Raw genomic sequence first — 42,478 nt, 5'->3', positions numbered from 1 at the left:
CTCAGAGATCCCCTCATTTTTAGAGACTCAAATAATTCCAAGTGTGCGGGTATATAAGCGGTGTTGCTTCAGGTAGTAGATAAATTTATCCATCAACAAGACCGCATTGGCTTCTTTCATTTTAGGTAGCAACTGGTAATAGATGACCCCTTGCCGAAAGAACGAATAGGTTCGGCTCTTGCTGGTATTGACCTTGATCGTTCTCTCTAGACCGACACTGTCTCCAGCCTTACCCAGCAGCGTCAGCAAGACGATGGCCAGGGCACTGAATAAAAACAGTCGGTCGCGCCGGACCGGATTACTGATGTGCACATCTCCCATACCCATGCCGAATTTGTAATCTTTGATATCACGAAAACTGGTCTCGATACCCCAGCGCTGGCCGTATAGTTGCAACGCCTTGGCGGCGCTCAGGTCGGTCCGGTTACTGGCCAGAAACCACGCGTCTTTCATGCCACTCTTATGACAACAATAGACCCGTTCGACAGGCTGTCGCTGCCCAGTTAGCTCCACCGCTTTGAGGGTTCGGGTGCGCCCGGTCGGCGTTAGCCAGTGCCGAGCTGGAACCTGCTCTACACCAGGGTAACCAACCAAAACATTTCCTTTAAATCTAATGAGATAAGCAAAGCCTAGCTCTTGCTCCAGGCGTTCGAACAGCTCCATGTAACCAAAGCCGCGGTCAGCTACTACCGTCACGAAGATACCCTCTGGCAACGTCTGCTTGAGCTTGGTGAGCAGCTCTTTCTCATGGGCATTGCGTTGCCCTTTGAGCAACGATTTCCGATGGGTTTTCCACAGCAGCGGAGTACTGCGACCGTGGTTGGTTTGCAGGCTGATAACCAAGGTACTGTGATCATCGGCATCGAATTCGGTCCAGTCCATGGAGACTACGATCTCGGTACGTTCACCGACCACATAGGGCACCCAATCGTCAAAGAGGCTCCAGACATTGAGCTTGGTGTTAGTGAGCAGGCGATCCACCTGTTTAACCGCATGTTTACGTTCGAGACCGTTGGCCAAGGAGAGGCCACTACCGATGGCGTGGATGGCCAGTGAACCTGACTCGATAACCCCGAGGGTAGCATTGGCGAGGGAAAGAACACGCTTAGGGAGGGTGAGAACAAGTACCCTCCACAACAAAACTGAAAATTTTAGTCGATTTAATTCAAATGCTTACAAAGGCGTATTTTTGTACTTGGTGACTTATTCGCACCTTCCCTATCTGCAGGCCAAAGCTTTCTTTTTATGCCAAGGCAGGTAAGCTGCGGGGCAAATAGCGTCAAGCAGGAGAAGGGATGATGACAGAACAACATATCGCCGGGACGATCGGCATTCTGGGGGCGGGGTGGCTGGGGCTGCCGCTGGCGCGAGCCCTGTTGGCGGCTGGCAAGCAGGTGGCGGTGACGGTCAGCAGCGCCGAAAAAGCGGCCCGTCTGCAGGGGGAGGGGATCAACGCCTATCCGCTGACCATCTCTGCCAACATGGGCTCTGCCGAGATGTCCGTTGCTGATCAACAAGAGTCGTGGCCCATCCCCTGCGAATCGTTGGTTATCTGCGTACCGCCCAGCAAGACCGATGACTACCCGCAGGCGGTGGCAAAGGCCTGCGCGTTGGCCAAAGCGAATGGCACCCGGCGGGTGCTGTTTGTCAGCGCTACCTCGGTATGGGGCGCGGGGCAGCAGGAGGGTGAAGAGCCCCAACCGCGCCATGCCCGTGGCGAGCGGATGCTGGCGGCGGAGCAGGCGGTGCTGGCGGCCGGTTTCGAGACGGTGATGATAGTGCGCCCCTCCGGCCTTTATGGCCCGGATCGCCATCCCGGCCGTTTCCTCGCGGGCAAGACCCTGGATGGCGGCGCCCAGTCGGTCAATCTGGTCCATCTGGACGATGTGGTGGCGGCTTGCATGTTGCTGCTGGAACGGGGCAAGGACGGGGATGTTTTCAACCTGAGCGCGCCTGTGCATCCGCGCCGCGAGCAGTTTTACCCCTTTGCGGCGCGCCAGCAGGGGTTGCCTGTGCCGGTTTTTATCGAGCCTGCCGGTGAATTTCAGCCCATCGACGGTCAGCTGATTTGCCAGCAGATGGGATTCAACTATCGCTGGCCCGATCCGGCCCACTGGTTTGCCGAGCTCGCCGCCTCGGGCAATTGAGGTTTGCCAAGGGGGTGATCGCCCCCTATCATGCCGCCATCCATGAGAGAGAGGCGGTAATGATGGTAGATACAAAACGTCACCCCGATGGGGAGTTGTTGCTGAGAACCCTGGCAATGCCAGCCGATACCAACCCCAATGGCGACATTTTTGGTGGCTGGATCATGTCCCAGATGGATATAGGTGGGGGCATTATGGCCAAGGAGCTGGCAAAAGGACGTATTTGTACCGTATCCGTCGAAGGCATGACGTTTCACAGTCCGGTCAAGGTGGGCGATGTGGTCTGCTGCTACGGCCGCTGCATGAAGATCGGCCGCAGTTCCATGAAGCTCAAGCTGGAGGTGTGGGTCAAGCCGGTACTGCGGGAAAACGATGCCCAGCGTTACTGCGTGACCGAGGGGATCTTCACCTATGTCGCCATCGACGAACATGGCAAATCCCGCCCGGTTCCGGTGAGTGCCTGATTAAATCAGCCGGGCATTGATGATGGATATTTCCTGCTCAAGCCCGGTTTTTTGCCGTATCATGCGTTCCAGCATCTCTTCCGAGCCCACATATTGCAGGGTGTCGAACAGGCAGAGATCGCATTGAGGGTCCCGTCTTATCTGATAGACGGTGGACAGCTCCACTTGATGACAATTTCCTTGTTGATCATAAAACGTCACGTTGTACCGAAGTTCTTTCGCCATGAGACAAGTTCCTTCTGGTTGGGTGGAACAGGGACTATCAGCTTAGTCGGCGTGGATGACGTTTGTGATGGTCGCAACAAAAAGCAAAGGCGGGCGGTTGTTAGCCAATGAAAAATAGTTATCGCATTCTTGGCACCTCCCTGCTGACCCTGGGGTTGGTAGGCTGTTTTGAGGTGCCGGATCAGAACCATCTGGTCACAGCTCAAGGGATTGTGCCGGGACTCGACTGCCAGCGTCCGCCGCTGGTAGCGTTGGCGACCACGGCGCTGCCCCGTGAATTCGGGGTGACGGTGTGGAATCTCTACAAGGGCCAGCGCAAGAACTGGCGCGAAGGGATGGACAGTTATGCCAAGGGGCAGGATCTGGTGCTGCTGCAAGAGTCGGCCACCCGTCCCGATATGCTCGACTGGCTGCGCGCCGGTGATTTCCAGTGGCAACAGCTGCAAGCCTTCACCCAGGGCGGCGTGTCGTTCGGGGTGATGACGGTGGCCAAGACCCCGCAGGCGTTCGTCTGTGGCGTGCGCTCCCCCGAACCTTTGCTGCGCATCCCCAAATCCGGGCTGGTGAGCCTCTATCCACTGCAGGGCGATCCCGACGGCGTGATGGTCATCAATATCCATGCGGTCAATTTCGAGCTGGGGATGGCCACCTTCCGCGAGCAGCTCAACGATCTGACTGCCTTGGTGCGCCGCCATCAGGGGCCGGTGATCCTGGCCGGTGATTTCAATACCTGGAGCGACAAGCGCCAGTTCTGGCTGAACAAACTGGTGGACGAGCTGGGTCTGCAAGAGGCCGTGCCGGTGCCTGATCTGCGCCGCACCGCCTTCGGTCGCCCGCTGGATCACCTCTACTACCGCAATCTGGATCTGGTCGAGGTGAGTTCACCGGCCACCGACAGCTCGGATCACAACCCCATCATTGCGCGCTTTGCCGCCCAGTCGGTGACCCCCTGATCGGGGATGATGTGCGCGTGTTGCCCATAAAAAAATCCGGCGCCTGATAGCGCCGGATTTTTTTATACGATCTGGCGGTCAACCCGCTCGGGATGACCCGCTGGCATTACTGGTAGAGACCCAGATTCGCTTTGGCATAGGCTTCGAAATCGGTGCAGCCACCGATGTGCTGCTCGTCCAGGAAGATCTGCGGCACGGTATTGACCGGCTTGCCGGCGCTCTTGGCCAGATCTTCTTTGGTGATGCCTTCGGCATGGATATCCACGTAGCGGAATTTGAAGTCATCGCGCTGTTCGGTCAGCTGCTCGGCGATCTGTACGGCACGGACACAGTAGGGGCAACCCGGGCGACCAAAAATCACTGCAAACATATTTTCTCTCCGTTTTTTAAGCCGTTTATGTATGGCCGTTGATATGAGGCAGGCAACAGCATAGCCCTGCCTCGTGGCGACTTGAAGCCGAAATTATCGATACCCTGATTCGAGTGGGCCTATTGGATCAGCTCTCATCGGCGATCTGGATCGGCTGCTGCTGATAGATGCTCTCCAGCACCCCCTTCTCGAACACAGTCCAGGGCCACGGCGCCTTGCTGGCACGGTAGCGCTCATGGGTGGCCGGATCTTGGGACAGGCCACGCTGGAACATCACAAACGCCTTGCGCTGGCCGCCCGCAGTGTCGATAAAGCCCACCAGGTTGGAAGTGCCGGTGATGGTGCCGGTCTTGGCGTGGACCTTGTTCTTCATCATGGGGGCGGTGACGCTGCGGCGCCACGCCAGGGTGCCATCCACCTGAGAGCTTGGCAGCAGCTTGATCAGGCCAAGCTCGGCATCATTTTTCTGGATGAAGTTCAGCACCGACATCATCTGACGGGCGCTGATGAGATTGTGAGCGGAAAGACCGGAGCCGTCTGCCAGAGTGGCATTGCCCAGATCGATGCCGTTCTTGGTCAGGATGGCGCGCACCGCCATGGTGCCGCTGCGATAGCTGCCCGGCTTGTTGTAGTAGTGACGGCCCACGGTTTTGAGGAAGGTATCGGCGTAGAGGTTGTCCGATTTCTTCAGCATCTTGGCGAGCATCACCGGCAGGGAGACCGAGTAGTGGGTGCCGAGGGTCTCTGCCCCTTCAGGGGCCTTGTGGGTGACCCGCAGCAGGCCATCATGCTTGATACCGGCCCGGTTCATCGCCCAGCGGATGTTGTCCCAGCCCCAGGCTTCCACGTCGTGGATGGCGAAACGCAGCCCCTGCGGCTCCTTGTTCGGGGTGATACAGCCCTTGAGCTCGTAGAAGTTGCCCTTGGCCATGTCCACTTCCAGTGCGCAGAACTGGCGCGCCATGTCGCCATAGCTCATCACCTCCACGTTGTCGGCACCGATGCCGATGGGGACGCCGGTGGCCACGTTGCCGACCGCCGGTTTGCCAATCTGGGTGGCAGTGATGGTGCCGTAGGCGCAGTTCTTGTCGATGATGACCGAGGAGACAGGAGCGGCGAAGCAGAGGGTCTGATCCCCCCACGACCAGCCGTTGCCGCGCTCGTAGCCGTTGTAGGCGCCGGTGTTGACGTAGACATTGCCCTTGATGCTGGTGACGCCGAGCTGCTTGAACAGGGCCAGCAGATCCATGCGGGAGAGGGTGGGGTCGCCGACGAAGTTGATCCAGATATCGCCGTTGATGGTGTCACCCTGTTTGGCACCGGGTTGGGCCTGAATGTCGGTGGCGAAGCGGAAGTCGGCACCCAGCTCGAGGCGGGCCGCCAGCGCGGTGAGCACCTTCATGGTGGAGGCGGGGGCGATCATCTGATCCGCGTGGCGGGCAAACTCGACGCCGTTATTGCCCTGCACCATGATGGCGTACTGGCCACCCTGAGGGGGCGTCAGCGGGGCGGCATGAGCCGCCAGAGAAGAAAAGAGAGCACAAAAACCAATCAACAGCCGCTGCATAACATCCTCTAACGTGACGAAGGGCCCGGCAGTGGTGCCGACCCTGATAATTCAACCAGCCGATGCGGGATCGACGGGATAACGCAATTCATGCCATGTATGCCGGTCGCCATCATGCCAGCGAGTTGGCGGTACGATAGCGACCCTCATAATCAAAAATTTTCTCTTTTATCTGCCAGAAGCGACCCGATTTGCGGGCGATGACAAAATCCGGATGACGGAACTGGCTTTGCGCGGCCAGCACGCTCGCCAGGGTGGCAAATTCGGGCTCCAGCCCCGGGGCGGGCCAATGATGACGCACAAAGTGCTGTTGAAACAAGCGCCGTGCGCCCGGGGAGTGAAATCCGAAGTATTCGCTGAGGGTCAACCCATCCTCATCGTGATAGGTCACCTCCAGCCGCTCCCCCTGTTTGCCGCGCCCGGCTGTGAGGGTTAGCCCCGCGCAGCGGATCACCATGCAATCCTTGAGATTGAGCGCCTCTTTAAGCTTGTCGTCAGGGTCCACCAGCAGCTGATCGCAGCTCTGGCAGCTGCGGGCGGCGATGTCGTTCTCCGCACCGCAGCCGGGGCAGATCTTGGCGCGAAAGCGGTAGTCACACTCTTCGCGGTTGCCCTCATCATCTTCAAACAGCCCCTGACAGCGGCGGCCGTAGTGCTCGATCACCTTGCCATCCTCGTCGGTCTTGCCCCAGAAGGTGTTGGCAAAACCGCAGGCGGGGCAGGGCACCTGTACCGGCTCGGTACCGGCGTGGGGGCGAGGCTCCCCCACTTCGGGGGCGAACAGGTTGAAGTTGTTGCCCGCATAGTCGAGTACCAGACAATCGCTCTTGCCCGGCGAGAGACGCAGGCCCCGCCCCACAATCTGCTGATAGAGGGAGACCGACTCGGTGGGCCTGAGCATTACGATAAGATCGACATGGGGGGCATCGAAGCCGGTGGTGAGCACCGCCACGTTGACCAGAAACTTGAGCTCCCGCGCCTTGAAGGCGCTGATGAGGGCATCGCGCTCCGGCCCCGGCGTTTCGCCGGTGATAAGGGCTGCCTGCTGGCCTCGGGCGCCAAGCAGGCCGTGAATTTCACGGGCGTGTTCGACGGTGGCGGCGAAGATCATCACCCCCTGCCGGTCGGCGGCATACTCCAGCACCTGGCTCAGGATATGGGGGGTAACCCGCTCCTGGCGCTTGAGCTCGCCGTTGAGATCCGCCTCGCTGAAGAGGCCGTTCTCCCTCGCCACCAGCTTGCTGAAGTCGTAGTGGACTATGGGGGCATCCACCATGCGCGGCGGCGTCAGGTAGCCGTTTTTGACCATAAAACGCAAGGGCAGCTCGAACACGCAGTCGCCAAACAGCCGTTCGCCGTGGCTCTTGACCATGCCGTGATAGTGGCGCCGGTAGATCCAGCCCAGCCCGAGCCGATAGGGAGTGGCGGTGAGGCCGAGGATCTTGAGGGCCGGATTGGCGGCCTTGAGGTGGTCGATCACCTGATGGTACTGGCTGTCATCATCGAGCGAGACCCGATGGCACTCATCGATGATCAGCAGCGAAAACGCTCCGTCAAAGGCATCCAGATTGCGGGCAACCGACTGCACCGAGCCGAACACCACCTGGGCGCTCGCCTCCTTGCGATCCAGGCCGGCAGCGAAAATATCGGCCTTGAGCCCCCACGCCTCGTATTTAGCGTGGTTCTGCTCCACCAGCTCCTTGACGTGGGCCAGCACCAGCACCCGACCGCGCGCTTTGCGGGCCAGCTCGGCGATCACCAGACTCTTGCCGGCCCCGGTGGGCAGCACCACCACGGCGGGATCCGGGTGTTTGCGAAAGTGGCTGATAACGGCGTTGACGGCGTCGGTCTGATAGGGTCTGAGAACGAACATGCAGGCTTGGGTATGTCGATGTGGGGTGGTGCAAGATGGCGCCATTATAGGGTGCTTGCCGTCACAAAAACAGCGGGCCGGCATGATGCCGGCCCGCAGGGTGCTTGGGTGCTGATCAATGGAACGGGAAGATGTAGTTCATCCAGCTTGCCATGCGCAGCAGCACTTTGCGCATCACAGATACATGGTGGAAGTAGTGGGTATAGATGGCAGCCTGCCCGCTGGAGCCTGCAATTACCTGATACTTGGCCCACTCGGGGTCGGTGATGGAGATAACCACCGGCAGACGACCCGGGCGCACCGCAGTGGTTTGATCCAGCAGACCGGCGTTGGCCTGCACGTTACCGGCGGCAATGGCCGGAACCACGGCTGTCACCTTGCCTTTGAAGATCTTGCCGGGTACGCCATCGATCACCACTTCGGCCTCATCGCCCACCGCCAGTCTCTGCATGCTGTTCTGCCAGAACCAGCCGACGTAGGCGGTGTCATCCTTGTGGATGAAGGTCATCACCGGACGATACATGAAGGGGGTGGCGATCATGCCGGGGCGTAGGGCCAATTGCACCACATGACCATCGCTCGGGGCATAGACCACGGTTTGTGACTGCTGGTACTTGGCTTCCATCAGCTGGGCCTGCAGATCGTTCAGGGTGGCTTTCTGCTGGTCAATCTGGGCCACGATGTCGTCCACGTTGGCTTGGGTGACGTCGAGGTCGCGCTGCTTGCCCACGCCACGGCGCATCAGGTCGCTGGCGCGATCCCGATCCAGCCTGGCGGAGCGCAGTCTCGCCTCGATGGACTTGAGGTGTTCGCGGTTGGATTCGACCCGTGCGGTGAGGCTCTCCACTTTCAGGCGGAACGGCTCGTCATCGATGCGAAACAGCACATCCCCTTTTTTCACCGGCTGGTTGGCCTGTACCGGCACCTCAACCACCCGGCCCTTGACCAGCGGCACTATGGGGGTGGAGACGTAGTAGTTGCGCGCCATCTCGGAGTAGGGGTGGTTGTAGTTCATCAGCATGATCAGGGTGCCGATGAGCAGCACGCCGCCCAGTGCTGCTGTGGGGACGGTCCACTTGTTGAGCGGGATGCGGAAGATTTTGAAGATGGCGACACACAGTGCCGTGTAGGTCAGGATCAGTAGCAGGTCCATGGTTTATCCCTGTTGCTCACTCTGTTCGATAGTGTTGATACGGCTCTTCAGATCCGCCAACTCCTGCTTGAGGGCCGCCAGCTCCTCTTCATCTTCTTGCAGCCGCTGGCTAAAGCCCCAGCCGCGATCCGGCCGATAGAGGGTTGCCCAGATCCAGAGGAAGGGCCACAGCACGTGCAGGGTAAACAGGCTGACCCAACCTGCCACATGAATGGCATCCTGATGAGGGTGATTCCGATGTTTGGCAATCTCGTAAGGAATATCGTGGATAACGATGACGCCATAAAAAATGACCAGCCCGACAAAGACGAGCAGACCAAGGGCAAAATAATCAAGGGCCATTTATAACCTCCACTGGCATGACGCACAGCTTAATCATGGGTTCCAACAAGCACTAAAGCAATTAAGAATCACACATTTATCGTCAGTTTGCCCGGAATCTTAAGGAAGGTGCGAATAAGTCATATGGCACGAGAGCATTTACTGGTAACCCATTGATATTAAATGACTAAAATTTTCATTTTTTGTTCGTGGGATACTTGTTCGCACTTTCCTTAAAGCTATTCGCTGTATTGAAGCTGAAGCCGTTCGACAGTTGTCTTATTAGTCTTTTTGTCATTAAAAAAGGCGCCATCAGGCGCCTTTTTTGTGCTGCTTTCGCTGCATTTTTTGCTGTTTTTACCCTTCGCTGGTACTGCTGACCAGCGGCTGGCGGAACTTCATCAGGAAGGCCACGGTAATGGCCGCCGTTGCAGTCAGGCCGATGATGGTGGAGGTCCCCATCTCCAGCCCGAATCCGATGGGGGCGTTGGCCAGATAGGTGATCACCACAGCAGTCATGAACATGGCGGGAATGGTGCAGATCCAGTGCAGCTTGCCCTCTTTGATGAGGTAGGCAGCCGCAGCCCACAGCATGATGACGGCGGTGGTCTGGTTGGCCCAGCCGAAGTAGCGCCAGATCACCCCGAATTCAGCCTTGGAGATGATAAAACCAAGGATAAACATGGGGATGGCAATCAGCAGACGCTTGGCCAGCGGTTTCTGGGTCATCTTCAGGAAGTCCGCCACGATCAGGCGAGCACTGCGAAATGCGGTGTCGCCCGAGGTGATAGGCAGGATCACCACACCGAGAATGGCCAGAATGCCGCCCACGGTGCCGAGCAGGCTGGTGGAGACTTCGTGTACCACGGCTGCCGGGCCGCCGTTGGCCATAGTAGCGTTGAGCGCTTCGGTGCTGTCGTAGAAGGAGAGACCCAGGGTGCACCAGATAAGGGCGATGATCCCTTCACCGATCATTGCACCGTAGAAAATGAAGCGGCCGGATTTTTCGTTCTGCATGCAGCGCGCCATCAGTGGTGACTGGGTGGCGTGGAAGCCGGATACCGCGCCACAGGCGATGGTGATGAAGAGCAGCGGCCAGAGCGGCAGTTCGGTCGGGTGCAGGTTGGAGAAGTCCATCCCGGTGTTGTAGAAGCCTTTGCCGGAGGCGATCAGGCCAACGATGAGGCCGACCGACATGAAGACCAGCAGGGCGCCGAAGATGGGATAGAAGCGACCGATGATCTTGTCGATGGGGACAATGGTCGCGAGGATGTAGTAGGCAAAGATTGCCACAATCCAGTAGACCAGATCGGTGGAGGTGAGGTTGGCCAAGAGGCCCGCCGGGCTCAGCACGAATACCACGCCCACCAGCATCAGCAGCACCACGGCAAACAGGTTCATGAAGTGCTTGGCGGCGGTGCCCAGATGCTCACCGACCACGGTTGGCACCGAGGCCCCCTTGGCGCGTACCGACAGCATGCCGGAGAAGTAGTCATGTACCGCACCGGCGAAGATGCAGCCAAAGACGATCCACAGCATGGCGACCGGGCCGTAGAGGGCACCCAGGATCGGGCCGAAGATGGGGCCGACGCCTGCGATGTTGAGCAGTTGAACCAGATAGACTTTCTTGTCCGACATGGGGACATAGTCCACCCCGTCAGCCATGGTGATGGCGGGGGTTTTCAGCTCGGGTTTCGGGCTGAATATCCGTTCGATGAATTTGCCGTATATGAAGTAGCCGGCCACAAGTAAGCCGACACAGAGGAAGAACCAGATCATTGCTACGCTCCTGCATTGTTATTTTTTAGTGTGCAGAGCGAGTCTAAAACGGTTGCGCCTGACTGGCAGGTGAAATTCCCCGAGCGGCGCTTTGGCGCGCCGAGCGGTCGGCGGCTGTGATCAGGCGCACACTCCGCGGCTCAGTCCAGCCCCAGCTGATCTTTGAGCTCCTTGAGATAGCGACGACTGACCGGCACCCGGGCGCCGCTCGGGGTGACAATCTCTGCCAGCTGGTTATCCAGCAGCTGGATCTCGAAGATGGCGTTGGGGGAGACCAGATACTGGCGGTGGCAGCGCAGCAGCGGGCTCTTTTCTTCCAGCGATTTGAGGGTGAGCTGGGTGTGGAACAGCTCGCCCTGACAGGCCACATGGACCCCGCCCAGATCGGAGAAGGCATACTCCACCTGCGCGATGGGCAGCAGCCTGACCCGATTGTGCAGATAGCCCGGAATATGTTCGATAGTCGGGGCCAGCCGCTCGATGGGCTGCGGGGAGATATCCTGCTTGAGGCGAGCGAGGGTCTTGGCGAGCCGGGCGGGCTCCACCGGCTTGAGCAGGTAGTCGAAGGCGTTCTCTTCAAAGGCCTGAATGGCATATTCGTCAAAGGCGGTGACAAAGACGATGCGGGGCAGGGGGTCGAGCATGGCGACCAGCTCCATGCCGCTCAGCTTGGGCATCTGGATATCGAGGAACACCACGTCGGGCTTGAGGCGCTGAATAAGCGGCAGCGCCTCGATGGCGTTGGCCGCTTCCCCCACGATCTCGATGGCAGGATCGCAGGCCAGCTGCTGCCTCAGCTCTTCGCGGGCATAGTGTTCGTCATCGACTATCAGAGTGCGGATCATGGTTGCTCCTTGGGGATGGTGAACGACACCCGGGTCCACTGTTCCGGCTCGCACGCAATAGTCACGCCATAGCGCTCGCCAAAGGCGCTTTTCAGTCGCCGGTCTACGATGGTCATGCCCAGACCGTCGCCAGCGGGATGTGCTTGCCAGGTGCCTGCATTATCTTCCACATGGATGGTGACGCTGGTGGGATGCTCATCGGTCCAGAGGCGAATACGCCCCTGCTCCAGCAGAGTCGAGATGCCGTGCTTGATGGCATTCTCGATCAACGGTTGCAGGGTGAAGCTGGGCAGTCGCAGTGTGGCCAGATGGGGCGGGATCTCGTTTATCACCGTCAGCCGATCGCCAAAACGGGCCAGCTCGATCTCCAGATAGGATTGGCAGTGCTCCTGCTCCTCCTGCAGAGTCGCAAGGCCGCTCTGGCGTTTGAGGTTCTTGCGAAAGAACAGCGACAGATGCAGCAGCAGATCCCGCGCCTTGTCCGGATCGCGCCGGGTGATGGCACTGATGGTGTTGAGGGTGTTGAACAGAAAGTGGGGGTTGATCTGGGCTTGGATCAGCTTGAGTTCGGACTGCACCAGCAGCCGCTGATGCTGCTCCAGCCGACCGGCCAGCAACTGCTGTGACAGCAGGTTGGCAATCCCTTCCCCCAGGGTGTGGTTGATCTTGAGAAACAGCCGCTTCTTCGGCTCGTAGAGCTTGATGGTGCCGATCACCCCCTTGTCCCCCTGCAGCGGGATCACCAGCACCGAGCCCAGCTGGCAGGCGGAGGAGAGGCTGCACCGATAGGGCTGGCTGTTGCCATCGGCAAACAGCACCTTGTTCTGGGCGATGGCCTGCATGGTGATGGCTGACGCGATGGGGGTGCCCGGCAGATGGTGATCTTCGCCGGTGCCGATAAAGGCGAGGATCTGCTCGGTGTCCGTGATGGCGACCGCCCCAACGCCGGTCTCCTCCTGAATGATGCGGGCAATCTTGTTGCTTGCCTGTGGGGTAAAGCCCTGACTCATGATCCCCACTGTACGGTTGGCGATATTGAGCGCCTTGGCGGAGAAGACCCGGGAGAACTTCTCATACATCCGCTGCTGGTCGCGGATCATGCTGATAAAGAGCGCCGCGCCACAGGAGTTGGCCAGAATCATCGGGGTGGCGATGGTGCGTACCAACAGCAGGGATTTGTCGAACGGGGTCGCCACCAGCAGGATGATGACCATCTGCATGATCTCGGCATAGAGAGTGGTAAAGAAGGCGATGCGTGGTTCAAACAGGGCATCCGTTCGCCCCGAGCGCATCAGTCGCCAGTGCACTATGCCCCCGAGCAACCCCTCGCAGGTGGTGGAGATGGCGCAGGCGAGATCGGTAAATCCCCCCAGCGTATAGCGGTGCAGACCGCCGGTCAGCCCCACCAGAAAGCCCACCAGCGGTCCCCCCAATAATCCCCCCAAGACGGCGCCGACCGCCCGGGTGTTGGCGATGGCATCGTCGATATCGAGGCCCACATAGGTTCCGAGGATGCAAAAACATGAAAATATTATGTATATCAGTACCTTGTGAGGAATCCTCACTGAATAGTTGGCAAGCGGGCGAAGCAGCGGGCTTTTCGAGAAGAGATAGGCGATCACCAGGCTGACGCTCATCTGCTGTAACAAAGAGAGAACCAACTGCATAAAAAACGCGCCTCATCAGCCAGCCTAAAAAACAACCAGCCCGTGAATAAGTGTGATCAAGATCTTGTTCGGTTGGCCCTGCGGGTCGCAACGGACCGCCAGTTTGCCAGAACAAATGGATAAAACTACATTAAATCAGCATGTTAAATTGATATTTGTGTAAGAGGCGACAGATTGCTATTGATGGATAGAGCATGAATGTATCCGTCGGATACGCCACATGGAAGTGGCATGCTCCGCCCGGCCCCCCTGGCTGGGCGTTTTTTATACATGATCAGATGGCAACCTGTTGGTGGGGATTCGTGCAATTATTCCGGTTTGTCCAATGAGTTATCCCCAGCTTCTGGGGATAACTCAGAATGCAAAGTAGTAACAGAAGCGGCGGGTCAGATTGAAGAACTGCCGCTGTCCCTCATCCAGCTCCTCCTGTTTGATAAAGGCACTGATGGTGCGTTCATCTTCCCGCAGATCGATCATGGCGACCGCTTCCGGCCGCTGGGCCTTGATATAGGGCAGGATCTTCGGCTTGAGGGGCATGGTGGGTTCGGTAGAGAGTACCAGCGCAATGCTCTCGTCGGAGAGTTTCACCAGGGATCCCGGCGGGTAGACCCCCAGCACCTTGACCAGCAACTTGACCAGATTCTGGTCGAACTTCTTCTGGGATAACTTGTAGAGCTGGCTGATGGCCTGACTCGGCGCCGCCGGCGTGCCGCTGTTGCGGGGATGAAGCAGCTCGTCGTAGAAGTCGACCAGTCCGATCAGCCGCGCCAGCGGCGGGATCTCCCCCCCCTTGATCCCCAGCGGATAACCGCTACCGTCGAGCCGTTCGTGGTGCAGATGGGCTACCTGACGAATTTTGGGCTCAAAGGCATTGAGTTGGTTCAGCATGTCAAATCCGTACTGGGGATGCATCTTGAGGAAGTTCTGCTCGGCCTTGTTTAGCTCACCACGCTTTTGGGTGATCTGGCTGGGAATTTTCAGTTCGCCGATGTCGTGGATAAGTCCCGCAAGCCCGGTCTCTTCCAGCTCGATGGGATTCATCCCCAGTTCGCGCGCCATCAACATGGCAATGAAAGCCACATTGAGACTGTGCTGCAGCAGGACATCGGTGTGGGGACTGCGGATCAGGTGGAGCCCGAGGGGGCCCTCGTGCTGACTGAGGGTGAAGGCGGCATTGCGGACGATCTGTGCGGTGTTGGCCAGCCCTTCATCCGGTTTGAGGTTGAGTGCCCCGAGCGCATCGCGTAGCTCGCTCATGGATTGGCCAAAGGCCTTGTCGGCGGCGCGCATGGAGCGGCGAAAGGCCTTTTCGTCAAAGGGGGGCGGGCCGGCATCAATCAGGGACTCCAGCTCTTCGAGATCGGGCCCGGCATCGGGGATATCGCCACGCAACAGTGGCTCGATAGGCAGATCGCTCTTGTCGGGGTCGACCATCAGCAGGGTGAGATCAAGATGACGGAGAATGTCGAGTTGCTGCTGATCCTTGATCTTGAAGGTATTGAACATAAACGGGTGGTTAGTCCATCCCGTGGGGAGATGGATATAGTGGCCTACTCTCAATTGCTCTATCGAGGCTTGGATCAGTGCCATCGGTTAACCTGCATTTCATGAATGCCTACTCAACAAGCTAGCAAAATCCGATGGATAGACAACTAAAAATCCATTTCGGGGCAGCGGAGCACCCCGTGCTGTGATGGGGCGCACGAGCGCCGTGCTTCTCTTCTTAATTCGCGCTTAAGTTTTACTTCCTACGCTGGCCCCGTCGTTTTTGTTGGCTTGGCCGGCCCGCTGCACTGCAGGCCGGTATGTAGGAGTTGTTTATGCGTGTAACTCTCGGTGTACTGCAAACCAATCTGTTGCTGGTGCTCTTTTTCGCCCTGGTACTGAACTGGCCAATCTTTTTGCATTTCTATACGGTGCTCAGCGCCCTGACCCATGTCAAAGCCGGATTTGCCATCTCGATCCCGCTGGTGCTGATCGCGGCGCTCAATGCCGTGTTTATTCCCTTCACGTTCCGGTTTGTGCTCAAGCCCTTTTTTACTGTGCTCATTCTGACTGGCTCCATCGTAAGTTACGCCATGCTCAAATACGGCGTCATCTTCGATGCCGGCATGATCCAGAACATAGTGGAGACCAACAGTGGTGAGGCGGGGGCCTATTTGAATGGCTCGGTTGCGCTCTGGTTTCTGCTGACCGGGCTGCTGCCTGTTCTGGTGCTCTGGTCACTGCGGATCCGCTATCCGGCTCGCTGGTATCAGGGGTTGGCGTTGCGGGCAGGTGTATTGGCTATCTCTCTGCTGTTTATCGGGGGCGTCGCGGCACTTTACTATCAGGATTACGCCTCGGTCGGTCGCAACAACAAGTCGCTGGCCAAAGAGATTGTGCCTGCCAACTATGTGCACGGCCTCTACAAATATGGGCGGGATGTGCTGTTTGCCACGCCGCTCCCCTACCAGCATCTGGGGACCGATGCCAGGGTGGTGGCCCGGGGAAGCAAGCCGACTTTGATGTTCCTGGTGGTGGGGGAGACGGCGCGCAGCCAGAACTACTCCCTTAACGGGTATGGCAAGGCGACCAACAGCTTTACGGCAAAAGAGCAGGGAGTGGTGTCGTTCAGGGATGTGCGCTCCTGCGGTACAGCAACCGCCGTTTCGGTGCCCTGCATGTTCTCCAACCTCACGCGCCGTGGCTACGATGACCAGCTTGCCAGCTCCCGTGACGGCCTGCTCGATGTGCTGCAACATGCCGGAGTCTCGGTATTGTGGAAAGAGAACGATGGCGGCTGCAAAGGGGTGTGCCGCAATGTGCCGACCATCGAGATCCTTCCCAAGTCCTATCCTGCGCTCTGTCAGGGGGAGTCTTGCTATGACGAGGTGCTGCTGGAGGGGCTGGATCAGCAGATTGTCGAGATGAAGGGCAACAAGCTGGTGGCTTTTCACCTGATGGGCAGCCATGGCCCGACCTATTTCCGTCGTTACCCTGCCAGCGAGCGCGTCTTTATGCCGGACTGCCCGCGCAGCGACATTGAAAACTGCAGCAACGAAGAGCTGGTCAATACCTATGACAACACCATCCGCTACACCGACAAAGTGGTGGGGCTGCTGATCGACAAGCTCAAGTCGCTGGAGAGCCAGTATGATGTGGGACTGGTCTATCTCTCCGATCACGGTGAATCCCTCGGGGCCATGGGGCTCTATCTGCATGGCACGCCATACAAGTTTGCGCCGGATGATCAGACACGGGTGCCGCTGCTGACCTGGTTCTCGCCTCAGTTACAGGCCGATCGCCAGCTTGATATGGGTTGCCTGGCGGCGGAGGCGAGCAGCCAGCGCTTCTCCCATGACAACCTCTTTCACTCCATGCTGGGGATCATGGATGTGCAGACGAGTGTTTACGACAACAAGCTGGATCTGTTCAAGCCATGTCGTGCGGGCTAAATCGCCAGCAAGCACACAATAGAAAACGGCAGCCAGTGGCTGCCGTTTGGTTATCTCGCAAGATCAGTGTCTTACTTCTGCTCCATGATGATCTGCAGCAGATCTCCCTCCAGCAGGGCGCGCTTGACCAGTGCAAAGCCGCCATAGGTCGGCTGGTTCTGGAAGCGGGCTTTCACGATGGGCAGGCCACGGTGGAAGCTCGGCAGGGATTGATGCTCGACGCAGCGACGGATGGCCGGGAAGAGGATCTCTTCGGCGGCGGTGATTTCACCGGCGATCAGCACCTTCTGCGGGTTGAACAGGTTGACCGTAATAGCCACCGCCCGTCCCAGATGCTCACCCACGTTCTCGATGACGCTGCGGGCCAGTTCATCGCCCGCCAGCGCCGCCTTGCACACCTCCTGAATGGTGATGTGCTTCTCCTGCAGCGCGCTCTGATGACCGCGGCTGATGAGCTCCTTCACCTTGTCGATGATCGCTTCGTTGGAGGCGATGGTTTCGAGGCAGCCGAAGTTGCCACAGTGACAGCGCTTGCCGAGCGGCTCGACCTGGATATGGCCGATCTCGCCGACGTTGCGGTTCTGGCCGAGGAACACCTGACCCTTGGTGATGATCCCCGAGCCCGTCCCCTGGTGGACGCTCACCAGAATGGAGTCCATGCAGTCGCGGGACTCGCCGAAGAAGTGTTCGGCTAACGCCAGCGAGCGGGTGTCGTTGCCCACGTAGCAGGGGAGGTTGAAGTGGTTCTCAAGCAGCTTCGCCAGTCCCAGATTGCGGATGTGGTACTTGGGGGTGTAGATGACCATGCCGGATTCCGGGTTGACCAGACCCGGCATGGTCAGCGCGATGCTGATGAGGTTGCGACAACGTTCGCGGTTGGCATCGATAAAGGCGCCAATCTCACGCAGCAGCATGTCGACCACGGGTTGCTGGTCGATCTCGGTCACCTGAATGACGTGCTGGTCGAGCTCCTTGCCATCGAGGTCATAGAGACTCAGTTGCAGGTAGCCGCGGCCCAGCTTGGCAGAGACAAACTGAAAGCGATGTTTGATGGTGGTCAGGGAGATGGCACGCCGCCCGCCGGTTGAGGCTTGCGGAGAGGTCTCCTTGATCAGGCCATGCTCGATCAGTTGCCGGGTTATTTTGGTCACGCTGGCCGGGGCCAGCTGACTCAACTCGGCAATCTTGACCCGGGAGATGGGGCCTTGCAGGTCGATGAGCCGATACACGGCTGCACTGTTGACCTGCTTGATAAGATCTACGTTTGCTATTTGTCCGCCAGTCATGATGTCACTGTTGTGTGTAGTGTCCGTTAACCACGGTCCCACGGACCGTGAAGTCCTGATCGAAGACAGTGAGGTTGGCTACTCTACCGACCTGGATACTACCGAGACGTGAGTCCCATCCAATGGCGCGAGCGGGGTAGAGGCTGGCCATTCTCAGTGCTTCATCGAGCGGTAATCCGACCTGCTTGACCAGATTTTCCACCCCCTCAATCATGGTGAGGGAGGAACCGCCGAGTGTACCATTCTCGTCGACACACTGACCATCGCGTAAAAAGACGGTGGTGCCACAAAAATCAAATTTCTCAAAGCCTTCCGGCGCTCCGGCTGCCGCGGTGGCATCGGTGACCAGCACCAGCCTTTCCCCCAGCGCCTTGTGAGCCAGACGCACGTTGGCCCAGTGCACATGGTGGCCATCGACGATGATACCCGCGTAGACATCCTTGCGATCATAGATGGCGCCCACCACGCCCGGCTCGCGACCGTTGAGGGTCGGGGTCATGGCGTTGTAGAGGTGGGTCGCAAAGCGAATACCGTTATCGAACCCGGCCATGGCCTGATCGTAACTGGCGGCAGTGTGACCGGCCGAGACCAGAATGCCCGCTTCCACCAGACGGCGGATATGGGCCGGCTCGTTGCGTTCCGGTGCCAGGGTGATCTTGGTGATGGCATCCGCGTTGGCGCAGAAGAAGTCGATCATCTCGTCCGCTGGCTGGCGAATTTGCGCGGCAGGGTGGATCCCCTTGCGCTTGAGGTTGGTGTAAGGCCCTTCCAGATGGACGCCCAGCACCTCGTTGGGGTGTGCCGCCATGTAGTCACGGGTCACCGCAACGGCCTGCTTCATATCCGCATCCGGACTGGTGATCAGGGTCGGCAGGAAGCTGGTGGTACCGGATTTGAGGTTGGCCGCCTGCATGGTTGCCAGGGTCTCGACCGTGATCTCGGTGTTGAACATCACCCCGCCACAGCCGTTGAGCTGCACGTCGATAAAACCGGCGGTCAGGTTGGCGCCTTTGAGGTCAATCTGCTCGATGCCCGCAGGCAGCTCGGCCAGGTGAGAGATGGCGACAATCTTGTCGCCCTCGATAAGCACCCCGTAACCGGTCAGCACGCAGCTGCCGGTGTAGAGGGTGCAGTTGGTCAATGCGTACATGACGACTCCTTACAGACGGCCGATGTTGGCGGCTTCCAGCTGCTGGAAGTAGCGAACGGTCTTGACCTTGAGCTCCATGGTAGAGGGCTCGTCGCACACCATCATTCCCTTCGGATGCAGTTGCAGGGTGGAGATGGTCCACATGTGGTTGACGCTGCCTTCCACGGCGGCCTGCAGGGCCAGTGCCTTGCCGTGACCGGTGACCAGGATCATGATCTCTTCCGCATCCATCAGGGTGCCGACACCCACGGTCAGGGCCAGTTTGGGCACCTGCTCCATGTCGCCACCGAAGAAGCGGGAGTTGGCGATACGGGTGTCTTCGGTCAGGGTCTTGACACGGGTGCGGGAGGAGAGGGAGGAGGCCGGCTCGTTGAACGCGATGTGGCCGTCGTTACCCACGCCCCCCATGAACAGGTGGATCTTGCCGTAGGACTTGATCTTGTCTTCGTAGCGCTTGCACTCGGCCACCAGATCCTCGGCATTGCCGTTGAGGATGTTGATGTTCTCGGGACGAATGTCGATGTGGCTGAAGAAGTTGTTGTGCATAAAGCTGTGGTAGCTCTCCGGGTGATCTTCCGGCAGGCCGACGTACTCGTCCATGTTGAAGGTGACCACGTTCTGGAAGCTCACTTCACCGGCTTTGTGCAACTCGATCAGGCGCTTGTAGGTGTTGAGCGGGGTGCCACCGGTGGGCAGGCCCAGTACGAAAGGGCGATCGCTGGTCGGCTTGAACGCGTTGATGCGGTCAACGATGTAACGAGCAGACCACAGGCCTACTTGGCTGGCAGATTTCAACGGGATCAGGCGCATATGGGATACCTCTGTGTCGGGTTGCGACCGGTTTGGCGGTGGCAATTGGCTAAGACGGATTTAAGTTGTTTTATAGCGTAAATAAAGATTGCGAACTAAGCCACATCTATCCACCACCTTTATCTTGTTTGGGTGATAACGATCACGATTATCGGTTTATTAATTTGCGCAGCGAAATAAAAGCCCTAGACTGCCAATCAAGCCTTGATGGCTTATGCGTCAAACGTGATAAGCACTTAATTTCTAGAAAAACATTAACTAAGGAGAGGAACCGTGAACATTCTCGGTTATTTGCAAAAGATCGGCCGTGCCCTGATGGTGCCGGTAGCGGTATTGCCTGCCGCCGCGATCCTGATGGGGGTTGGCTACTGGATTGACCCGAATGGTTGGGGTGGTGACAGTGCGCTGGCTGCCTTCCTGATTAAAGCGGGCGCAGCCATTATCGATAACATGTCCGTACTGTTTGCAGTCGGTGTCGCTTACGGTATGTCCAAGGATAAAGACGGTTCTGCTGCTCTGGCAGGTCTGGTCGGCTTCCTGGTCGTTACCACCCTGCTGAGCCCGGGCGCTGTGGCCCAGATCAAGAGCATCCCGGTGGAGCAGGTTCCTGCCGCGTTTGCCAAGATCAGCAACCAGTTCGTGGGTATCCTGTGTGGTGTTATCGCCGCTGAGCTGTACAACCGCTTCAGCAGCGTCGAGCTGCACAAGGCACTCTCCTTCTTCTCCGGTCGTCGTCTGGTACCGATCGTAACCTCCGTAGTGATGATCGTCGTATCTTTCATCCTGATGGCCGTATGGCCGGCAATCTACGGTGGTCTGGTCTCCTTCGGTGAGTCCATCGTGAGCCTGGGCTCTACCGGTGCCGGTATCTACGCCTTCTTCAACCGTCTGCTGATCCCGATCGGTCTGCACCACGCCCTGAACTCCGTGTTCTGGTTCAACGTGGCCGGTATCAACGACATCCCGAACTTCCTGGGTGGTCAGGCTACCATCGATGCCGCTCTGGCCGCTGGCAAGAGCCTGGAGCAGGTGAAAGGCGTGGTCGGTATGTACCAGGCTGGCTTCTTCCCCATCATGATGTTCGGTCTGCCGGGTGCCGCTCTGGCCATCTACCACTCCGCCAAGAAAGAGAACAAAGAGAAAGTTGCCTCTATCATGATCGCAGCTGCCTTTGCCTCCTTCTTCACCGGTGTAACCGAGCCGCTCGAGTTCTCCTTCATGTTCGTGGCGCCGGTACTGTATGTCATTCACGCTGTGCTGACCGGTATCTCCGTGTTCATCGCTGCCTCCATGCAGTGGATGGCCGGTTTCGGTTTCAGTGCCGGTCTGGTGGATATGGTGCTCTCCAGCCGTAACCCGCTGGCGACCAACTGGTACATGCTGATCCCTCAGGGTCTGGTCTTCTTCGGCCTCTACTACACCGTGTTCCGCGTAGTGATTGCCAAGCTGAACCTGAAAACCCCGGGTCGTGAAGATGACGAAGATACTGCTCCGGCTGCCGCTCAATCTACCAACCGTACCGAGCTGGCCAAGCAATACCTGGAAGTGCTGGGTGGTCAAGAGAACCTGGTCTCCATCGATGCCTGCATCACCCGTCTGCGTCTGACTCTGAAAGACCGCAGCATCGTCGATGAGCGCAAGCTGAAAGCCCTGGGTGCGGCCGGTGTGGTCAAACTCGGTGAGCAGAACCTGCAGGTGATTCTGGGCCCATTGGCCGAAATCATCGCCGGTGAGATGAAAGCCCTGCGTTAATCGAGCGACTCGCTCACCTCAAGTCTAAGTCCATTGTTGACATAACTAAGGGCCCCGCTCGGGGGCCCCATATAAAAAAGCCAAGAAAATCCAACCTTTACTTCAAATGAGAGCAGCAGTTATGAACTTGAAACATTCTCTGTTAGCCATTGCCATGTCTACCGTTTTTGTCAGCCAGGTCCAGGCAGCCGATGCCGCCAAGCAGGCTGTGGTCGACTCCCTCGCCAACAACCTGGTGGTCAAGTATGAAGTGGTCACCAACGACGGCGCCGGTGCCGGCCTCGATTGCCAGGCGCTCGGTTCCGAGTGGGCGAGCTGTGGCGTTGCCAAGCTGCACCTGACCAATACCGGTGCGGACGTCACCTCCAAAGACTGGAGCATCTACGTCTCTTCCATTCGTCGTATCCAGCGTGTGGATAACGACCAGTTCACCATCACTCACCTGACCGGCGATCTCTATCGTTTGACGCCAACCGAGAAGTTCCAGGGCTTTGCCAAGGATGCCACGGTCGAAGTGCCGCTGGTGGTGGAATACTGGGTACTGTTCGAATCTGACATCATGCCGAACTGGTATGTCGCCAGCGAAGGTGCCGAGCCGAAAGTACTGGCCAGCATGAGCAACATCAATGATGCCAGCACCTACGAGAAGCCGATGCCGGCCGATGGCTGGAAGCGTACCAAGGATGACAAGAACATCCTGATGAACAGCGAGACCCGCTTCGCGGCCAACCAGACCAGCACCCTGCTGCCGGCTGGCAAGATTGACAACCAGATCCTGCCGACCCCGATGAAGCAGGTAGTCAAAGCTGGCCCGCAGGTTGACTTCTCTACCATCAAACTCAATGCCCTGGACTTGCCGAGCGATCGCGCCGAGGCCCTGAAGGCTCAACTGACCAAGCTGGGTGTTACCCTCTCCGACACCGGCTACCCGGTGACCATCAAGCTCGGCAGCAAGCTCAAGCAGGCTGAAGGCTATGACATGACCATCGGTCAGAAGGGCACCGTGATCCAGGGTCGCGACATCGACGGGGCATTCTGGGGTGCACAATCCCTGATCTCCCTGCTGGGTGTTGATGACAAGCTGGTGAGCCCGATGACCGTCGAGGATGCGCCGCGCTTTGAATACCGTGGCATGCAGACCGACGTGGCCCGTCACTTCCGCAGTCTGGATACCATGAAGAAGCTGGTTGACCAGATGTCTGCCATGAAGCTCAACGTGCTGCACCTTGGCCTGACCAACGATGAAGGCTGGCGTCTGGAGATCCCGGGTCTGCCGGAGCTGACTCAGGTCGGTAGCCAGCGTTGCCACGACGAGTCCGAAACCAAGTGCCTGATGCCGCAACTGGGTTCCGGCCCGACCAGCGACAACCAGGGTTCCGGTTTCTACAGCAAGTCTGACTACGTGGATCTGGTGCGTTATGCCAAGGCCCGCGGTGTGACCGTGATCCCCGAGATCAACATGCCGGCCCACGCTCGTGCTGCCGTGATCTCCATGGAAGCGCGCTACAAGCGTCTGATGGCGGAAGGCAAAGAAGCGGAAGCCAACCAGTTCCGTCTGACTGATCCGGCTGACACCTCCAACGTCACCTCGGTCCAGTTCTACGACAAGATGTCCTTCATCAACCCTTGCCAGCCGGGTGCTGCCACCTTCGTGGCCAAGGTAATGGATGAAGTTGCCCAGATGCACCAGGCCGCCGGTCAGCCGCTGACCGCATGGCATTACGGTGGTGATGAGGCGAAGAACATCATGCAGGGCGGTGGCTATCAGGATCCGGCCGTTACCAAGAAAGAAGAGCTGGTCGCCTGGAAAGGTAACGTCGACTCCAGCAAGCAGGACAAGCCGTTTGGCAAGTCCCCGATGTGCCAGAAGATGATCGACGAAGGCAAGATCAAGGAAGTGGGCGAGCTGCCGGTTTACTTCGCCAAGGAAGTGGGCCAGATGGTCAAAGACCGCGGCTTCTCTACCCTGCAGGCGTGGGAAGATGGCCTGAAGTACGCCAGCGGTGCCAAGGACTTCGCCACCGACAACACCCGTGTCAACTTCTGGGAAACCCTCTACTGGGGTGGCTTCAACGAAGCGATGAAGTGGGCCCACAAGGGTTACCAAGTGGTGCTGTCCAACCCGGATTACCTCTACTTCGACTTCCCGAACGAAGTACACCCGGCCGAGCGTGGCTACTACTGGGCAACCCGTTTCAACGACACGCGCAAGGTGTTTGCCTTCGCCCCGGAAAACCTGCCACAGAACGCCGAGACCTCGGTTGACCGCGACGGCAACGCCTTCGTGGCCAAAGGTGACCAGGATCCGGTCAAGTTCAAGGGGATCTCCGGTCAGCAGTGGAGTGAAACCGTGCGTACCGATGCTCAGTATGAGTACATGGTCTACCCGCGTATCTTCTCCGTGGCCGAGCGTGCCTGGCACAAAGGTGGCTTCGAGCTGAACTATGTGAAGGGTCGCGAGTTCTCCGGCGAGACCAAGTTCGTCAACAAGGCCACCCTCAACAAAGAGTGGAACCAGTTTGCCAACGTATTGGGTCAGCGCGTGCTGCCGAAACTGGATCAGGCCGGTGTTGAATACCGCCTCTCCGTACCGGGTGCCAAGGTAGTGAACGGTGTGCTGGAAGCGAACGTGGATCTGCCGGGTCTGCCCATCCAGTACAGCCTGGACGGTACCAACTGGAGTGCCTATGACGCCGCGGCCAAGCCGAGCGTGAATGGCAAGGTCTACCTGCGTACCACCAGCTTCGATGGCAAGCGCACCAGCCGTGTCACCGAACTGAACTGATAGCAGTCAACCGTTAACATGAGGTGGGTCGCAAGACCCGCCTTTCCCAAGGGCGATGGCGCATCGGGTTTGGGAAAGGTTGACTGTGCGTGTGAGCCTTTGTTGTGTGTAATTGTCTGTTTTGTGTTTTTCATCACTTTCAGCCCCGCCTAGTGCGGGGCTTTTTTATGCATTTGGTGTGCAATGTGCCAAGCCACGCCGTTTTTAGTGGCGCAATGGCCGGGAAATGGCCCGGAAGTGCCAAATTCAGGTTGAGACAGCGCCCGTAATAAGGGATCATACCCGGCTTGACGGCGGGGGGATGAGGGTGCCAGCCGGCACAACTTCCGCCAGTGACGCTTTTTTGAGGTGAGCCATGAGTCAGGCGAACAGCCCAACTAACTTTATTCGTCAGATCATTGATGAAGATCTGGCCAGCGGTAAGCACAGCAGCGTGCATACCCGTTTTCCGCCCGAGCCGAACGGTTATCTCCATATCGGCCACGCCAAATCCATCTGCCTGAACTTCGGCATCGCCCGCGACTATCAGGGCCAGTGCAACCTGCGTTTCGATGACACCAACCCGGTGAAGGAAGATATCGAGTACGTAGAGTCCATCAAGCAGGACGTACAGTGGCTCGGCTTCCAGTGGAACGGCGAGATCTGCTACTCCTCCGACTATTTCGACAAGCTGCACGGCTACGCCATCGAGCTGATTGAAAAGGGTCTGGCCTATGTGGACGAGCTGACGCCCGAGCAGATGCGCGAGTACCGTGGCACTCTGACTGAAGCTGGCAAGAACAGCCCGTTCCGCGATCGCAGCGTGGAAGAGAACCTGGCGCTGTTTGCCAAGATGAAGAATGGCGAGTTCGCCGAAGGCACCGCCTGCCTGCGCGCCAAGATCGACATGGCATCCCCCTTCATGGTGATGCGTGATCCGGTTATCTACCGCATCAAGTTTGCCCACCACCACCAGACCGGTGACAAGTGGTGCATCTACCCGATGTATGACTTCACCCACTGCATCTCGGACGCGCTGGAAGGGATCACCCACTCCATCTGCACCCTGGAGTTCCAGGACAACCGTCGTCTGTACGACTGGGTGCTGGATAACATCACCATCGACTGCCACCCCCGTCAGTACGAGTTCTCTCGTCTGAACCTCGAATACACTGTCATGTCCAAGCGCAAGCTGAACCTGCTGGTGACCGAGAAGCACGTCGATGGTTGGGATGACCCGCGTATGCTGACCGTCTCCGGTCTGCGTCGTCGTGGTTACACTCCGGCCTCCATTCGCGAGTTCTGCAAACGCATCGGCGTCACCAAGCAGGACAACATCGTCGAGATGAGCATGCTGGAAGCCTGCATCCGCGAAGACCTCAACGAGCATGCCCCGCGCGCCATGGCCGTGCTGCATCCGGTGAAAGTGGTCATCGAGAACCTGGCTGCCGATGAAGTGCTGACTGCCCCGGCCCACCCGAGCAATGCCGAGATGGGGACCCGCGAGCTGAACTTTACCCGTGAAATCTTCATCGACGAAGCGGACTTCAAAGAAGAGGCGAACAAGCAGTTCAAGCGTCTGGTGCTGGGCAAGGAAGTGCGTCTGCGCAATGCCTATGTGATCAAGGCCGAGCGCATCGAGAAAGATGCCGATGGCAAAGTCACCTGCATCTACTGCTCCTACGATCCCGAGACTCTGGGCAAGGATCCGGCCGATGGCCGCAAGGTGAAAGGGGTGATCCACTGGGTCAGCGCCACCCACTCCCTGCCAGCGGAAGTGCGTCTCTACGACCGTCTGTTCAAGGTGCCGAACCCGGGCGCCGAGGATGACTTCGAAGCTGCGCTGAACCCGGAATCTCTGGTGATCATCGAGGGGGCCCGTGTCGAGGCTTCCCTGAAGGACGCCAAGCCGGAGCAGGCTTACCAGTTCGAGCGTGAAGGTTACTTCTGCGCCGACAACAAGCTCTCCAGCCCGGAGCATCTGGTGTTTAACCGCACCGTTGCCCTGCGCGACTCCTGGGGCAAGGTAGAAGGCTAAGCCGATGGGGCAGGGGAAACCCTGCCCTGTGTGCTGCCAGCGGCCTGCGCCGGACAATAAAAAAGCCAGCTGATGCTGGCTTTTTTTATTGTCCGTTATCTGCAAGTCGCGGGCGACTTATTCGTCGTGCTTGCACTCACCGGTAGCACAATGACCGTAGAGGTAGAGGCTGTGGTTGGTGAGACGGATATTGAATTTCTTGGCGATCTCGCGCTGACGCTGTTCGATCACTTCGTCGGAGAACTCGATCACCTTGCCGCAGTCGAGGCAAACCAGGTGGTCGTGGTGCTCCTGAGTGGCCAGCTCGAATACCGACTTGCCACCTTCGAAGTGGTGACGGGTAACGATACCGGCATCATCAAACTGGTTGAGAACGCGATAGACGGTAGCGAGACCAATCTCTTCACCCAGGTCGATCAGTCGTTTATAGAGATCCTCGGCGCTGGTGTGCTGGCAGTCCGGCTGTTGCAGGATTTCCAGGATTTTGACCCGGGGCAAGGTGATCTTGAGCCCGGCCTTTTTTAACGCTTGGTTGTTGTCTGCCATATTCTACTTATTCGCATTCTCGAAGGTGGGGTTATTCTGATGGACTGCCGCAGGAATGGCAACCTTGAACTCGCTTGGCCTGTCATTATAGGTCGTAGCCTCCCTAAAAATAAACCCAGCAATTCAAGGGGTTTAGTCATAAATGGCCGGTTGGATTGAAATAATCAATCGTGTCGTCCGACTTGCTGGCATGGCAGATGTTGATAAGATGTAACTTTCATATTTCTGGTCGGATGAGATCCATGGATTGGCTTTTTGACAATGCGGCCTGGGTGCGCCGCGCACTCAACGCCTGGCCCCCTTTCTGGGGTGCCGGTATCAAGATAGAGACCCTGAGCGATGACTTTCGTTATTGCCGGGTGACCCTGAAATCCCGCTGGTGGAACAAGAATGCCAACCGCACCCAGTTTGGCGGCAGCATGTTTGCCATGACAGACCCCATCTATCCACTGATGCTGATGGGCTACTTCAAGAATCGCTACTACGTCTGGGACAAGGCGGGCAGCATCAACTACATCAAGCCGGGCAAGGGCAAGCTGGTGGCCGAGTTCAACCTGACCGAGGGCAAGCTGGCCGAAATCGTGGCGGCGACCGAAGGTGGCAACAAGCACTTCCCCGAATTCGAGGTGACGGTGCAAGACAAGAGCGGCGAGCTGGTGGCGCAGGTCAAGCGCACCCTCTATGTGCGGGCCAAACCGGAGCACAGAGGTGAATAACAGGGAAGAATAAAGGCAGGCATCGCAACAAGCAGATACAACAAGGGCCCCGTCGGGGCCCTTGTTGTCAGAGGTATGAGGGGGAGGTGGATTACTCCAGCTCGCCCAGGCACATCTCTTCGTGCAGCTGCTTGCACCAGCCCTTGACGCGCTCAGCAGTCAGCTCCGGCTGGCGATCTTCATCGATACCCAGACCGACAAAGTGCTTGTCATCGACCAGTGCCTTGGAGGCTTCGAACTCGTAGCCGGCAGTCGGCCAGTGACCGATGATGATGGCGCCTTTTGCTTCGACGATGTCACGCAGGGTGCCCATGGCGTCGAGGAAGTACTCGGAATAGTCTTCCTGATCACCGCAACCGAAGATGGCGACCAGCTTGTTGGTGAAGTCGATTTCGCCCAGATCGGGGAAGAAGTCGTCCCAGTCGGCCTGGGCTTCGCCGTAGTACCAAGTCGGGATGCCGAACATCAGCAGATCAAAGCTCTCGATGTCGGCCTTGCTGCTCTTGGCGATGTCACGGACTTCAATCAGGTTTTTGCCCAGCTCTTTCTGGATCATCTTGGCGACAGCTTCGGTGTTACCGGTATCGCTGCCAAAAAACAGACCTACACTTGCCATAGTGTTTAGTTACCCGTATTTGGTGTTAATGCTCAACGCTCAGACTGCAATGTCCACCGCAAAGGCGGACTCAATCTGTTGTTTCAGGATAGATTGGATCAGCTCGGCTCGGCTGATGTTCTGTTGTAACGCAAGTTGGTTCAGGCGCTCCAGCAACTCGGCCTCCACCTTTAACTCTACCCGCTTCAGCCCATTTTCCCGATCGCGCTTAAGCTGGTTACGCTTGTTGATCTTGAGCTGGGTCTCGCGGGGGAGTGGATTGGTCTTTGGCCTGCCGGGGCGCTTCTCATTTGCGAACAGATCCAGTGTTGTTCGATCAGTTTGCTGTTTGGCCATACATCACAGATGAAAATAAGTTAGCCGAGTCCTGAGCCTTCCCAGCCCAGTTCGATCAGCCCCTTGGCGACAAAACCCGCACAACCCAGAAACAGTACCAACCAGACGATAAAACGACCGAAACGGGGCACGTTGCCGCGCTTGAGCACGTCCTGAATGGCCAGGCCAATCAATATGAAAATGGCCACAAAGAATAACTTGAGGCCCAAACTTTCGATCAGGTCGATATGTTCACTTAGCATGGATTGCGCACACTCCTTATGACGGGCGCACTATATCACAAAGGATTTGAAACTGTTAACCGCCTGTCGACAGGAAATCCACAACCAATTTGTTGAACAGAGCCGGTTTTTCCGCATGCAGCCAGTGGCCGGTACCCGCGATGACACGCACCTTTGCCGCCGGGAATTGGGCCAGTGCCGCCTCGCTGTATTGCGGCTGCATATAGTCAGAATCCCCCCCCTTGATAAAGAGCACCGGCCCCTCGAAGCGGCGATCATCCTCTGGCCAGCCCATGATGTCGGCGTAGTTTTGCTCAAGCGCCGGCACATTGAAGCGCCAACCCCAGCCATGCTCGCCTCTGGCGAAGGATTTGAGCAGGAACTGGCGTACCCCGGCGATCTCGATATGTTCGGCCAACATGGCTTCCGCTTCGCTGCGGCTTTGCGGCGGCGTGTGCAGTGTGGCGTTGAGTCCGGCGAACACATTCTGGTGGCGGGAGTGGGGATAGGCGACCGGTGCCATATCGGCGACGACTAGACGGCTTACACGTGCTGGCGCCAGCTTGGCGACCTGCATCGCCACTTTGCCCCCCATCGAGTGGCCAATCAGGGTGGCGTCGGCAATATTCAGCCGATCCATCAGGGTCAGAATATCGGCCGCCTGCGCCGGATAGCTCATCTCGCTGCCATGAAAGGAGGCGCCGTGGTTACGCAGATCGACGCTGATAACCCGGTATTGCTCGCAGAGAGCACGGGCCAGCAGGCCGAGGTTATCGAGGCTGCCAAACAGGCCGTGGATCAGAATGACCGCCGGGCCCTGACCCTGCTCCTTGAAGTTCAATATGCTGTTTTGTTGCAAAATGACACCTTGTCGGTCGTGGGTGCGTATCGCTGTTTTATTTAACGCACTGGAAAGAAAAGGATTTCGTCCAACGGATAGGAAATTCATGTGGTTTTTTTTCTAAAAAATCCCGTCCGGATCGGCTATCAGTGCGGCTGATCACACACTTGGCCCGCTATTATGCCGTATTCTCGATGAGATTCATGTACATCTGCCAGCCCCTTGCTTGGGCTGTCGGGTTTGCCTATGTATAATCGCCGCATCCGAATTTCGACGAGTCCAGCGCATCCCTATGAAAACCATCGAGCTTGATGACGATCTCTACTTCTATATCGCCAGCCAGACCCGGCACATTGGTGAGAGTGCCTCCGATATCCTGCGCCGTCTGCTGGAACAGCCTGCTCACGAACGTGTGCCGGTTGCCGAGCCCGTTGCCGTCGTGCAGCCCAGTGCGGTAGCCACCCGGCAAGGGCTGCAAGCCCTGCTCGATTCCGGTGAGCTGCAAAAAGAAGAGAAGTCCATCAACCGCTTCATGCAGGTGCTCAGTACCCTCTACCGGGACGATCCGGTCGGGTTTACCCAGGCCACCGAAATCAAGGGACGCAAGCGCGTCTATTTCTCACGGGATCCCGAGGCTCTGCGTGCCAGTGGTAGCACCACCAAGCCCAAGCCGGTACCGGACACCCCGTTCTGGGTGATCACCAACACCAACACCAGCCGCAAGCAGAATATGGTGGCCCAGCTGATGGCCAGCATGGGCTATGGCGAAGAGGTGATCGCGCAGGTGTGTGGCGCCATTTAACGGTTTATCAAGACTCAGGCCTTGCCCGGCAAGGCCGCCATTACGCAAGGAAAACGCCATGGCTCAGCATTCCCACGCCGGTCAGCCGGCTCGTTTAAGCGACCTGACCAACATCCCCCGTCTGGTCAGTGCCTACTACCTCAACAAGCCGGACATGAGCCGCCCCGAGCAGCGGGTTGCCTTCGGTACCTCCGGCCACCGTGGCAGTGCCTTGCACAACGCCTTTACCGAATCCCATATTCTGGCGGTGACCCAAGCGCTGGTGGAATATCGCCGGCAGGCCGGTATCACTGGCCCGCTGTTTGTCGGCATGGATACCCATGCCCTGTCCGAATCCGCCTTTGCCAGCGCAGTCGAAGTGCTGGCGGCCAACGGCGTTGAAACTCGCATTCAAGCCGGTATGGGCTTTACCCCGACCCCGGTCATCTCTCACGCCATCCTGCGCCACAATGCAGGCAAACCGGCTGCGCGCGCTGACGGGGTGGTGATCACCCCGTCCCACAACCCGCCGGAAGATGGTGGCTTCAAGTACAACCCGCCTCACGGTGGCCCCGCCGAAGGAGAGATCACCAAGTGGGTGGAGGACCGTGCCAACGCCATTCTGGAAGCGGGTCTGGCCGGTGTGAAACGGATGCCGTTCGCCGAAGCGCTCAAGAGCCCGTTCGTGGTCGAGCACGACTATGTCACCCCTTATGTGGATGATCTGAAGAACGTGCTGGACATGGATGCCATCAAGAACGCTGGCATCAAGATCGGTGTCGATCCGCTGGGTGGCTCCGGCGTCGCCTATTGGGACGTTATCGCCAAGACCTATGGCCTGAATATCGAGGTGGTGAACTACAAGGTCGACCCGACCTTCTCCTTCATGACCCTGGATAAAGACGGCAAGATCCGGATGGACTGCTCCAGCCCGTTCGCCATGGCGAGCCTGATTGCCCTCAAAGACAAGTTCGACATCGCCCTTGGCAATGACCCTGACTATGACCGTCACGGCATCGTTACCAAGTCCGGCCTGATGAACCCGAACCACTATCTGGCGGTGGCAATCCAGTATCTGTTTACCCATCGCACCGGCTGGGCTGCCGATGCGGCTGTCGGCAAGACGCTGGTCTCCTCTTCGATGATCGACCGGGTTGCCGGCGAGATTGGCCGCACCCTGAAAGAGGTGCCGGTCGGCTTCAAGTGGTTCGTGGATGGCCTCTATAGCGGCGAGTTCGGCTTTGGCGGCGAAGAGAGCGCGGGCGCCTCCTTCCTGCGCAAAGACGGCACCGTCTGGACCACCGACAAGGATGGCTTCATTCTGGCGCTGCTGGCGGCCGAAATTCTGGCGGTTACCGGCAAGGATCCGCAGGCCCACTACGACGCACTGGAAACCAAGTTTGGCCGCTCCAGCTATCGCCGTATCGACGCCCCGGCCAACAGCGCCCAGAAAGCGGTGCTCTCCAAGCTGGATCCGGCACTGGTCGAAGCCTCTACCCTGGCCGGTGAGCCCATTATCGCCAAGCTGACCAAGGCGCCGGGCAACGATGCAGCCATCGGTGGCCTGAAGGTGGTGACCGAGAACGGCTGGTTCGCGGCGCGCCCCTCCGGCACCGAGTCCATCTACAAGATCTACATGGAGAGCTTCAAGGGCGAGGCGCACCTGGATCTGATCCAGCAAGAAGCCCAGCAGATCGTCTCTGCGGCGCTGGCCAAGGCAGGCGTCTAAATCAGGTAGTCATCCTTGAGCCCCTGATGGGGTTGAACGTTGGATATAAAAAAGGAGCCATAATGGCTCCTTTTTAATTGTCTGTTTTATACCAGCGAGTTGTCAGCGTGCCGCCTTCACCGCCAGACCCAGCTGCCACACCGCCATGGCGTAGTGGGTGCTGTGGTTGTAGCGGGTGATGGTGTAGAAGTTGGGCAGGCCGTACCAGTATTGGTAGCCGGTGCCCACATCGAGGCGCAGCAGGCTCGACTCGCTGTGATTGCCCAAGCTGCTGGTGGGGGTGAGCCCTGCGCGGCGCAGAGTGGCGACCGGGTAGCGGGTCTGGAAGCCATGCTCGTAGCCGGGCAGTTGGCCCTGACCGCGCACCGCCACCGGTTGCCCTTTCTCCCAGCCGTGGGCCTTGAAGTAGTTGGCAACGCTGCCGATGGCATCCACCGGATCCCACAAATTGGTGTGGCCGTTGCCGTCAAAGTCCACCGCATAGCGCTGGAAGCTGGAGGGCATGAACTGGCCATAGCCCATGGCCCCGGCGTAGGAGCCCTTGGGTTCTGCAGGATCCATCCCTTCATCGCGGGTCATCACCAGGAAGGCTTCCAGCTCGCTGGTGAAGAACTCGGCGCGGCGCGGATAATCAAACGCCAGGGTGGCCAGCGCATCCAGAATGCGGGTCTTGCCCATCACCCGGCCCCAGCGGGTCTCCACCCCGATAATGCCGACGATGATCTCCGGCGGTACCCCGTAGATCTGCTCCGCCCGGTTCAGCTCGCTTGCGTATTCACGCCAGAAGTTGACGCCGTTTTGCACGTTATCCGGGGTGATGAACTTGGCGCGATAGCGGTTCCAGGCGCCGGTCGGGCCGGTGGGCTTGGCGGTGGTCGGCGCCTGGGCATCCATCAGGCGGATGATCCAGTCGTAGCGCTCTGCCTGTGCCAGCAGCTGATGCAACTGGGCGTTGTCGAAGCCATGCTGCTCGACCATCTTCTGGACGAATCTGTCCACATTGGGGCGATTGGCGAAATCCCCCTTGCTAACCCCTTGTGTGTAAACGGGTTTGCTCGATGGCGCCTGATTGATAAAGGCACTGTTGGGTTGAGGCTTGACCACGGGCTTGGGGGCCGGGGCGCTGCTGCAGCCACCGAGCAGGGGGAATAACGACAGAGTGAGAAGAGAGGCAAGGCGACGCATAGGGTTCTCAAAGAGACTGACAAAAGTGTCGTCATGGTAAAACATTGTCATCCCCGTGCAAGTGTTCCGTGCGCCTCGTTGGCCACCAATTCATCGTGCGATAGATTAGCCCTTAGGTGAGGGCTGCACTGTTTAGCGCGGTGGGTGACGCAGGGTGTGGTAACCGCTCCAGAGCCGGGTCAGGGTGGTGATGGCGCAGAGCAGCGCAAAGCCGTAGGCGAGCGGGGCGAAGGCGGCGGGCCACAGACACATCAGCACAAAGAGAGCTATGGTCTCGCTCCCCTCGGTGAGGCCGCCCAGATAGTAGAGGGACTTGTGGTGGTAGACCGGATTGTCGATCCCCCGCTTGCCCGCCATGATGGCAAACGCCAGAAAGCTCGACCCTGTGCCCATAAAGGCAAACAGCAGGGTGGCGGCGGGCAGTGCATTGGCGGGGGCGGCGAGGGCAAAGCCTAGTACCACGGCGGCGTAGAAAATAAAGTCGAGCGTGATGTCGAGAAAGCCGCCGCAGTCGGTGATGCCGGTTTCCCGCGCCACTGCGCCATCGAGCCCGTCCAGCAAGCGGTTGAGCAGGATCGCCGCGAGCGCCCATTGATAGCAACCAAAGGCCAGCAGCGGCAGCGCCAGCATGCCAATAGCAAAGCCGGTGAGGCTCACCTGATTGGCGCTGATCCCGGCGCGGCAGAGCGGCTTGGCAAGCTGGCTGAGGGGGCTGCGGATCACGGGGATCAGGTGGCGGTCAAACAAGGTGAACTCCTCGGTCAAAAACAGGATTCGGTGAGGTGAAGTATGGTGCCCGGCGCGTCGTCTTCGTCGTGGGTTACCAGAATGGCGGGAATGGCCAGCGCTTTGATCTGCGCGAACACCAGCTGGCGAAAGGCGGCCCGCAGCGGCTTGTCGAGGCGGGAGAAGGGCTCGTCCAGCAGCAGGGCGTCGGGTTCCGCTAACAGCGCCCGCAGCAGGCTGACCCGCGCCCGCTGACCCCCCGATAGCAGTTGCGGCAGCTTGTCAGCCTGATCCGCCAGCGCGATCCGTGCCAATGCGGCCAGTGCCTTTTCCCGCCGCGCGCGTTTTCCCTTGATGGTCGCCGGCATGCCGAACATCAGGTTCTCCGCCACCGTCAGATGGTCAAACAGCAAGTCATTCTGAAACAGCATGCCGATGCGCCGCGCTTGCGCAGGCAAGGTGTTGAGTGGCCGCTCGCCGAGCCTTACCTCCCCCTCCAGCCGGATTGGGCCGCTCCCCGTCAGCGCGCTCGGCAGTACCCCGGCGAGCCCCGCCAGCAGGGAGCTTTTACCACAGCCGCTGGGCCCCATCAGGGTCAACACCTCGCCGGGTGCCACCTGCAGGGCGGGCAGCGAGAGCAACAGGCTTTCCTCCAGATAGAGCCGAAGAGGCGTGGTGCTCAGCACATGGCTATTTCCATCATGAGAGTTCATCGTGAGCCGCCCCCCTTGAGCGCCGGATTGATCCGCGCCGGCAGCCAGAGCGCCAGCAGATAGATAACGAGCGGCAGCAGCAGTTGCAGCAGGCCGTAGAGCCCCGCCAGCCGCCGGTTGAGGCCACTGCCGATGGCCACCGCTTCGGTGGTGATGGTGACCACTCTGCCTGCGCCAAACAGCAGGGTCGGCAGATACTGGGCCAGGCTTACCGCCGCCCCGACACCGAAGGCAAATAGCAGAGGGCGGGCCAGTAGCGGTGCTTTGACCTGCCACCAGGCTCGCCACGGTGTTGCTCCCAGCAGCAGGGCGCTTTGGGTGATCCGCGGATCGAACTGACGATAGGGGCCGTGCAGGCACAAATAGACATAGGGAAAGACAAACAGCAGCTGGCTCCAGAGCACCCAGCTCCAGCCAATGGCGCTGCTTATCGAGTCATGTGCAAGCCAGTCCAGCCCGAGCCGGATGCCAAACAGCAGGCTGGCCTGCGGCAGCAACAGCGGCAGGCAGACAAGCCAAAGTGGCCAGCGGCGGCGCCCGGCTTGCACCTCCAGACTACACACCGCCATCACCAGCGCCAGCAAGCCACTCGCCAGTGCCAACAGCGCACTGGTTGCCAGCAGCGGCAGCAGGGTTGGCAGCAGATCCAGCCAGTAGTGACCGCTCCACTGACTGGGCAAGAGGGCGGGAAAGGGCCAGCGGCGCGCCAGCGACCAGAGCAGCAGGGCCGCCAGCACCGCCAGATTGAGGGTGATCAGGGTGAATGAAAAGCATGCTGCGAGCCGGTTGGCAAAGGAGTGAGGCATCGCCCGTTTGCCATCGAGCCAGCAGCCTTTGCCCACTTCTTGATGAAACCACTCCAGTAATCTGAGCAGGGCGATCAGCAGCGCCGTGATGGCGAGCAGCAGCAGGGCGCCGCTGGCGGTGGCACCGCGCCAGAGCAGATCCGGGTCCTGATACCAGAGCCACAACCGCACCGCCAGCGGGGCGGGGGCATCGGGCCCGAGCAGCTGGGCGAGATCCACCACCGCCACACCATAGGCTGCCACCGCATAGATGGGCAGGTGCAGGGCGGGCCAGAGCGCTGGCAGCAGCAGGCGCCACCAGATCTGGGGGGGGCTGAAGCCGAGGCTCGCCCCCAGCCACTGCTGGCGCGCCAGCGGGATGGGTTGCTGCGCGGCCATCGCCATCAGCAGCAGAAAGGGGGTCTCTTTGAACACGAGCAGTGTAATCAGCCCGAGTCCTAGAGGGTCGCGAATAGTCTGCCAATCGGGGGGCAGTTCAAATCCGGTAAGGGCTGGCGAGACGAGCCGCAGCAGCCAGCCGGAGGGGGCGAGCAGAAAGGTAAAACCGATGCCAAAGGCGACGTGGGGCATGGCCAGCATCGGCGAGAGCAGGCGGCGGAGCAGGCCGAAAGCCCGGCTGTCGCTGTGGGCCAGCAGCAGGGCGGTCAACAGCAGGCTACCGAGGGTCGAGGCGGCGCCAATCCACAGGCTCAGCGCAGCGGAGTGCCACAGGCCAGGCTGGGCCAACAGCAAGGCAAGATGAGAGGCGGTCATCCCCTCCGCCAGCAGTTGCCATAGCCCCGCCAGCAGGGGAATGACGAAGATCACCAGATAAACAACGCCCATACCCATCCCGCGGTGGCGGATCAGCAACCTGCGCCATGGTCGGGAGCGGGCAAGCGGGTGACCAGCGGCACTCATCAGTGGCCGTAACGCCCGGCCCAGGCCGCTTCCAGTTTGAGCTGCCAGCTGGGATGGGGCTCTGACACTGATTTGAAGCGCAATGCCGGTTGCCCCTTTGTGGAGTCAGGCTGGGCATCGGCCCGCAGCACGCTGGGATCACCCCAGAATGCCGGATTGGCCTTGCGCGCCTGCGCTGCCGGGCTCAGCAGGAAGTTGGCCACCACCTTGGCCCCGGCGCGGGCACTGGCGTTGAAGGGGATAGCGAGAAAATGGCTGTTGGTGAGCGCCCCTTTCTCCATGGCAACCGCCTCCACACTGGGGGGCAGGGCGCCAATCTGGGCGGCGCTTTGCGCCTCCTGCGGGTTGAAGCTGATGGCCATGGCCAGTTCGCCATCATCGAGCAGTTGGCGGGTTTCGGCGGCGCTGGTGGGGAACAGCTTGCCCTTGCGCCAGAGTGCCGGATGCAGCTCATCGAGCCAGGCCCAGAGCGGGGCGGTGAGCTTGGTAAAGTCGCTCTCGGTCGCTTCCCGATAGAGGGGGGCGGGGTTTGGCGTCAACTCCAGCAAGATCTGCTTGAGAAAGCTGGAGCCATGGAACTGGGGCGGCTTGGGATAGGTGAAACGGCCGGGATGGGCCTTGGCCCACGCAAGCAGGGCTGCAGCCGAGGTGGGCGGGCTGGCGACCTCTTCGGTGTCGACCATCAGATTGAGCTGGCCGATGCCCCAGGGGGCTTCCAGCCCTTCCACCGGCAGGGTGAAGTCCTCACTCACCGGCAGGCTGCTGTCTACCAGCGCCATGTTGGGCAGCTCAGTGGTAAAGGGCGCGCCAAGCAGCCCCTGCTCCTTGAGCGCCTTGAAGTTCTCACCGTTGACCCACAGCAGGTCGATGGGGCCGCCAGCTTGCTTACCCGCCTGCTTGTTGGCCAGCAGCTGGCTGACGCTCTGGGCGATGTCATCTACCTTCACCTGCACCAGCTTGACCTGATAGTCGCGCGCCAGCTCCTGCCCGGCCCACACCAGATAGGCGTTGATCTCCGGGCTGCCGCCCCAGGCGTTGAAGTAGACGGTCTGCCCTTTCGCCTCCTCAAGGGTCTGTTGCCAGCCGTCGTCTGGATTGGCCGCCAACAGCGGGCCACTGGCCAGCAGTGGCAGGGCGCACAGCAGGGCGTTGAGCCGCTGTTTAAGCCGAGAGTTCTGGCGTGATCTGAGGTGTGAGCCGAGCAGTGAGAATGGCTTGAGCATAAACGTTTCCCTGATTGTCAGGCGCCACGGCGCCAGCGGTGATAACGGGCCAGCAACGCCAGCACCCGGGTGGGCTGGTGGGCCCGTTTCCATTCACCTGCCACGTATTTGTTTCCCTCCATCAGGGTGGGATAGGCGTGAATGGTGCCGAGGATCTTGCCAAGGCCGAGGCGGTGACGCATGGCGAGCACGAACTCGGCAATCCGCTCACCGGCGTGAGTGCCCACTATGGTGGCGCCAAGGATAGTATCCTTGCCCGGCACGGTCAGCACCTCGACAAAACCGTGGCGCTCACCATCGGCAATGGCGCGATCCAGCTCGGCCAGCTCGAAGCGGGTCGCCTCGAAGGGAATCCCCTGCGCCTCTGCCTCCTTGCGATTGAGGCCGACCCGGGCAATCTCCGGAGTGGTGTAGGTGGCCGCCGGAATGACCCGATAGTCGGCCCGAAAGCGCTTGAACTGGCCAAATAGGGCATTGACCGCCGCATACCAGGCCTGATGGGCGGCGAAGTGGGTGAACTGGTAAGGGCCCGCTACGTCTCCCACTGCCAGTATGCTGGGGAAGTTGGTGGCAAGAAAGCCATCGACCGCTATGGTGCCGCGGGGGGCAAACTCGACTCCCAACGCTTCGAGCCCGAAGCCGCTCACATTGGCGACCCGACCCAGTGCCAGCAGCAGTTGATCCCCTTCAATCACCTGCGTCTCATCGCCCCGGCGCAGTTGCAGCCGGATGGGCAGATCCCCCTCGGCTGCGGGCAGGTAGTCGGCTCGCTCGGCGCGCCAGCCGGTGAGTAGCCGCACGCCATCGCGGCTCATCTGCCCGGCCAGCGCGTCGGCCACTTCCCTATCTTCGCGGGGCAGCAGCTGCTCCGAGAGCTCCACCAAGGTCACGGGAATGCCGAGCTGGGCGAAGCTTTGGGCCAGCTCGCAGCCGATGGGGCCGCCGCCCAGCACCAGCAGGCGGCGCGGCGGGGTGCGCAGTTGCCAGAGGCTATCCGAGGTGAGGTAAGGCACCTGATCCAGCCCCGGCAGCTTGGGCACCAGCGGCCGGGCGCCGGTGGCAATAACGATATGGCGGCTGGCAAGGCGCTGGCCATTCACTTCCACCTCCCAGGGGGAGACCAGCCGCGCCTCCCCTTCGATGCACTCCACCCCAAGCCCCTGATAGCGCTTGATGGAATCGTGGGGCTCGACCGCCTTGATAACCTCAGCCACCCGCTCCATCACAGCGGCAAAATCGGCGCGGGAGTGGCTTGGGCTAAAGCCCAGCTCGTCGGCCTTGCGCTGCTCTGCGGCAAAGCGGGCGCAGCGGATCAATGCCTTGGAGGGGACGCAGCCGCTGTTGAGGCAATCGCCCCCCATCTTGTGTTTCTCGATGAGCGCCACCTTGGCCTTCACCGCTGCGGCGATATAGCTGGTGACCAGTCCACCGGCCCCGGCACCTATCACCAGCAGGTTGTAGTCATAGCGAGCGGGTTTGCGGTAGGTGGCGAGCAGGCGCCGCTGGGCGAGGTGTGCGGTCAATTTCTTGACCAGCCAGGGCATCAGCCCCAGCAGGGTCAGCGCCATCATCAGGCCGGGAGAGAGGATATTGCCGGTGCTGGTTAACTGGCCAAGCTCGCTGCCCGCCAGCACATAGACGAAGGTGCCGGGCAGCATGCCAAGCTGGCTCACCCAGTAGTAGGTGCTGACTCTGATGGGGGTGAGCCCCATCAGCAGATTGACCAGAAAGAAGGGGAATACGGGGATGAGGCGCAGGCTGAGCAGATAGAAGGCACCCTCCTTCGCCATGCCGGAGTGAAAGGTGGTCAGCTTGTCACCAAAGCGGGCCGTGACCCAGTCGCGCAGCAGAAAGCGGGCGCTGAGAAAGGCCAGGGTCGCGCCGATGGAGCTGGCAAAGGAGACCAGCAGCAGCCCCCAGGCGACGCCGAACACCGCGCTGCCACCCAGGGTGAGCAGGCTGGCACCGGGCAGGGAGAGGGCTGTGCTCAGCACATAGATAAGCACGAACAGCAGGCTGGCCGAGACAAAGTGGCTGTCGACCCATTGCGCCAGTGCCGCCTGCTGGGCCTGCAAGGCGCCCAGAGTGAGGTAACGGCCAAGATCGAGGGTAAAAAAGGTGCCGATGAGGCCCCCCATCACCAGCGCAAGCAGCAGGCGGGTCCGGTTCATCAGGCGTCCTTGCTGTCTGGCTGGGCGGGGCGTTCCGGTTGCACCGGTAGTTGGCAGAAGCCCTGCGGCGCGATATCGAGGGCGGCGTTGAACTTGGCCGACATGTTCTGGAAGGCGATAAGGCCGGTCAGCTCAACCATGGCGTCGTCGTCGAACCAGGGCTTGAGGCGGGCCGCCTGTTCATCGCTAACCCCATCCAGCCCGGTCATCGCTTCGGTGTAGTCGAGCACTGCTTTCTCCCGTTCATCGAACAGCGGGCTTTCGCGCCAGTTGGCCAGCGCCTCCACCTTCTCGCTGGAGCCGGCTCTCTTTACCAGGGTCATGGCATTGATGTCGACGCAAAAACGACACCAGTTGAGCTGGGAGACCCGCACCGTCACCAGCGAGCGCAGCACGGGGTCGATGGGGGATCGCTTGCGGTTGATGACCCCGTAGAGGGTAGCGACGGCGGCAAACAGGCGCGGCGAGCGGCCCCAGCATTTGCCCGGAATAAGCACCTGACCATAGTTGCGCTTTTGCAGCCAGAAAAAGGGGCGGATAAACCAGGCATATTCCCGGTCGGGTTTGACCTCAACGCGCATCAGTTACCTTCTTGTTGTTTCACACTTACCCAAAAGCACCGTAAAGCCCCGTCATTCATGGCGGGGATATAAGGTGTGAATGGCGTAGCCGTTCCATGGTTAATGAGGTGTTTGCTGTTGCTCGATGTACTGCCGGATGATCTCTATCGGAGCGCCGCCACAACTCGATGCAAAGTAAGATGGCGACCACAACATGCCCTTGTAGTAGAACTTGGCGGCGATGTCTGGCCGCTCTTTTCGCAGCACCCGACTGGATGCCCCTTTTAGGCTGTTCACCAGCGCCGATACTGCCACTTTTGGCGGGTAATTCACCAGCAGGTGAACATGATCAACCTCTCCATCCATCTCTTTTAGCTCTGCCTCAAAGTCAGCGCAGATCTTGGAGAACAGCTCTCTAAGGCGGTCGATGGCGGCATTGTCGAATACTCTTCTGCGATATTTCGTCACAAAGACCAAATGAACATGCATAGAGAAAACGCAGTGTCTGCCAGTTCTAATGTCATTGATTTTGCTCATAGACCAAAGTATATTATAGCCATGCAACGACTTCAAGCCTTCAAATATGAACTTCGGCCAGACGGCCAGCAACAGCTGCGAATGCGCCGCTTCGCTGGTTCATGCCGTTTCGTGTTCAACAAGGCGCTGGCGTTGCAGCAGGAGCGCTTTGAACAGGGCGAGAAGAAGCTCGGCTATGCGGAGCTGTGTAAACAGCTCACCCAATGGAAGTCGGAAGACTCAACCGCTTGGCTTGCCGAAACGCCCTCCCAACCCTTGCAGCAAACGCTAAAAGATCTGGAGCGAGCCTACACTAACTTCTTCGCCAAACGCGCCGATTTCCCTCGCTTCAAAAAGAAGGGTTTATCCGATAGCTTCCGCTATCCGCAAGGTTTCAAGCTCGATCAGGCCAATAGCCGTCTGTTCCTGCCTAAGTTGGGTTGGCTACGCTACCGCAACAGTCGGGATGTGCTCGGGGTGATCAAGAACATCACCGTGAGCCAATCAAGCGGTAAGTGGTATGCCGCTATCCAGACCGAGCGAGAGGTTGATGTGCCCGTTCATCAAGGCACAGCTGTTGGCCTCGATATGGGGATTAAACGCTTTGTCACCCTGTCAGATGGCAGCCACAAAGACCCACTTAACAGCTTCAAGGCTCACGAAAAAGCCTTGCGCAAAGCGCAGCAGGCGATGAGCCGCAAAGTCATATTCAGCCGCAATTGGAAGAAAGCGAAAGCCCGTATTCAGCGCATCCAGACTCATATCGGCAGTGCCCGCCGCGACTACTTGCATAAGATCTCGACCGCCATCAGCAAAAACCACGCGCTGGTATGTGTCGAAGATTTGCAGGTGCGAAATATGTCCAAGTCAGCGGCGGGCACAACTGACACGCCTGGGCGCAACGTGCGAGCCAAGTCGGGCCTGAATAAGGCTATTTTAGATCAAGGCTGGGGCGAGTTTCGGCGTCAGCTCGACTACAAGCTGGCTTGGAATGGCGGGCATTTGATAGCGGTGCCGCCGAAGAACACCAGCCGAACGTGCCCATGTTGCGGGCATATCTCGGCTGATAATCGTCAAACACAAGCTACGTTCGAATGTGTGGAGTGTGATTTTAAAGAAAACGCCGATCTAGTCGGCGCGATCAATGTGTTAAGGGCGGGACACGCCCAGTTAGCCTGTGAAGTGAGTGGTGCAATAAGGCCGCCAGCAGCAGGAACCCACCGAAGCGAATTAAGCGTAATCGCCTAACCGCAGTAGGAATCCCCGTCCTTTAGGGCGGGGAGGATGTCAA

General features: G+C 59.1%; 37 protein-coding genes and 1 pseudogene. 11 read left to right on the top strand and 27 right to left on the bottom strand.

Features of this window, described 5'->3' with window-relative positions; all coding sequences use genetic code 11:
* Window positions 1-27: 27 nt before the first annotated feature.
* Window positions 28-1,107: pseudogene (locus AB5Z09_RS09195) on the bottom strand (IS4-like element ISAs18 family transposase); the annotation flags it as partial.
* Between the two features lie 191 nt (window positions 1,108-1,298).
* Here AB5Z09_RS09195 and AB5Z09_RS09190 point away from each other — a divergent pair.
* The gene (locus AB5Z09_RS09190) at window positions 1,299-2,147 is read left to right on the top strand and encodes an NAD-dependent epimerase/dehydratase family protein (RefSeq protein ID WP_257124978.1); all 849 of its coding nucleotides are present in this window, start codon (window positions 1,299-1,301) and stop codon (window positions 2,145-2,147) included.
* Between the two features lie 59 nt (window positions 2,148-2,206).
* A complete protein-coding gene (gene yciA / locus AB5Z09_RS09185; RefSeq protein ID WP_033113469.1) occupies window positions 2,207-2,611 on the top strand; it encodes an acyl-CoA thioester hydrolase YciA in 405 nt (134 codons plus the stop codon).
* Here yciA and AB5Z09_RS09180 read toward each other — a convergent pair whose 3' ends face one another.
* The gene (locus AB5Z09_RS09180) at window positions 2,612-2,836 is read right to left on the bottom strand and encodes a hypothetical protein (RefSeq protein WP_005344394.1); all 225 of its coding nucleotides are present in this window, start codon (window positions 2,834-2,836) and stop codon (window positions 2,612-2,614) included.
* A 107-nt stretch (window positions 2,837-2,943) separates the two neighbouring features.
* On the opposite strand from AB5Z09_RS09180, the gene AB5Z09_RS09175 reads away from it, so the two are divergent.
* Window positions 2,944-3,789, top strand: coding sequence for an endonuclease/exonuclease/phosphatase family protein (locus AB5Z09_RS09175; protein ID WP_005337873.1), 846 nt, complete (start codon window positions 2,944-2,946; stop codon window positions 3,787-3,789).
* 106 nt (window positions 3,790-3,895) lie between these two features.
* On the opposite strand, the gene AB5Z09_RS09170 is transcribed toward AB5Z09_RS09175, so the two are convergent.
* The 9 genes from AB5Z09_RS09170 to AB5Z09_RS09130 all read right to left on the bottom strand — a co-directional run bounded on the left by AB5Z09_RS09170 (window position 3,896) and on the right by AB5Z09_RS09130 (window position 14,954).
* On the bottom strand, window positions 3,896-4,192 hold the full coding sequence (locus AB5Z09_RS09170; protein WP_223849348.1) for a GrxA family glutaredoxin: 297 nt from the start codon (window positions 4,190-4,192) through the stop codon (window positions 3,896-3,898).
* Between the two features lie 94 nt (window positions 4,193-4,286).
* Window positions 4,287-5,726 carry a D-alanyl-D-alanine carboxypeptidase/D-alanyl-D-alanine-endopeptidase gene (gene dacB / locus AB5Z09_RS09165; RefSeq protein ID WP_005350510.1) on the bottom strand — a complete coding sequence of 480 codons (1,440 nt, stop codon included), beginning with the start codon at window positions 5,724-5,726 and terminating at the stop codon, window positions 4,287-4,289.
* Between the two features lie 112 nt (window positions 5,727-5,838).
* Window positions 5,839-7,599 (bottom strand): DEAD/DEAH box helicase, encoded by a 1,761-nt coding sequence (locus AB5Z09_RS09160; RefSeq protein ID WP_257124648.1) that lies wholly within the window; start codon window positions 7,597-7,599, stop codon window positions 5,839-5,841.
* A 115-nt stretch (window positions 7,600-7,714) separates the two neighbouring features.
* A complete protein-coding gene (locus AB5Z09_RS09155; protein ID WP_075115488.1) occupies window positions 7,715-8,752 on the bottom strand; it encodes an HlyD family secretion protein in 1,038 nt (345 codons plus the stop codon).
* 3 nt (window positions 8,753-8,755) lie between these two features.
* Window positions 8,756-9,094 (bottom strand): DUF3302 domain-containing protein, encoded by a 339-nt coding sequence (locus AB5Z09_RS09150; protein ID WP_257124649.1) that lies wholly within the window; start codon window positions 9,092-9,094, stop codon window positions 8,756-8,758.
* 336 nt (window positions 9,095-9,430) lie between these two features.
* Window positions 9,431-10,852 (bottom strand): carbon starvation protein A, encoded by a 1,422-nt coding sequence (locus AB5Z09_RS09145; protein ID WP_005350521.1) that lies wholly within the window; start codon window positions 10,850-10,852, stop codon window positions 9,431-9,433.
* Between the two features lie 140 nt (window positions 10,853-10,992).
* A complete protein-coding gene (gene btsR / locus AB5Z09_RS09140; protein ID WP_216979111.1) occupies window positions 10,993-11,697 on the bottom strand; it encodes a two-component system response regulator BtsR in 705 nt (234 codons plus the stop codon).
* Window positions 11,694-13,364 carry a sensor histidine kinase gene (locus tag AB5Z09_RS09135; protein ID WP_216954170.1) on the bottom strand — a complete coding sequence of 557 codons (1,671 nt, stop codon included), beginning with the start codon at window positions 13,362-13,364 and terminating at the stop codon, window positions 11,694-11,696. The genes btsR and AB5Z09_RS09135 overlap by 4 nt, the downstream gene beginning before the upstream one ends.
* Before the next feature lie 354 nt (window positions 13,365-13,718).
* A complete protein-coding gene (locus AB5Z09_RS09130) occupies window positions 13,719-14,954 on the bottom strand; it encodes an HD-GYP domain-containing protein (protein WP_257124650.1) in 1,236 nt (411 codons plus the stop codon).
* Between the two features lie 230 nt (window positions 14,955-15,184).
* Between AB5Z09_RS09130 and AB5Z09_RS09125 the strand changes: the two genes are divergently transcribed.
* Complete coding sequence (locus tag AB5Z09_RS09125) at window positions 15,185-16,801, top strand: phosphoethanolamine transferase (RefSeq protein WP_194495954.1); 1,617 nt, start codon at window positions 15,185-15,187, stop codon at window positions 16,799-16,801.
* 71 nt (window positions 16,802-16,872) lie between these two features.
* On the opposite strand, the gene AB5Z09_RS09120 is transcribed toward AB5Z09_RS09125, so the two are convergent.
* From AB5Z09_RS09120 to nagB, 3 genes are read right to left on the bottom strand one after another with little or no spacing between them, the layout of a single operon-like run.
* The gene (locus AB5Z09_RS09120; RefSeq protein WP_257124651.1) at window positions 16,873-18,087 is read right to left on the bottom strand and encodes an ROK family transcriptional regulator; all 1,215 of its coding nucleotides are present in this window, start codon (window positions 18,085-18,087) and stop codon (window positions 16,873-16,875) included.
* A gap of 4 nt (window positions 18,088-18,091) precedes the next feature.
* Window positions 18,092-19,237 (bottom strand): N-acetylglucosamine-6-phosphate deacetylase, encoded by a 1,146-nt coding sequence (gene nagA, locus AB5Z09_RS09115; RefSeq protein ID WP_307895156.1) that lies wholly within the window; start codon window positions 19,235-19,237, stop codon window positions 18,092-18,094.
* A 9-nt stretch (window positions 19,238-19,246) separates the two neighbouring features.
* Entirely contained in the window at window positions 19,247-20,047 is an 801-nt protein-coding gene (gene nagB / locus AB5Z09_RS09110; RefSeq protein WP_005334308.1) for a glucosamine-6-phosphate deaminase, read from the bottom strand.
* 273 nt (window positions 20,048-20,320) lie between these two features.
* Here nagB and nagE point away from each other — a divergent pair, with 273 nt between their 5' ends.
* The 3 genes from nagE (at window position 20,321) to glnS (ending at window position 26,601) form a co-directional block, all read left to right on the top strand.
* Entirely contained in the window at window positions 20,321-21,799 is a 1,479-nt protein-coding gene (nagE, locus tag AB5Z09_RS09105) for an N-acetylglucosamine-specific PTS transporter subunit IIBC (protein ID WP_021231106.1), read from the top strand.
* Window positions 21,800-21,920: 121 nt separating this feature from the next.
* Complete coding sequence (locus tag AB5Z09_RS09100) at window positions 21,921-24,584, top strand: beta-N-acetylhexosaminidase (RefSeq protein WP_257124652.1); 2,664 nt, start codon at window positions 21,921-21,923, stop codon at window positions 24,582-24,584.
* A gap of 355 nt (window positions 24,585-24,939) precedes the next feature.
* Window positions 24,940-26,601: a glutamine--tRNA ligase gene (gene glnS / locus AB5Z09_RS09095; protein ID WP_064336856.1), complete on the top strand. Its 1,662-nt coding sequence runs from the start codon at window positions 24,940-24,942 to the stop codon at window positions 26,599-26,601.
* A 117-nt stretch (window positions 26,602-26,718) separates the two neighbouring features.
* Here the strand turns inward: glnS and fur are convergent, their stop codons facing one another.
* A complete protein-coding gene (fur, locus tag AB5Z09_RS09090; RefSeq protein ID WP_005334301.1) occupies window positions 26,719-27,147 on the bottom strand; it encodes a ferric iron uptake transcriptional regulator in 429 nt (142 codons plus the stop codon).
* Between the two features lie 242 nt (window positions 27,148-27,389).
* Here fur and AB5Z09_RS09085 point away from each other — a divergent pair, with 242 nt between their 5' ends.
* On the top strand, window positions 27,390-27,863 hold the full coding sequence (locus AB5Z09_RS09085) for a DUF4442 domain-containing protein (RefSeq protein WP_005334300.1): 474 nt from the start codon (window positions 27,390-27,392) through the stop codon (window positions 27,861-27,863).
* A gap of 91 nt (window positions 27,864-27,954) precedes the next feature.
* Here the strand turns inward: AB5Z09_RS09085 and fldA are convergent, their stop codons facing one another.
* From fldA to AB5Z09_RS09065, 4 genes are read right to left on the bottom strand one after another with little or no spacing between them, the layout of a single operon-like run.
* A complete protein-coding gene (gene fldA / locus AB5Z09_RS09080; RefSeq protein WP_005334298.1) occupies window positions 27,955-28,479 on the bottom strand; it encodes a flavodoxin FldA in 525 nt (174 codons plus the stop codon).
* Window positions 28,480-28,518: 39 nt separating this feature from the next.
* Window positions 28,519-28,815, bottom strand: coding sequence for a LexA regulated protein (gene ybfE, locus AB5Z09_RS09075; RefSeq protein ID WP_005334297.1), 297 nt, complete (start codon window positions 28,813-28,815; stop codon window positions 28,519-28,521).
* Between the two features lie 20 nt (window positions 28,816-28,835).
* Window positions 28,836-29,057: a DUF2788 domain-containing protein gene (locus AB5Z09_RS09070; RefSeq protein ID WP_005334296.1), complete on the bottom strand. Its 222-nt coding sequence runs from the start codon at window positions 29,055-29,057 to the stop codon at window positions 28,836-28,838.
* A gap of 55 nt (window positions 29,058-29,112) precedes the next feature.
* Window positions 29,113-29,895, bottom strand: a complete 783-nt coding sequence (locus AB5Z09_RS09065; protein WP_082034827.1) for an alpha/beta fold hydrolase — start codon at window positions 29,893-29,895, stop codon at window positions 29,113-29,115.
* A gap of 274 nt (window positions 29,896-30,169) precedes the next feature.
* Here AB5Z09_RS09065 and seqA point away from each other — a divergent pair, with 274 nt between their 5' ends.
* Both seqA and pgm read left to right on the top strand, forming a co-directional pair.
* On the top strand, window positions 30,170-30,679 hold the full coding sequence (gene seqA, locus AB5Z09_RS09060) for a replication initiation negative regulator SeqA (protein ID WP_042657095.1): 510 nt from the start codon (window positions 30,170-30,172) through the stop codon (window positions 30,677-30,679).
* A 58-nt stretch (window positions 30,680-30,737) separates the two neighbouring features.
* The gene (gene pgm / locus AB5Z09_RS09055) at window positions 30,738-32,387 is read left to right on the top strand and encodes a phosphoglucomutase (alpha-D-glucose-1,6-bisphosphate-dependent) (protein ID WP_042657096.1); all 1,650 of its coding nucleotides are present in this window, start codon (window positions 30,738-30,740) and stop codon (window positions 32,385-32,387) included.
* 102 nt (window positions 32,388-32,489) lie between these two features.
* Here pgm and mltB read toward each other — a convergent pair whose 3' ends face one another.
* The 8 genes from mltB to tnpA form a co-directional block, all read right to left on the bottom strand.
* Window positions 32,490-33,572 carry a lytic murein transglycosylase B gene (mltB, locus tag AB5Z09_RS09050; RefSeq protein WP_270657339.1) on the bottom strand — a complete coding sequence of 361 codons (1,083 nt, stop codon included), beginning with the start codon at window positions 33,570-33,572 and terminating at the stop codon, window positions 32,490-32,492.
* A 132-nt stretch (window positions 33,573-33,704) separates the two neighbouring features.
* Window positions 33,705-34,319: a CDP-alcohol phosphatidyltransferase family protein gene (locus tag AB5Z09_RS09045; protein WP_042657097.1), complete on the bottom strand. Its 615-nt coding sequence runs from the start codon at window positions 34,317-34,319 to the stop codon at window positions 33,705-33,707.
* A 14-nt stretch (window positions 34,320-34,333) separates the two neighbouring features.
* On the bottom strand, window positions 34,334-34,984 hold the full coding sequence (locus AB5Z09_RS09040; protein WP_270657347.1) for an ATP-binding cassette domain-containing protein: 651 nt from the start codon (window positions 34,982-34,984) through the stop codon (window positions 34,334-34,336).
* Between the two features lie 23 nt (window positions 34,985-35,007).
* Window positions 35,008-36,642 carry an ABC transporter permease gene (locus AB5Z09_RS09035; protein ID WP_270660482.1) on the bottom strand — a complete coding sequence of 545 codons (1,635 nt, stop codon included), beginning with the start codon at window positions 36,640-36,642 and terminating at the stop codon, window positions 35,008-35,010.
* Window positions 36,643-36,716: 74 nt separating this feature from the next.
* Complete coding sequence (locus AB5Z09_RS09030) at window positions 36,717-37,940, bottom strand: ABC transporter substrate-binding protein (protein ID WP_232099215.1); 1,224 nt, start codon at window positions 37,938-37,940, stop codon at window positions 36,717-36,719.
* Window positions 37,941-37,957: 17 nt separating this feature from the next.
* On the bottom strand, window positions 37,958-40,111 hold the full coding sequence (locus AB5Z09_RS09025; RefSeq protein WP_270657342.1) for an FAD-dependent oxidoreductase: 2,154 nt from the start codon (window positions 40,109-40,111) through the stop codon (window positions 37,958-37,960).
* The gene (locus AB5Z09_RS09020; RefSeq protein WP_021231092.1) at window positions 40,111-40,692 is read right to left on the bottom strand and encodes a carboxymuconolactone decarboxylase family protein; all 582 of its coding nucleotides are present in this window, start codon (window positions 40,690-40,692) and stop codon (window positions 40,111-40,113) included. Before AB5Z09_RS09020 ends, AB5Z09_RS09025 begins: the two co-directional genes overlap by 1 nt.
* A 99-nt stretch (window positions 40,693-40,791) precedes the next feature.
* Window positions 40,792-41,208 (bottom strand): IS200/IS605 family transposase, encoded by a 417-nt coding sequence (gene tnpA / locus AB5Z09_RS09015; protein WP_064338318.1) that lies wholly within the window; start codon window positions 41,206-41,208, stop codon window positions 40,792-40,794.
* A 21-nt stretch (window positions 41,209-41,229) separates the two neighbouring features.
* Here tnpA and AB5Z09_RS09010 point away from each other — a divergent pair, with 21 nt between their 5' ends.
* Window positions 41,230-42,435 carry an RNA-guided endonuclease TnpB family protein gene (locus tag AB5Z09_RS09010; RefSeq protein WP_149153227.1) on the top strand — a complete coding sequence of 402 codons (1,206 nt, stop codon included), beginning with the start codon at window positions 41,230-41,232 and terminating at the stop codon, window positions 42,433-42,435.
* Window positions 42,436-42,478: the final 43 nt, after the last annotated feature.

The organism is Aeromonas sp. R2-2 (genome assembly GCF_040908355.1).
GTDB lineage: Bacteria > Pseudomonadota > Gammaproteobacteria > Enterobacterales > Aeromonadaceae > Aeromonas > Aeromonas veronii.
This window is presented reverse-complemented; position numbering and strand designations above follow the sequence as displayed.

Bases quoted from the DNA above. Each gene is read 5' to 3' on its own strand.
- seqA (WP_042657095.1), top strand. From the start codon at position 30,170: ATGAAAACCATCGAGCTTGATGACGATCTCTACTTCTATATCGCCAGC.
- yciA (WP_033113469.1), top strand. From the start codon at position 2,207: ATGATGGTAGATACAAAACGTCACCCCGATGGGGAGTTGTTGCTGAGA.
- AB5Z09_RS09085 (WP_005334300.1), top strand. From the start codon at position 27,390: ATGGATTGGCTTTTTGACAATGCGGCCTGGGTGCGCCGCGCACTCAAC.
- ybfE (WP_005334297.1), bottom strand. From the start codon at position 28,815: ATGGCCAAACAGCAAACTGATCGAACAACACTGGATCTGTTCGCAAAT.
- AB5Z09_RS09020 (WP_021231092.1), bottom strand. From the start codon at position 40,692: ATGCGCGTTGAGGTCAAACCCGACCGGGAATATGCCTGGTTTATCCGC.
- fur (WP_005334301.1), bottom strand. From the start codon at position 27,147: ATGGCAGACAACAACCAAGCGTTAAAAAAGGCCGGGCTCAAGATCACC.
- dacB (WP_005350510.1), bottom strand. From the start codon at position 5,726: ATGCAGCGGCTGTTGATTGGTTTTTGTGCTCTCTTTTCTTCTCTGGCG.
- AB5Z09_RS09035 (WP_270660482.1), bottom strand. From the start codon at position 36,642: ATGGGCGTTGTTTATCTGGTGATCTTCGTCATTCCCCTGCTGGCGGGG.
- mltB (WP_270657339.1), bottom strand. From the start codon at position 33,572: ATGCGTCGCCTTGCCTCTCTTCTCACTCTGTCGTTATTCCCCCTGCTC.
- AB5Z09_RS09190 (WP_257124978.1), top strand. From the start codon at position 1,299: ATGACAGAACAACATATCGCCGGGACGATCGGCATTCTGGGGGCGGGG.
- AB5Z09_RS09130 (WP_257124650.1), bottom strand. From the start codon at position 14,954: ATGGCACTGATCCAAGCCTCGATAGAGCAATTGAGAGTAGGCCACTAT.
- AB5Z09_RS09155 (WP_075115488.1), bottom strand. From the start codon at position 8,752: ATGGACCTGCTACTGATCCTGACCTACACGGCACTGTGTGTCGCCATC.
- AB5Z09_RS09025 (WP_270657342.1), bottom strand. From the start codon at position 40,111: ATGAACCGGACCCGCCTGCTGCTTGCGCTGGTGATGGGGGGCCTCATC.
- AB5Z09_RS09120 (WP_257124651.1), bottom strand. From the start codon at position 18,087: ATGACTGGCGGACAAATAGCAAACGTAGATCTTATCAAGCAGGTCAAC.
- nagB (WP_005334308.1), bottom strand. From the start codon at position 20,047: ATGCGCCTGATCCCGTTGAAATCTGCCAGCCAAGTAGGCCTGTGGTCT.
- AB5Z09_RS09070 (WP_005334296.1), bottom strand. From the start codon at position 29,057: ATGCTAAGTGAACATATCGACCTGATCGAAAGTTTGGGCCTCAAGTTA.
- AB5Z09_RS09135 (WP_216954170.1), bottom strand. From the start codon at position 13,364: ATGCAGTTGGTTCTCTCTTTGTTACAGCAGATGAGCGTCAGCCTGGTG.
- AB5Z09_RS09150 (WP_257124649.1), bottom strand. From the start codon at position 9,094: ATGGCCCTTGATTATTTTGCCCTTGGTCTGCTCGTCTTTGTCGGGCTG.
- AB5Z09_RS09160 (WP_257124648.1), bottom strand. From the start codon at position 7,599: ATGTTCGTTCTCAGACCCTATCAGACCGACGCCGTCAACGCCGTTATC.
- pgm (WP_042657096.1), top strand. From the start codon at position 30,738: ATGGCTCAGCATTCCCACGCCGGTCAGCCGGCTCGTTTAAGCGACCTG.
- AB5Z09_RS09030 (WP_232099215.1), bottom strand. From the start codon at position 37,940: ATGCTCAAGCCATTCTCACTGCTCGGCTCACACCTCAGATCACGCCAG.
- AB5Z09_RS09010 (WP_149153227.1), top strand. From the start codon at position 41,230: ATGCAACGACTTCAAGCCTTCAAATATGAACTTCGGCCAGACGGCCAG.
- AB5Z09_RS09100 (WP_257124652.1), top strand. From the start codon at position 21,921: ATGAACTTGAAACATTCTCTGTTAGCCATTGCCATGTCTACCGTTTTT.
- fldA (WP_005334298.1), bottom strand. From the start codon at position 28,479: ATGGCAAGTGTAGGTCTGTTTTTTGGCAGCGATACCGGTAACACCGAA.
- tnpA (WP_064338318.1), bottom strand. From the start codon at position 41,208: ATGAGCAAAATCAATGACATTAGAACTGGCAGACACTGCGTTTTCTCT.
- glnS (WP_064336856.1), top strand. From the start codon at position 24,940: ATGAGTCAGGCGAACAGCCCAACTAACTTTATTCGTCAGATCATTGAT.
- AB5Z09_RS09175 (WP_005337873.1), top strand. From the start codon at position 2,944: ATGAAAAATAGTTATCGCATTCTTGGCACCTCCCTGCTGACCCTGGGG.
- AB5Z09_RS09180 (WP_005344394.1), bottom strand. From the start codon at position 2,836: ATGGCGAAAGAACTTCGGTACAACGTGACGTTTTATGATCAACAAGGA.
- nagA (WP_307895156.1), bottom strand. From the start codon at position 19,237: ATGTACGCATTGACCAACTGCACCCTCTACACCGGCAGCTGCGTGCTG.
- AB5Z09_RS09145 (WP_005350521.1), bottom strand. From the start codon at position 10,852: ATGATCTGGTTCTTCCTCTGTGTCGGCTTACTTGTGGCCGGCTACTTC.
- btsR (WP_216979111.1), bottom strand. From the start codon at position 11,697: ATGATCCGCACTCTGATAGTCGATGACGAACACTATGCCCGCGAAGAG.
- AB5Z09_RS09125 (WP_194495954.1), top strand. From the start codon at position 15,185: ATGCGTGTAACTCTCGGTGTACTGCAAACCAATCTGTTGCTGGTGCTC.